The organism is Pauljensenia sp. 20925_1_25 (assembly GCF_041433955.1).
Taxonomy (GTDB): Bacteria; Actinomycetota; Actinomycetes; order Actinomycetales; family Actinomycetaceae; genus Pauljensenia.
In genome coordinates this window covers 1-57,671 of record NZ_JAPWCL010000005.1, presented here as the reverse complement: position 1 = coordinate 57,671, position 57,671 = coordinate 1, and the positions used below count along the sequence as shown (strand labels likewise).

Sequence of the window (57,671 nt, the reverse complement as noted above, 5' to 3'; positions counted from 1 at the left end):
AAGGGCGTTGAGTTCATCGCGGTCAATACTGACGCGCAGGCTCTGCTCATGTCCGATGCCGAAACGAAGCTTGACATCGGCCGCGAACTGACGCACGGCCTGGGTGCCGGCGCGGATCCTGCCGTCGGTCGCAAGGCCGCCGAGGATCACATTGACGAGATTGCCGCCGCGCTTGAAGGCGCGGACATGGTCTTCGTGACCGCTGGCGAAGGCGGCGGCACCGGGACGGGTGCTGCTCCCGTGGTCGCCCGCGTGGCTCGCGAGGCCGGCGCGCTGACCGTGGGAGTTGTGACTCGTCCCTTCTCCTTCGAGGGTAACCGCCGCGCGGCGCAGGCCGAAGGCGGTGTGACCACGCTGCGCGAAGAGGTTGACACCCTGATCGTCATTCCGAACGACCGTCTCCTGGAGATCTCGGACGTCTCCATCTCCGTGCTCGATGCATTCCGCGCTGCCGACCAGGTCCTGCTCTCGGGCGTCCAGGGCATCACCGAGCTGATCACCACCCCGGGCCTCATCAACGTCGACTTCAACGACGTCAAGTCTGTCATGAAGGACGCCGGTTCGGCGCTCATGGGTATCGGCGCGGCTACGGGCGAGGATCGTGCGCTGCGCGCTGTTGAGAGCGCCATCTCCTCCCCGCTGCTTGAGGCATCGATTGACGGCGCCCACGGCGTGCTCATGTTCTTCCAGGGTGGTTCTGACGTTAGCCTGCAGGAGGTCTTCGCGTCCTCGCAGCTGGTGCGCGAAGCCGTTCACCCGGAGGCGAACATCATCTTCGGCGTGGTCGTCGACGATACCCTCGGCGACGAGATTCGTGTCACGGTCATTGCGGCTGGCTTCGACGATGTCGCGGAGGTTCCCCCGGCGCTTCCTGCTGTTTCTCGGGTGTCTGCCTCCGTCGCTCAGAAGCGTTCTGCCGCCCCCGGGGCGAAGGCTCCGGCTCCCGAGACCTCTCGCATCACGCAGCTGTCGACTCGTCGCCCGCAGCATCGCCTGGATGTGGCTGCGCCCGTGCGCGAGTCCGCTTCGGCTGTGGTTGAGCCTCTGGCCGCCGTCGAGTACGAGGAGAACGAGTCTGATCGTTCCTTCGAGGTGCCTCGCGTCTACCCCGAGGCGCCGGAGAAGGAAGAGCTGGATATTCCTCCCTTCCTGCGCTGATGGCGATGCAGTTTCTTGCCGGTGCTCGGGTCCACCTCACCGAGGTGGACCCGAGCACCGGCGCACTTGCAGGCAATGTGGGCCTGCACGTGGGCGACGATCCGGCGCTGGTCCGGGCGCGCCGGGAAGCTATGGCGCGCCGATTGGGACGGGACATTGTCTGGATGAATCAGACGCATTCGACCCGGGTCGAGACCATCGTGCATGCAGACAGAGTACCGATGTTGGCCAGTGCTGGAACGGCTCTTGCTCGTCCCGCGCCGGGAGAATGGGGTCCCGTCGAGGCTGACGGTGTCGTGATCGATGCTCGTGGCTGGCGAAGTGCACCCGCTCTTGCCGTCCAGACAGCTGATTGTCTGCCCGTTGTCCTCTCCGCAGCACGCGGTGAAGTCGTCGCGGCTGTTCACGCGGGCAGGCGCGGCCTGCTCGGGGGGATCCTGACCGCTGCTGTCGAGCAGATTCGTTCACTGACGGATGAGGCAATCCTCGCTCTCATCGGTCCGGCTATCTGCGGACGCTGCTACGAGGTGCCGGAACACATGGCGAGCGAGAGCGAGGCCGACATGCCGGGGATCAGGGCGCACACCTCGTGGGGAACTCCCTCCCTTGACCTCCCGGCGGCAGCTAGCACCCAGCTGAGGGAGCTGGGGGTGCGTGTCCTGACGGACCCCCGCTGCACGCTCGAAGACTCCGATCTTTTCTCGTACCGAGCCGATTCTGGGTGTGGTCGTCAAGCGCTGATCATCATTCCCGTCTAACTGATGCGGTACGCGCATCGAGGGTGCGTGATCCGCACAGACTCCACTGCCTCGCCTCGTCAGCGGGTGTGACCGGGTTCTGTGTGTGTCACTCCTCGCGACGCGCCGGGTGCCCTGCGCGACGTAACCGTCAAGCGCCTGTAGCTTGTGGCTATGCATCGGCAGAAGGAGGAATGATGAGTAATTCGTTCGGTGCACGAGCACGCAAGTTCATGGGCTGGTACTCGGTCAATGAACCCATCGACCAGTTTGACCAGTTCGAGGACTTCGACGAGGTCGACGAAGTGGAAGAGGTAGCCCCCGTGGCCGATATCACCCCCGTCTCCCGCCCGACGCTGACTGCCATCCGACGCGAGGAGCCCGCCGAGGATCTCACACGTATCGTGACGATCCACCCCACCGCTTACTCTGACGCCGTCACCATCGGCGAGGCTTTCCGAGATGGCACGCCGGTCATCATCAACCTCACCGACATGGGCGAGGAGGAAGCTCGTCGCCTCGTGGACTTCGCCGCCGGCCTGACCTTCGGTCTGCACGGTGTCATCGAGCGCGTGACGGCTCGTGTATTCCTGCTGTCCCCGGCCTCGGTCGAGGTGGCCGGTGACAGCTCGTCCTCGGCTCGCCGCGGGTCCCTCTACAACCAGGGCTGAGTTCGCCGGTGATCGTTCTATCCTGGGTTGGGTGGGGCCTCAGTGTCCTTATCAACCTCTACATGATGGTGCTGTTCGCGCGCGTGATTCTGGACTTGGTCCCGTTTTGTGCGCGCGGATGGCGTCCCCGCGGAATCGTTCTGGTCGTGGCGAACCTTCTGTATGCGCTCACCGACCCGCCGATCCGCTGGTTCGATCGCTTCATTCCGCCTCTGCGACTCGGTGGAGGAATGGCAATCGATGTCGGTTTTATGGTGTTGTTCCTCATCCTATATGTTGCACAACGGTTTGCGAACACTCTCTACTTCATTAGCCAATAGGTATTAAATTCGGGCATGAGAGGTCGCACATATGCGACACTCGGGCCGTGATGAATGTTGTTCGTGTGACCATATCAGTTATTATTTTTGTGACGTGATAGCGGGCGGCCTTCCCGGTCGTCCAGGCATGCGGTTTTCCGCTTGTCAATCGAAACGACCGAGAGGCGAAGCAATGGCCCTGCTCACTACTGAGGATGTCCTCAACAAGAAGTTCCAGTACGTCAAGTTCCGCGAGGGATACGACCAGGACGAGGTCGATGAGTTCCTTGACGAGGTAGTCTCCACCATCTACTCCCTGCAGATGGAAAACCAGGAACTCAAGGAAAAGCTGGAGGCCGCTGAGCGCCGCGTCGCTGAGCTCTCCAACGGCGATTTCACCCCTGTCGAGACCCCAGCTCCCGCGGTTGTCGAGACGCCCGCCCCCGTGATGCCGACCTTCACCGGGCCGCAGGATCCCGAGTCCGCCACTTCCATGCTGGCCCTCGCCCAGCGCGTCCACGACGAGTACGTGCGCGATGGCGAGGAGCAGAGCGCGAAGATCATCGCCGAGGCCAAGGCCGAGCGCGAGTCGATCATCGCCGATGCTCAGAAGCAGAAGGACAACGTCCTCAAGCAGCTCGAGCAGGAGCGTGAGCTGCTCGAGAACAAGATCAACGGCCTGCGTACTTTCGAGTCCGAGTACCGCTCGAACCTGCGCAACCACCTCGAGTCCCTCCTCAACGAGGTCGGCAACAACGAGAACTGATCGCATACCTCTTTCCTGGCGGCGGTGCACCCTACGGTGTGCCGCCGCCGGTCCTTTAAGATAGGGAACCATGGCTGACTCAACTCGTTCGTTTATCTCACGCACGACGTGGATCTGGGCGTTAGTTCTCCTGGCCGTCGCGATTGTCTCCGACCAGGCATCGAAGGCATGGGCGCGCGTCGCCCTCGGGGATGGCAGTGACCGGCCGATCCTGGGTGAGTTGCTCTCGCTGAGGCTCGTGCACAATTCAGGTGCCGCTTTTTCCTTAGGCGCCAACAGCACGTGGCTGTTGACCGTCTTTACGCTCCTCATCATGGGCTTCCTCGGTGCGTTGGCAATCCGCGTGCGTAGGTCGTCAACGCTGCTGGCCATTGGCTTGCTCATGGGCGGCGCGGTCGGCAACCTGATTGATCGGCTGACCGGTGAGCCTGGGTTTGGCGTCGGGCACGTCACCGACTTCATCGCCTACGGCACCTGGTTCGTTGGAAATGTTGCGGATATCTGGATTGTGCTCGGTGCAGCGTGGCTGGCGCTGGCTCTGTCGCGTGAACCCCGAGAGGAAGGGAGCAAGTGAGTTCTCGGATGCTTCCCGTGCCCGATGCCCTGGTGGGCGAGCGTGTGGATGCCGCCCTGGCCCGCATGCTCGGCCTGTCACGCTCGCGCTGTGCGGAGCTGGCGGGGGATGGATATGTCCTGATTAATGGCGTGACTGCCGGGAAATCGGATCGACTGGGCGCTTTCGACATTATCGAGGTGACGATCCCCGAGCCTGAGAGTAAGCCGACGCCCGTGACTGACATGGGAATCCTGTACGACGATGAGGACATTGTCGTCGTCGACAAGCCCGTGGGCGTCGCCGCACACACCGGTCCCGGATGGGAGGGGCCCACGGTCCTGGGGAATTTGGAGGCAGCGGGTTACCGCATCACCAGCTATGGCCCGCCTGAGCGACAGGGTATCGTCCACCGCCTCGACGTGGGGACCTCGGGGGCGATGATGGTTGCCAAGTCAGAGCTGGCCTACACGGTCATGAAGCGGGCCTTCAAGGAGCGCACCATCGAGAAGGTGTACCACGCCGTCGTCGCCGGTCACCTCGACCCGGCCTCGGGCACGATCGACGCTCCGATCGGTCGCCACCCTTCCCGTGAATGGCGTATGGCCGTCATTGACGGCGGCAAGCGAGCCGTCACCCACTACGACACCCTGGAACTCATGGCGGGGGCACAACTCACGGAGGTACACCTGGAGACGGGACGTACCCACCAGATCCGCGTGCATATGGCCGCCGTCGGTCACCCCTGCGTGGGCGATACGTTCTATGGCGCAGACCCCACTCAGGCGGAGCGCCTGGGACTCACCCGACAGTGGCTGCACGCCGTTCGTCTCGGCTTCGCTCACCCGCGAACGGGCATGCCGATGAGTGTGTCCAGCCCCTATCCGGCCGACCTGGAGGTGGCCCTCGACAGGCTGCGTCACCCTGGCGCCTAAGACGGAGGTGACAGTACATCCCAGCCACGGCCTCGTCGATGAGTGGGCCGTGAGATGAACGACCGCGTGCACTCGTGCGTTGCACGGCCCCGCGCGCGCCACGGCCAGTAGAATCGACGCATGGCTGATTCCTTCGTGCACCTTCACAACCACTCCGAGTATTCGATGCTGGATGGAGCGGCGAAGACGAAAGCAATGGCGGAGGAAGCGGCACGCCTCGGGCAACCCGCGATTGGCCTGACCGATCACGGATACCTGTTCGGTGCCTACGACTTCTACACGAACTGCAAGAACGCCGGTGTCAAGCCGATCATCGGGCTTGAGGCGTACGTGACCCCTGGCACGTCGCGCTTTGATCGTCAGAAGGTCCTGTGGGGTGAGCCGTGGCAGCGCGCCGACGACGTGAGCGCCGGCGGTTCCTACAACCACCTGACTCTCATCGCCTACAACACGACGGGCATGCATAATCTCTTCCGCCTGGGGTCCTACGCCTCGACGGACGGCCAGTTCGGCAAGTGGCCGCGCGCCGACAAGGAACTGCTCGCCCAGTTCCACGAGGGCCTCATCGTGTTCACGGGCTGCCCGTCGGGTGCCGTGCAGACGCGCCTGCGCCTGGGGCAGTGGGACGAGGCCGTGGCTGAGGCCGCGGAGCTGCGCGACATTTTCGGGGCGGAAAACTTCTACGTCGAGGTCATGGACCACGGCATCGATATCGAGCGACGCACCCACCAGCAGGTCCTCGAGATCGCCAAGCTTATGAATGCGCCCCTCGTGGCCACCAACGACGCGCACTACGTCAAGCGCGACGACCGCAAGATCCAGGATGCGCTCCTGTGCATCAACTCCGGTTCGCGCATTAACGACCCAGACCGATTCAAGTTCGACGGTGATGGCTACTACATCCGTTCCTCGGATGAGATGCGTTCGCTGTGGAGTGAGCTGCCCAGCGCCTGCGACTCGACCCTCGAGATCGCCGAGCGCTGCGACGTGCACTTTACGACCACGAAGGAGGGCGCGAACTACATGCCCGACTTCCCGGTGCCCGAGGGCGAAGACAAGACCTCGTGGTTCATCAAGGAGGTCGAACGAGGCCTGCGTGATCGCTTCCCGAACGGCATCCCTGACGCCGTGCGCAAGCAGGCCCAGTACGAGGAAGACGTCATCATTTCGATGGGTTTCCCCGGCTACTTCCTGACCGTCGCCGACTACATCAACTGGGCGAAGTCGCAGGGCATCCGCGTGGGGCCCGGTCGTGGTTCGGGTGCCGGATCGATGGTCGCCTACGCCATGAAGATCACCGAGTTGAACCCCCTCGATCACGGTCTGATCTTCGAACGATTCCTCAACCCCGAGCGAATCTCCATGCCTGACTTTGACGTCGACTTCGACGAACGTAGGCGCGACGAGGTCATCGCCTACGTGAAGCGCAAGTACGGTGAGGACCGCATCAGCCAGGTTGTCACCTACGGCACGATTAAAACCAAGCAGGCCCTGAAGGACTCTGCGCGCATTCTCGGCAAGGACTTCAAGGTCGGCGAGCAGCTCACCAAAGCCCTGCCCCCGGCCATTATGGGCAAAGACATCACGGTCCACGGCATCTTCGATGAGAAGGACAAGCGCTACGCCGAGGCCTCGGAGTTCCGTAAGTTCTACGAGGAGAACCCCGACACGCACGAGGTCGTCCAGTACGCGCTCGGCCTGGAGGGGCTGACGCGTCAGTGGGGCGTGCACGCGTGCGCGGTCATCATGAGCTCCCACACGCTCACGGACATCATCCCGATCATGAAGCGCCCGCAGGACGGCGCGATCATCACTCAGTTTGACTACCCGACGTGCGAGACGCTCGGCCTGCTGAAGATGGACTTCTTGGGTCTGCGTAACCTCACGGTCGTGTCCGACGCCCTTGAGAACATCGCGCTCAACGGCAAGCCAGACCCGGACCTCGATCACCTGGCCTTCGACGATAAGAAGACGTATGAGCTACTGGGACGAGGCGAGACCCTCGGCGTGTTCCAGCTGGATGGTGGCGGCATGCGCGACCTCCTCAAGCTCATGAAGCCCGACAACTTCGAAGATATCTCGGCCGTCGGTGCCTTGTATCGTCCGGGTCCGATGGGCGCGAACTCGCACACGAACTACGCGCTGCGTAAGAACGGGCGTCAGGAGATTACTCCCATCCACCCGGAGCTGGAAGAACCGCTTAAGGACATCCTGGGTACGACCTTCGGTCTGATCGTGTATCAGGAGCAGGTCATGCAGATCGCCCAGAAGCTGGCTGGCTACTCGCTGGGTCAGGCAGACATTCTGCGTAAGGCGATGGGTAAGAAGAAGAAGGAGGTCCTGGACCAGCAGTTCAAGGGCTTCCGCCAGGGCATGGTGGACAACGGCTATTCCGAGGAGTCGATCAAGGCCCTGTGGGACGTCGTTGTCCCCTTCTCCGCGTACGCCTTCAACAAGGCCCACTCGGCGGCCTACGGCCTCGTCTCCTACTGGACGGCCTTCCTCAAGGCGAACTACCCGACCGAGTACATGGCCGCCCTGCTGACCTCGACGAAGGACAACAAGGACCGCCGTGCGCTCTATCTGGCCGAGTGCCGCCACATGGACATCACGGTCCTGCCCCCGGACGTGAACGCGTCGATGGGTAACTTCGCGCCTGACGGTGAGGCGATCCGCTTCGGCTTGAACGCCATCCAGAACGTTGGTGGGCCGGTCGTTGACGCAATCGTGGAGACTCGCGCGCAGAAGGGGCGTTTCTCCTCGTTCCAGGATTTCCTGGACAAGGTCCCGCAGGTGGTGTGCAACAAGCGCACGATCCAGTCCCTGATCCGCGCCGGTGCCTTCGACTCGATGGGGCACACGCGCCGCGCTCTCCTTGCGCGCTGCGACGAGGCAGTGGACGCGATCATCGACGTCAAGCGCAACGAGGCCATCGGGCAGTTCGATCTGTTCGGCGCGCTGGGTGAGGACGATGACTCGGGTTCCGGCTTGACGATTGACATCCCGGACCTGCCTGAGTTTGATCGCAAGACGAAGCTGGCCGCCGAGCGCGAGATGCTGGGCCTGTACGTCTCCGACCACCCGCTGCGCGGCGTCGAGGCGGCGTTGGCTCGCCACCAGGACTATGAGATCGCGCAGGTTGTGGGCTCGGAGGGTGCGATGGCGGACCGTATCGTCAAGATCGCGGGCCTGGTCTCCGGCGTGACGACGAAGGTGACGAAGCAGGGAAATGCGTGGGCGATTGCAACCATCGAGGATCTGTCGGGCTCGGTGGACGTTCTCTTCTTCCCGCGCTCGTACGAGTCGATTCAGACCTACCTCGCTCAGGACATCATCGTCCAGATTGAAGGAAAGGTGAACGTCCGCGAGGAGGGTATGACGATCTACGGTCAGTCGATGACTCTCCTGGATCTGTCGGGCGGGGCGGACCTGCCGCTCGACCTGCGCCTGCCGGCTGCCCGGTGCACGCCCGAGCTTCTCACCGATCTGCGAGGCGTCCTCGAGTCCTATCCGGGTGGCTCCCCGGTGCGCCTGCACCTGACGGAGCCGGGGCGCACGACGGTTGTCGAGCTGGATCCGAAGCTGCGCGTGGAGCAGACCAGCGCCTTCTTCAGCCATATCAAGGCCGTGGTCGGCGCGGGCGGCGTCGTGACCTCGTCCTAAGATGACGCGACGCGGGCCGGTGGACCCGGCTCGCGTCGTTGACGGGGATGCTTAGGAGGCGGTCCCGACGATTGCGGCGGCCCGTCCCCAGGGGGCGTCGACCTCGACGAGATCGCCCGCGCTCAGGTGGTGGCCCCGGCGTGTCTCTACCTCGCCGTTGACGGTCACGTCGCCGCCCTGGATGAGTTCGCGGGCCTGCGCACCGTCTTCCGCGAGGGAGGCGAGCTTGACGAATTGGCCGAGTTTAATCTCTCCGCGTACAGGGATCGTGGGGATGGTCATGGCGGGGTCCTTTCGCTGGTGGAGAGCGCATGACGCGCGAGGGCGTGTATGAACAGTATCCTTGGTGGCAAAGACACACAATAAGGAGGAGCGGTGAGCGCTCACAACGACGATATCGATGCGGAGTTCCAGTCGCTGGTCGCATCGCTGGGGGAGACAGGGACAGAGGCGTCGTCTCAGCCGACGCGTGACCCGGACGATACTCCCGTCGACGAGTCGCTGCACTTGGAGGGTGGCCGTCTGTCGGTCGCGCTGGTGCTGGCACCGATCGCGTACCCGGAGGCCCTGCATTCGCTGCTGGCGCTGTCGGGCGTCCGAGAGTCCATTGTGCGTCTCAAGCCGTGGACTGCCGTGTGGTTACGTGTTGAGACGACGCCGACGGACGAGGAGGAGCTGGATGCTCTGCTCACCGGCCAGCGCCCGATGCCGGATGTGGTAGACCGTGTGGCGCGCGCCGTGTCGAATCTGTCGAAGTATGGGGCGGTTGCTCTCATGAGCTGGCTCGTCGAGGGCGATGGCGTGGAGCCGGGCGTCTCGGGTCGTATTTCCGCCCAGCGTTACGTGGGTGGTGAGCCGGAGGAGGCGATCCCCGCTGGCCTCCTGTTGGGTGCGATGCCCCCGGCCACGGAGGATCTGCTGCTGGGGCGCACGACGCCCAGTGACTATTCGGATTCAGTGGGCGCCGACGGTTCTCGCAAGGGCGGCGGCCCGCTCGGCTGGTTCCGCCGCAAGCAGTCATGAGCGTCCTCGAACTGCTGCCCGCAATCGACGTAACGGGAGGGCAGGCGGTGCGTCTGTCCTCCGGGTCGGTCGATGCCGGGAGCTGGGGTAGTCCGATTGATGTCGCTCGTTCCTTCGACGAGGCTGGGGCGCGCTGGGTGCACCTCGTGGACCTGGATCTGGCGTTTGGTCGCGGCGAGAACTCTGAGTTGCTGGCCCGAGTTATTCGAGAGACGCCCGTGCACGTCGAGCTGTCGGGTGGCATCACGAGCCGCGCGGCCATTGAGGCCGGATTGGCGATGGGACCTGAGCGCGTCAACGTGGCCACGCAGGCGCTTGCGCGCATCGATGACGTCTGTGAGGCCGTCGATTCCTTCGGTGAGCGCGTCGCTGTGTGCTTGGACGTGCGCGGGGATCGCTTGGCCGCGCGCGGCGGATGCGGCGAGGGGGGTGACGTCTGGGAGGTACTGCGCGTTTTGAACGAGGCCGGGGTAGCCCGCGTGGTCGTCACCGACGTGACGCGGGACGGGCAGATGACCGGCTCGAACCGCGAGCTGCTGGAGCGCGTCGCAGACTCGACTGACGCGCGCATCATCGCGTCGGGCGGCGTCAACTCGCTGGCCGATATCGAGGCACTGCGCTCCCTCGGTATCGAGGGAGCCATCGTCGGAAAAGCACTCTATCAGGGGGCATTCACCCTGGCGGACGCGCTGGCCGTTGCCGGATGCGAGGAGGATTGATGGCCGCTGGAATGCCCAATCTCTCCGAGGAGCAGAAGAATCGGCTGGCTCAGCGCCTGTCGATGATGAGCCACGACCGCGGCGATGTTGGCCAGGGCCTGCCGCGCACGATGCGCGCGCTGGCGCTGGGGGAGGGGAGTGACGCGGGTGCCGCCCGCCTCGAAGCCCTCGTCGATGCTCTCGTGTTCGAACGGGTTATCGTGCCCATCGACGTCGAACCCGACCCGCGCGTGACGGGCGTTCATGCCGGCGAAAACGGGCATAACCCGATTGACTTTGTGCGGGCCCAGACCCCGGCCGGGGACGCACTCGCCATCTACTCGTCGGCCGAGGCCCTGTCTGCTCACCGCCCCGGTGATCGACCGATGGCCCTGGACTTCCGCACGATTGGACTCACCGCCCTGATTGAGACGGGCGGGCGCGTCGTCGTCAACCCGGGCACCGACGCGGTGCTGCTGCCGCGCCCCGCCGTCGCCGCCCTCGCCCAGGGCGATCAGTGGTTGCCTGCTTGGCGCGATGTGGCCTTGCGCGAGCTGCTGCTCGCCGAAGTAAGCGCCGCCTGCTCCGCCATCACCGACCTGTCCATCACCTACGCGGGCGATGGTCTGACGCGCGTCATCGTGTCCGTGGAACGATCCTGTTTCAAGGGGGCGGCCAATGCCTCGGCAATGAAGCAGAGCCTGACTCAGGCGTTGTCGCACGTCGGGGCAAACCGCCGCCTCATCGCCTCGGCTGATCGCGTCGAGATCGCGCCCATCCTCGCCTGAGGCCATGGTGATTGCCGACGCGCCACGGCCTCGTCCGTGAGCGTGAGGCATGCAATGGCCCCTGACCTGGCGCGGGGGTATCCTCTCTGGTATCGTTAGCATGACCGTCTGGGCATACGCCCGGAACGCAAGCGGAGAAATCCCACCTGGATACCCGCCTCTCGACAGGGAGGATGCCGCCCACAGGGGCGAAGCGCAGGGGATCGGGTTCGGCGGTCGGCACCCGTGCGTGTTGACCCTATGGAAGCCTCCGTGCGCGTCGCGTAACGGAGGCTTTTCGTTTCGCGCATAAGGATTCTGTGGAAGGAGCCGCTCATCAGCGAGACTCGCATCAATGAGCGTATTCGAGTCCCCGAGGTTCGCCTCGTGGGACCCGGAGGTGAACAGGTCGGCGTCGTCCGCGTTGAGGACGCGCTGCGTCTGGCCGAAGAGGCCGGGCTTGACCTGGTTGAGGTTGCGCCGAACGCTAAGCCGCCCGTCGCAAAGCTCATGGATTACGGCAAGTACAAGTACGAAGCCGCCCAGAAGGCCCGCGATGCTCGCCGCAACCAGGCGAACACGCAGCTGAAGGAAATCCGCTTCCGACTCAAGATCGACGATCATGACTTCGGCGTCAAGAAGGGCCACGTGGAGCGCTTCCTGTCCGCCGGCGATAAGGTCAAGGTCATGATCATGTTCCGCGGTCGAGAGCAGTCTCGCCCCGAGGCTGGCGTTCGCCTCCTGCAGCGCCTCGCCGAGGAGATCGGTGATCTCGCCACCGTCGAGTCGATGCCCCGTCAGGACGGGCGCAACATGACGATGGTGCTGGCCCCCACCAAGCGCAAGGCCGACGCCCTGACCGAGCAGCGCAAGCGCCGCGAGGCCGAGCGCGCCGAACGCCGGGGCAAGCGCGCCGAACGCGCCAGCAAGGACCAGGCCCGCGTGGCAGCCGACAAGGCTGACGAACAGGACTGACGGCGATAGTAATCGCCTCACAACGAAGGAATAGAAATGCCGAAGAACAAGACTCATTCCGGTGCTAAGAAGCGCTTCCGCACGACTGGCTCGGGCAAGATCATGCGCGAGCAGGCCGGAGCCCGCCACCTGCTGGAGCACAAGTCCAGCCGCAAGACCCGCCGCCTGGCCACCGACCAGGTCCTGGAGACCGCCGACGTCAAGCGCGTCAAGCGTCTGCTGGGCAAGTGAGCTCGAGTTAGAGGAGAACAGTAGAAAATGGCACGTGTTAAGCGTTCTGTCAACGCCAAGAAGAAGCGTCGTACCGTACTCGAGCAGGCCTCCGGCTACCGTGGCCAGCGCTCGCGCATGTACCGTAAGGCCAAGGAGCAGGTCACTCACTCCTTCGTCTACTCCTACCGCGACCGCAAGGCCAAGAAGGGCGACTTCCGTCGTCTGTGGATCCAGCGCATCAACGCTGCGTCCCGCGCCCAGGGCCTGACCTACAACCGCCTCATCCAGGGTCTGAACCTGGCCGGCGTTGAGGTCGACCGTCGCATGCTGGCCGAGCTGGCCGTGAACGACATCAACGCGTTCAACGCCCTGGTGAAGGTTGCCAAGGACGCGCTGCCCGCCGACATCAACGCCCCCAAGGCCTGATTGGTGAACTCTCATCCCGAGCGCCTGACCGTTCTCGACAATCCCCGCGCTGATCGCGTGCGCAGGGTGTCGGGTCTGGTTGGGCGCTCGGCGCGTTCGCGCTCGGGCCTGATGCTCGTAGAGGGGCCTCAAGCCGTGCGCGAGCTCGTGCGCTTTCGTCCCGGCGCTGTTCGGGACGTGTATGTGCGCGAGGATGCGTGGGGCACTCACGCAGACGTCGTCGATGCTGCGCGGCGCGCGACCCGCTGGGTGCATCCCGTGACTGCCGAGGTTTCGGCTGCGCTCTCGCGGGATTCGCAGGGAGTGTGCGCTGTGGCCTCCGCAGACGCTGTGTCGCGCGAGCTACCTGAGCCGAGCGTGGGCGAGACCCTTGTGGTCCTTGCTCAGGGGCGCGACCCCGGCAACGTGGGTACGATTATCCGCACGGCCGACGCGTTTGGTGCGGTCGGTGTTATCACGGTTTCGGGCACGGTGGAAGCCACCAGCCCGAAGGTTGTGCGTGCCAGCGCGGGTTCGGTGTTCCATATTCCCGTGTGCGTCGTTTCTTCATTCGAGGAAGCTCACGCCCTCATCCACCGCCGCAGCGCCGCACTGCTGGGGACCAGTGGCGGGGCCGGCTCCCTTGACCTTTCTCAGATGCTCGTTCAGGGCGTTTCCGGCCGTTCGCGCTTGTCGCAGTCCCATGCGTGGGTCTTCGGTAACGAGGCAAAGGGCCTGTCGGGGGCAGAGATGCGGCTGTGTGACGCGCTCGTGTCGATCCCGATGACGGGGGACGCCGAGTCCCTTAACGTTGCCAGCGCGGCGACAGCCTGCCTGTTCGCCTCCCAGACTGTGCGAGGCATGACGCTCTGACGTTTCCTGATCGCGGTGCATTGTGGCGCTCGCGACTACCCTGGGTGTCATGAAGTTAGGTGACCTGTCCGAGGCCCAGTTGGTCTCTCATTTCCGCGCATCGTTCCCCGCAGGCGAGCGCACCCTCATCGGCATTGGCGATGACTGCGCGCAGATCGCGGCACCCGAAGGATCCTTCATCGTGACGACGGATGTCATGGTGGAAGACCAGCACTTTCACCTGTCCTGGTCCACCGGCTACGAGGTCGGTGCCCGCGTGGCGGCGCAGAACCTCGCGGATATCGACGCGATGGGAGGGCGTCCCTCAGGTCTCGTCGCCTCGGTCGTCGCGCCGCGAGACATGGATGCGGATATTTTTCTCGATGTTGTCCGAGGCCTGGGGGAACGGGCGCGCGAGGTCGGTGCGGGCGTCGTTGGCGGTGACTTGAGCGCGGGAAACAAGCTCGTCCTCTCGGTGACTGCCTTCGGCTATTGCCCGGGGCCAGTGGTGCGTCGCGACGGGGCACGCCCCGGCGACGTCATCGCGGTGAGCGGTACGTTGGGCTTTTCCTACGCTGGCCTCGACCTGCTCTCGGGCGGGTATGTCGACCCTGCCGCGCGTGGTAGCGACCAGCTGGGGAAACTCGCTCCCTTCATCGAGACCTATCGCGCGCCGCACCCGCCGCTGGGGTCAGGGGTTGCCGCCGCGGCAGCGGGTGCTCGGGCGATGATGGACCTGTCCGACGGACCCGCCGCCGATGCCGCCCGCATGGCCACGGCCTCGAACGTCGTCATCGAATTCGACCGGCACGCCATCGAGGAGGAGGCATGGAAGCTCCAAGCGCCGGCTCTGATCTGCCGAACGGACCCCGTGTGGTGGGTGCTCCAGGGGGGTGAGGAACATGGAATGCTCGCTGCGTTCCCGCCCGACGCGCCACTGCCCGACGGATTCCGTGTCATTGGTTGCGTGCGGGCGCGCGAAGAGGGGGAGAAGGCCTGTGCGATGTTCGATGGGGAGATCCTGCGCGGGGCATGGGACCATTTCGATTCTGATTCCGTACACTAGCGTGATGTAGACCGCTGGTTTCCCCGTCGATGGGACGGTGTACACCGAGCGGTGTAGCTGCAAGGAATGGAGAACGTTAGCATGGCTGCTTCGACCGAGGGAACCCAGGCCTCGTCCCGTCCCATGTCGCGCGTGGCGCGCAAACTCGCCGAATCCTCCGAGGAGATCCCAGCAACCGCTGGGCTGTCACTCCCGGCGTTGCGCGGCGACGCGGTGGTGCCGCCAACGAAGGCCCTGCCCGTCGTCACCCGGGACGAGGACAACGCCAACTAACGCGGCGCACCAAGAAGGGGAAGAAACGTCGATGAGGACGACGAGGGACACACGTACGCGGAGTTGGTTCAGCGCGCCCCTCGTCATTGAATCCATCGATGACCCGCCGTAGAACGCTCGCTTGTCGTCGCGTGCATTCGTGAACGCGACGCTGAGATCAAACGCGAACGCGTCGTGTCCAGCTGCGCTGCGCTCCCCGAACGTGACTGCTCTGGAAGTGTCCGTGATGCCGTCCATGCTTGCCACCGACACGGATTGTGGGAGTTTCACCGGCTACGACGCGCTCGTGACAATCCGCGAATCGAGCGGCACGTCCGGGTCCAGCGAACGCACCGTGACGGTCACTCTCTACGCGCAGGTCCCCCTGGCCGAGACGGGGATCCCCCAGCTGAACGAGGACGGAATTCCGAGGGTTCTCATCACGCTCGCCAGTCGCTGAGGCGCGTTGGAAAGAGAACATGGAATCGCGATATGCGTGGTGCCGTTCGCCTGCGGTCTGGGGGTGTCGTAGGCTACCATCGCCTTATAGTTGCCAAGCATTTAAAGGTGTTGGTGGGGATGCAAATGTCTGGCCCGCAGTATGGGGTACCGATGGCTCAATCCAAGCTGGGGTGGTGGCTCGTTTCCTTCATGCGAATGGACCCGAAACGGAGAAAGAAACTCATCGCCCTATTGTTCTTGCCCTCCCTGATATTTTTCAGCATCTTGATGACCCCAGTCGTGTGGGTTGTTGAGATGATCCAGGGGACACCCGACGGAGAGGTGCGTCAATACCTGACCTATCTTGCCGAGGGTGACGCGGCGAGTGCCTTGGCAATGGTTGACCCGGGAATTCCCAATGATCAACGCCAGTTTTTGACCAATGAGGTACTATCTTCAGCATCCGCTCGGCTCGAGATCGAATCGGTGGGTGAACCCGAGTACAGCACTTCTGATATCCATAGCAAGACAGTGACGGCAGTCCTCCGGATGAACGGGCATCGTTTTACGCACATCTTTACGGTTGACCGACGGGAGAAACGTGAGGGCGATTCATCCGTGTGGAAGATTCGCGATGGGCTCTTCGTCACGATTCCGGTTTCGGGTACGCGCGTCAACGAATTTAGCGTTGGCGGTGTCGTTGCCCCCGTGGGGGCTGACCAGACCACACCCACAGAGTATGTACTATTTCCGGGCGTTTATTCCTTTAAGCCCGAAGGGCTGGGAGCCTATGTCGATGCACCTTCGGCCACCGTCGTGATCGAAGACGGGGTGCGCTCGTCGTCCTATGAAACCGCGTCGGTACATTTCGATGGGACACTCAATGCAGAGCTGAGAGGTGAGGCGCTTCGTGCCATGCGTGGAGCCGTCCAGGAATGTGCAACGCTCGGTACAAACATGAAAGCGGGATGCCCCTCTGAGGTACGCTCGGCAAACATCAGCGAATTGATTGCGTCCACCCTCCCCGCAACGGTGGAGAATGGCAGCAAAGAAGGAAGCTACGTAGGATCCGACGCTGTGATTTCCGTGCGGGATACGTCAGGCACTGCGTTGGGTGCACAGCCCCGTGATCTCATCATTAAAACTACAGCCATCGTTGCGCTCTCAGACGCAGGAGTTCCGGTTACCGATATCGATGGAAAACCCGTCATCTCCGTCACGCTCAGCATCCCCTCGTCGTCAGGGGATTCGCCTTCTTCGTGAATATAACAAGTAATAGTTGCTACTGAAGGTTGTTGGCGGAGGTTGAGAGCGGTGCTCATTCTTACCCTGTCACGGTAACCGTTTGCCGAGGAAGTGCCTGGCGGCTTTCCCGTGACGTGACGCCCGGGACGTCGTAAGGAGCACGCAATGGATACTCGACACAATAACCTGACGGGGGCCTCGATACCACCGTTCGCAGGTGGCATGGACGATGAGCCCGTCCCCGACCCGCCGACGCTCTCAGCTGTGCCGTCCCCTCCGCGGCGGACAGCTGTGCCGGTGCCTGGATACGGGCAGGATCAGGTGGCTGCCCCGGTATCGATGTCGGCCCCCGCCGGCGCGGCAGCGTTCGGTGGTGCGGCTTCGCTCCCGCAGACCCCGCGCAAGCGCGTCAGTCCACTCGTACTGGCGGTCGTCATTGCGGTGGTCGTCGTCGGTGTAGCCCTCGGTAGCTTCGTGCTCGCACATTCGATACGCACGCCCGAGGCGGAGGTGCAACGGTACCTGGACTATGGTGACCGGGGAGCATGGTTGTATCCCCACTGTGATCGGTGTTGACTGACCACAAGCCAGATATGATACTGGGCACGCCTGCGTGGTCGGAGGGAAGGGAGCGCAGAGCACTGCCTTCTGACTGCTGTTTATCAAATAGTGTGAGGAGTGCACGATGGGCACCGAGAAGAACGACGCGAGCGTGGCTCCGATACCGGCGCCGCCTGTGACCCCTGCGGTTCCGGGTCCGCCGATGCCTGCTGGTGCGGGTGTGGCTTTTACGCCGGTGTCCGCTCAGGGGAAGAAGCGCATGAAGCTGATCGGGATCGTGGTCGGCGTCCTCGTAGTGCTGGTGATTGCTGGCGTGGTGGCGATCAAGGTCGTCAATAGTTCTCGTACGCCCGAGGCCGAGGTGCGTAAATACCTGGATCTGCTGGCTGCCGGTAAGGCGAGCGCGGCGACGGCGATGGTCGATCCTGGCGTGCCGAACAATCAGCGCACGTTCTTGACAGACGACGCCATGGCCTCGGCGACCTCGCTGCTGGTCGTCGAGGACGTCGTTGCGGATAAGAACGACGATTCCGACATGCGCACGGTGACCGCCACCCTATCTGTTGATGGGCAGCATTTCACTCGTACTTTCACCGTCGTAGCAGACGACCCGGCGATGGGGGTTTTCAACACCTGGACGATCAAGGAATCCTTGGCGACGGCAGTTAGCGTGTCTGGGGTGAAAATCGATCAATTCTCTGTCGGCGGCGTCAGCACATCGATTGAGAGCTCGAGCGCCACCTTGGATAAAGATACCTATGTCTTCTACCCGGGGATCTACACCCTCACCCCCATCGCGCCCAACGAGTACGTCGATGCGTATCCCGTCACCATTTACGTCCGAGACAATGTTCGCACGACGTCAGTCAACGAGGGGGTTACTTTTCTTGGCCTCTACACCGACAAGCTAACGGATGAGGTGCACACGGCGATTCGCGAGCGCGTCGGCTCGTGCGTGTCTGCATCCTCTTATGCGTCCAGCCAATGCCCCAGCGCATTGAATAATGCGACGACTTCATCAGTTGACATCAAGGAGCTGCCTGCTGAACTAACGCAGAGTAGAGGTGCGTCCACAACGCTCGAAGGTGATGTGGTCCTTGAATACGACTCCGTGAAGGGCCGAAAAGAAGTGAGAACGACGGCAGTCGTGACAATGCGGACGGACGAGCGCAGGATGCTGGCGCTTACCCCTGATGGCAAGCCGGACTTCACGCTGACTTTCCGCTATTAGGTGCCCGCACAGATGCTTGGCACCTGAGTAACTCTCCGCGCCGCACCGACGGGCACTACTTATCCGTCCTGTGATCGTTCTTTGACTCAGCGCTTGTGAGGTGTGATACTTGGCACGCTCAAGTGGTTGGACGGTGGGGCGTGTAGAGCGCGTCGCTTTCCAGGCTGTGGTTTGTCAAATAGTGTGAGGAGCAATTAATGGGCACCGAGAAGAATCAAGCGAATGCGGCTCCGATACCGGCGCCGCCTGTGACCCCTGCGGTTCCGGGTCCGCCGGCGCCTGCTGGTGCGGGTGTGGCTTTTACGCCGGTGTCCGCTCAGGGGAAGAAGCGCATGAAGCTGATCGGGATCCTGGTCGGCGTTCTCGTGGTGCTGGTGATTGCTGGCGTGGTGGCGATCAAGGTCGTCAATAGTTCGCGTACGCCCGAGGCCGAGGTACGCAAGTACCTGGATCTGCTGGCTGCCGGTAAGGCGAGCGCGGCGACGGCGATGGTCGATCCCGGCGTGAATAATGATCAGCGTACCTTCTTGACAGACGACGCCATGGCCTCGGCAACTTCGCTGCTGGTCGTCGAAGACGTGGGTACTGACAAGAAGGATTCCTCTGACACGCGCTCGGTGACCGCGACCATGCAGGTCAACGGCGAGCGCTTCGTCCACGTTTTCACCGTGACCAAGGCAGAGCCGACAATGGGTGTTCTTGACAACTGGAAGGTGAAGGACTCCCTGGCCGTGGAGCTGAACGTCGACGCCGAGGGATACACCCAGTTCACAATCGGTGGCGTCACCGCGGATATCCCCAGTAAGAGCTTCAGCGGTAGGGAGGGGTCCTATGTCGTCTACCCCGGTGTCTACACGGTCACGCCGGTCGCCCCGAGCGAATACGCGGATTCCAATCCTGAGACAGTCGCCGTTCTCGATGACGGGTTTGGCGGGAACGGTAGCACTGTCTCTCTGAAGGCCACCTACAACACCAAGCTGATTGCAGCAGCGCAAGCGGCAGGACAACAGGCTGTTGATTCCTGCACGTCCATTCCGGGCAACCAGAGTTCTTCGTGCCCATTTGCGATCCAGAGTGATGCGGTTACCGAGGTCTCGGGGGCGATGCCCAAGGCCTTGGGGGCGGAATCCGCAGAACAACCGACAGTATTTCGGGCAACTGTTATTTTCACGGCGACGTACTCCAATAAGTATTACATGGCGGGCACGCGCGACGTCGAGGCTAAGGTGGAGATCCGCGCGCAGCTCGACGACGACAAGGTGCTCAAGCTGGACAAGGATGGCAAGCCTGAGTTCACGGTCGACTTCCTTCGCTGAGGTGTTGTCTAGGCGTTGCCAACCCGTGATGGTGCCCGTCCGCGTGAAGCGGACGGGCACCACTCATCCATCCTGTGATCGTTCTTTGACTCAGCGCTTGTGAGGTGTGATACTTGGCACGCTCAAGTGGTTGGACGGTGGGGCGTGCAGAGCGCGTCGCTTTCCAGGCTGCGGTTTGTCAAATAGTGTGAGGAGCAATTGATGGGCACTGAGAAGAATCAAGCGAATGCGGCTCCGATACCGGCACCGCCTGTGACCCCTGCGGTTCCGATACCGGCGCCGCCTGTGACCCCTGCGGTTCCGGGTCCGCCGGCGCCTGCCGGTGCGGGTGTGGCTTTTACGCCGGTGTCCGCTCAGGGGAAGAAGCGCATGAAGCTGATCGGGATTCTGGTCGGCGTTCTCGTGGTGCTGGTGATTGCTGGCGTGGTGGCGATCAAGGTCGTCAATAGTTCGCGTACGCCTGAGGCCGAGGTGCGTAAGTACCTGGATCTGCTGGCTGCCGGTAAGGCGAGCGCGGCGACGGCGATGGTCGATCCCGGCGTGAATAATGATCAGCGCACCTTCCTGACCGACGACGTGATGGCCTCGGCAACTTCGCTGCTGGTCGTGGAAGACGTCGTTGCGGATAAGAACGACGATTCCGACACTCGCACGGTGACCGCGACCATGCAGGTCAACGGCGAGCGCTTCACCCATGCCTTCCGTGTCACTGCGGACGATGCGACGATGGGCGTTCTGGACAACTGGAAGATTCGGGACTCGCTGGCAGTGCCTGTGACCGTGGACGGTGATGGAATCGGTCAGTTCTCCGTCGGTGAGACGAAGGCCTCCATTGACAAAGCCAGTTTCTACGTGGAAGGGCGTTCCTTCCTCTTCTACCCGGGCGCATACAATTTCACGCCTGTCGCACCGAACGAGTATGTTGACACGACTCCTGTCTCCGTCTCCGTGCTCGATGACGTGCGCACTCGAAATAACGATGGCAAGAGCGACGTCACCTTCAAGGCGACCTATAACGACAAGCTGGAAGCCGCTGCTCTCGAAGCAGCTCAGACGCTCGTTGAATCGTGCGGGACCTACCCCGGCAATCAGGGGGATGACTGCTCGTCCCTGATTCGGGGAGATAGTGTCACCGCTATTTCCATCAAAGAAAAGCCGACATCTCTCGATTCGTACAGCTTTGATCCAACGTCATTTTCCGGGAGCGTGACATACACGGTCACGACAGGGGAGGGGGCGCTGTTCCCAGGAACGAGGGACGTCGGCCTGACGGTGAAAGTTGACGCGCGTTTCGACGATGACGGAGTGCTGAAAGTGACCGCCGATGGCAAGCCGGACTTTAGGGTGTCCTTCGCCTTCTAACGTCCGCCACTGTCGCCCATACACCCGGTGCCCGTCCGCGTGAAGCGGACGGGCACCGTCTATCCGCACTGTGATCCTTCTTTGACTCGTCGCATGCGTGGCGTGATACTGGGCACGTCTGAGCGACCGGATTGCGGGGTGCGCAGTGCACGCCGCATTCCTGGCTGTGGTTTGTCAAACGTTGTGAGGAGTGCATGATGAGCACCGAGAAGAACAATGCAAGTGCGGCCCCGATACCGGCGCCGCCTGTGACCCCTGCGGTTCCGGGTCCGCCGACGCTCGCCGGTGCAGGCGTGGCGTCGTCCCCCTCTTCTGGTCGGGGCAAGAAGAAGATGACGCTGATTGGGATCCTGGTCGGTGTCCTCGTCGTGTTGGTGATTGCTGGCGTGGTGGCGATCAAGGTTGCGAATAGTTCTCGTACGCCTGAGGCCGAGGTGCGTAAGTACCTGGATCTGCTGGCTGCCGGTAAGGCGAGCGCGGCGACGGCGATGGTTGATCCTGGCGTGAATAATGATCAGCGCACCTTCCTGACCGACGACGTGATGGCCTCGGCGACCTCGCTGCTGGTCGTCGAAGAAGTAGCCGCCGACAAGAATGAGGACGCTGAGACCCGTCAGGTGTCGGCCACCCTGCAGGTCAACGGGGAGCGCTTTACCCACGCCTTCACCGTGACCAAGGAAAAGCCGACGATGGGTGTCCTGAATAACTGGACAGTGAAGGGGTCGCTCGCCGCGCCGGTGAGCGTCGACGCCAGCGGGTACACCCAGTTCACGGTCGGCGGCGTGAGCGCCGATGCACCGCACAAGCTTGTCTCTGGCAAGCCGGCCACCTACCTCTTCTACCCGGGCGTGTACACGTTCACGCCCGTCGCCCCGAGCGAATACGTGGATGTTAACCCTAAGACAGTTGCCGTCCTCGATGGCGTCCACGGTGGGACCACCTCCTATGCTGATGACGCCGACGTCTCCCTGATTGCGACCTACAGTGACGAGCTGAAGGAGGCGGCGCTCGAGTCCGCGAAGGAATTCCTGAACTCCTGCGCCTCCATCCCGGGGAACCAGAATTCTGACTGTCCGTTCGCCCTCCAAAGCGACGCGGTGACCGCGATCTCCGTCAAGACGATGCCCACATCGCTGGAGCCGCTGGAGATTGATCCGGGGGTCTTCCAAGGGCCAGTCACTTTCGCAGTGACGTACTCCGACAAGTACTACATGCCGGGAACGCGCGACGTTGATGCGAAGGTAGTGGTCAACGTCCAATTCAGCAACGACGGGCTGCTCAAGCTCACGTCGGACGGCAAGCCTGATTTCTTCGTTGGGGCATCCCTTTAAGGTCATTGCCTCCCTCCGACCCGTGATGTCGCCCGTCCGCGTAGCGGACGGGCGACATGCGTGTGTGCGCCGGAACCCGACCCCGGCCTCGTTCCAGGAATGTGAGCCGCGTGTAGCCTTGAGGTCCCACAATGCTTATGTGACAATTGTCAGGTTGTGTCCGTCGAACCCTGCACCACATCCCAGGCGCGGGACCGGGGCAGAGCGTCGCACAGTGAGGAGAAACAGTGGAACCGAACGCGCAGAACACGACCCAAGGGACGAGCGAGCCGCCTCCCATCCCCGAACAGACTGTCCCCGTGCCTCCCGTGCCCGCTGCGCCTCCCGTGCCCGCTGCGCCGCAGACGTACGTGACGCAGCAGGTTCCCGTCATGGCTCCGGTGCCTGGCGAGGTGCCGCCTGCCGCGCCGACGAGTGGGACCATCGCCTTCACTCCCATGTCCACGAAGAGCCGCCGCCGCGTCAAGCGGAGCGTAATCGCCGTCGTCGTCCTCGCAGTTGTCGCGGGAGTGGGCGCGCTCGCCGTCATGTTCGCGAACTGGACGCGCACACCGGAGGCAACAGTGCGACAGTACCTGGATTACTTGGCCGCCGGCAAGGCCAGCGCGGCGACAGCAATGGCAGACCCCGGCCTGGCTAACGACAAGCGCGCATTCCTCGCGGACGATGTCATGGCCTCGGCCGACGCGCGCATCGTCATCGAGGACATCGTCGCCGACACGAACGAAGACGCAAAGACGCGCACGGTCACCGCCACCATGCAGCTCGACGGGGAGCGTTTCACATACAACTTCACCGTCTCCTCCGCAAAGCCGACGTTCGGTGTGCTGAAAAACTGGAAGCTCGAAAACTCGATGGTCATGCCCGTACGCATTATGGGAGACAAAGTCTCGAAGTTTTCCATCGGCGAGGTAACGACGTCGGTGAACGCTGGCGAAATGAGCACCGGCACGGAGTTTGTGTTCTACCCGGGCATCTACACACTCACTCCCGTCGACGTGGGTGAGTATATCGACGCCGATCCGGTGACCGTGCGGGTTAAGCCGGAGACCGGCTCCGGTCGATCGGGGGATGCCGCCCAGCGCGTCCAGCTCAAGGGAGCCTACAACTCCAAGCTGTCGGACGCGGCCCTGAGCGCGGCCGTCGCCCTGACGAACTCGTGCGCCACCGTCCCCGGAAACATTGACCAGGCCTGCCCGAATGCTGTTCGCGCCACAAACCTGGCAGTCCTGCAAGTCAAGAAGACGCCTACCACCATGACGAAGTCGGGTGAGAAGGGCAGCTACACCGGGGAAGCAGTGTTCTCGATCCAGAGCACGAGCAGCTGGGACAAAGAACCTCATGACGTGAACTCGACAGTCACTGCAACCGTGACGCTCGACGAGAACGGGTTGATCAAACTCGACTCGTCGGGCCAGCCGGTGTTCAAGGTGACCTTCGGTTACTGATTGGAAAGCGGCGTGGGGCGCAAGCCTCGCGCCGCCCCGTCTCTTCATGGTTGTTCTCCAATGTGGTGGCAAGCCGCTGGAGGCACGCTATGATGGGTTGTTGGTAACTCTGTCACAGTGAGAGTGGAGCAGTCCCATGAGCAATGACGCGCAGGCAACGAGTACACGGCGGCCCGGTCGGCCTAAGGCTGGCAGTGAGGACAAGAAGGCGCGCATCCTTGCCGAGGCGTTGACGTTGTTCTCGACCCGCGGGTATGTGGGAACCTCCCTGGCGGACATCGCGCGGGCCTCGGATATTTCGAAGGCGGGGCTGCTGCACCACTATTCGTCGAAGGATCAGCTGCTGGCCGCCGTCCTGGATGAGCGTGATCGCCGCACGATGAGTCGGCTGCCCGGCGGCGACGCGGGGGCGGAAGTCGCGCTCGACGCGTGGGTGGAGATGGTTGCCCACAATCAGCGTCATCCTGACGGGGTGGCCCTGTATACGGCGATGTCGGCGGCGGTCATCGATGCTGATCATCAGGCTCATCCGTGGTTCCGTCAGCACCTGATGAGTGCGATCGCCTACCTGGTCGATGCCCTCGAGCGCGGAAAGGCGACAGGCGAGGTGCGTGCGGACGCGCCGAGTGAGCAGATCGCCCGTAAGCTGGTTGCCCTTTCTGATGGTCTTCAGGTTCAGTGGCTGTGTGCGCGTGTGGATGGGGGAGGAGACGTCGACATGCGCGGGGTGACGGCTGGCGTGGTTGCCGACGTGAAGGATCGCTGGCTTGTTCGGTCATGAACGAGACCGGGGTTGCCCTCCTGTGAAAAAGACACTCGTCTAGTGAAATGCGTCACGGGTGATGAGCCTCATTGACCATTTTGCAAGGATTGGGGCTTAGGTCCCTTGAGCGTGGTGGCTTGTAGTCATCATCTGGCGGTACGGGCGTGCCTCATGCGCGTTAGGATAGACAAACCAGCATGCTTTACAATGTCGGGAGTTTTGCCGAGCGTGCCTAGCGGTGACGCTGTACGCGACGCGGAGTATCCGACGCATTCTCACGCCTGGAGGTCTACGCATGACGAACACCGCTGTTCCCACCCCGCCCCGCCCTGATTCCACCGCTCGACGGTGCCCCGATGATCTGTGGATCCTGGGGGAGCGCGCAGTGACCCGAGCCCGCCGGTGGGCTGATGAGTCTGCTCACGAGCCCACGCCACGGTCGGCCAAGCTCCTGTCCCGCATTCTCGCGGATCCGGATGGTCTGACGTTCACGACCCGATTCGTCGACGACGTCGTGCGCCCCACGGACCTGGACGTGGCCAGCGCGGCCATGAAGCGTCTGTCGGCTGGCCGCAAGAACTTCCTGCCTCCGGCGCTGGCGGCGGCAATGGGGCTGGGATCAACGGCGTCGCGCCTGGCGCCGCGCACCGTGACGGCCACGGCGCGTCGAGTGTTCCGTGAGATCGTCGGTGACCTCGTCGTCGATGCAACGGACAAGGGACTCGGCCCGGCGCTCGCTCGCCTGCGTAAGGGTGGGAACCGCCTGAACGTCAACCTCCTTGGCGAAGCGGTTCTCGGTGAGAAGGAGGCATCCCACCGTCTGGCCGAGGTTTCGCGCCTCGTGACGCGCGAGGACGTCGACTACGTCTCCATCAAGGTCTCTGCAGTGACTGGCCCGCACAATCCTTGGGGCTTCCAGGAGGTCGTTGACCATGGCGTGAGTGCACTCCTGCCTCTGTACCGCCTGGCCCGCGATCACGGGACCTTCCTGAACCTCGACATGGAAGACTACAAGGACCTCGACCCGACGATTGCGGTGTTCACCGCCATCCTCGACCAGCCGGACATGCGCGGCTACGAGGCCGGCATCGTTCTTCAGGCCTACCTGCCCGACTCCCTCGGTGCCCTTCAGCGCCTCCAGAAGTGGGCGCGCACGCGCGTGGACGCTGGCGGTTCGCGCATCAAGGTCCGCATCGTCAAGGGCGCGAACCTGTCCATGGAGCGGGTGGATGCCGAAATCCACGGGTGGGAGCTCACCACGTGGCCTTCCAAGCAGGCTACCGACACCAACTACAAGCGCATGCTGAACTGGGCCATGACGCCCGAGCGTACCCGAGCGATCCGGCTGGGCGTGGCCGGTCAGAACATCTTCGACATCGCTTTCGCTTACGAGCTGCGCGCAGCACGCGGCGTCGAGGACAGCGTCGAGTTCGAGATGCTCTCCGGCATGGCGACGGGCATCCAGGAAGTCGTGCGTCGCGATGTTGGTTCGCTGCTCCTGTACGTCCCGGTCGTCAACCCCCGCGAGTTCGACGTCGCCATCTCCTACCTGGTGCGTCGCCTCGAAGAGAATGCTGCACCCGAGAACTTCATGTCCGGTGTCTTCGATATCGCCACAAACGAGGACGTGTTCGCCCGTGAGCGTGACCGTTTCCTCGCCGCCCTGTCCGACGTCGATCCCGACGCTGCGGTGCCCGTACCCAACCGCGGTCAGGACCGCCTGGCTGAGCGTGCGGCCGGGGTGCCCGCCGAGCAGGGGAGCGTCGCTGAGCGCGCGCGTCGTCCCTTCGCCTCCGAGGCCGACTCCGACCCTGCGCTGGCAGCCAACCGCCAGTGGGCCCGTGAAATCGCTGCGGCTATCCCGGCGTCGACGCGCGGCGTCGAGGCGGTTCGTGCCGGTGCGCAGGCCCTGGCTACGAACGAGGCAGTGGATGCGCTGATCGAGGCGAGTGCCAAGGCAGCCCACGCCTGGCAGGCTCTTGCCCCCGAGGAGCGTGCAGCTGTGCTGCACCGCGTGGGTGATGTCCTGGCTGCGCGGCGTGGCGAGCTGATCGAGGTCGCTGGATCCGAGGCCGGTAAGACCATCGATCAGGCTGATCCTGAGGTCAGCGAGGCCATCGACTTCTGCCACCATTACGCTGCAGCCTCCCTGGAGCTGGCCGACGAGGCACACATGGCGGGCGCGCGATTCGTCCCCGTGGATGTCACCGTCGTCGCCTCCCCGTGGAACTTCCCCGTCGCCATCCCGGTCGGTGGCGTCGCCGCAGCCCTTGCGGCGGGTAGCGCGGTCATCCTTAAGCCTGCCCCGCCTGCCAAGCGCTGCGCGGCCGAGCTGGTCGCCGCCTTCCATGAGGCCGGGGTACCCAAGGATCTGGTGGCGCTGGCCCCACTCGAGGACGGGGATGTCTCCCGGTACCTCGTGACCCATGAGGGCGTCGGTCGCGTTGTGCTGACGGGTTCCTACGACACGGCTCGCCTGTTCCGCTCGTGGAAGCCCGACATGCACCTGCTGGGCGAGACGAGCGGTAAGAATGCCATCATCGTCACGCCCTCGGCCGATCCGGATCTGGCCGTGCGCGACATCGTCCACTCGGCGTTCGCGCACGCTGGACAGAAGTGCTCGGCATCCTCCCTGGTGATCCTCGTCGGCTCGGCCGGTAAGTCCGCGCGCATTGCGCGCCAGCTGGTGGACGCAACCGCGTCGCTGCGCGTGGGGCTGCCGGCATCGCTGGATTCCCAGGTCGGTCCCGTCGTGGTTCCCGACGATGAGAAGGCTGTGCGCGGCCTGACGACACTGGGCGAGGGGGAGCACTGGGTGCTTAAGCCCCGTTACCTGGGCGATGGGCTGTGGACTCCGGGTATTCGCGCGGGCGTCGTGCCCGGTAGTGAATTCCACCTGACCGAGTACTTCGCGCCCGTCCTTGGCGTTATGCGCGTCGATACGCTCGAGGAGGCCATCGAGGCGGTTAACGACGTCGACTACGGTCTGACGTCGGGCCTGCACACCCTCGATACCGAGGAACTCGCGACGTGGTTGGAGGGCATTGAGGCCGGCAATCTCTACGTCAACCGTGGCATCACGGGTGCCATTGTGCGTCGTCAGCCCTTCGGTGGGTGGAAGCGCTCGGCTATCGGCTCGACCACGAAGGCCGGTGGCCCCTCCTACCTGCTGGGGCTGGGAGAGGTCGAACCCGTGCGTGACACCAGCGCGTCGGGCCGTGCCGTGTCTGCGGTGCCGGTTGACCCGCGTGTCCTCGCGCTGTGCAACGCGGCTGCTCCTCACATGGACGGTGCCGACGCGGCCGAGCTAAATCGCGCGGTCGCCGCCGACGCCGCTGCCTGGGCCAGCGACTACGGTGCCAACCGGGACGTTACCGGCATGGCGTGCGAGCGCAATATCCTGCGCTACCGCCCCACGCCGGTCCTTGTACGCGCCGGGAGCGGAACCGCCCTGGCGGATACCGTTCGCGTCCTCGCAGCGGGCATCCTTGCGGGCGGTCCCATCGGCCTGTCCGTCGCCGACCAGCTGCCGGGCGCGGTGCTGGAACTGGCGGAGGCTGCGGGTATCGAGGTGACGATTGAGGATGCGCGCTCGTGGGATGCTCGCCTGGCGATGGTTGCGACTTCGGGTGGTCTGGGGATGCGTGTGCGCGTCCTCGGACCGCGTGAAGAGTCCTCGGCGCAGCGGTGGGCTCACGCGACCCGCGCGAGCTGGGGCAGCCCCGACGTTGCCCTGTACACGGGTGCTGTCACGGCATGGCCGCACTCGGAGCTGCTGCCCTTCCTGCGTGAGCAGGCAGTCTCGATCACGAACCACCGCTTCGGAACGCCGCTCGACCTGGCTGCGAACCTCCTCTGATCGGTGCGTGCCCCGCGGCATTGACCCATCCGATGGGTCGATACCGCGGGGCACTGCTATCCTTCGGCCGATGCTAGGGGCGCTGGCAACGCGTGGGGGAGCGGTGCCCAAGAAATAGGTAGGCAACAAAGAACGCCCGCGACTCATCGTCGCGGGCGTTTGTCCATGCCCACGTGGGGCAGGTAGAATCCGTCAGATTGCGCGAGCAACCTTGTCGGACTTCAGGCACTTGGTGCACACGTTCAGGCGCTTGGGCGTCCCGTTGACCAGGGCGCGAACGCGCTGGATATTCGGATTCCACCGGCGGTTGGTGCGAACGTGCGAGTGCGACACGCTCTTGCCGAAGCCGGGTCCCTTACCGCACACGTCACAAACGGCAGCCACGATGTTCTCCTCGGTATGTCTTCCAGTTCAGTCTTTGGCTCCCCGCGGTCGCGGGGAAACGCATCCTTCGGTGCTTGAACCGAAGGCAACCATGACAGAATAGCGGATGATGTGCGCTGTCAACAACTCGCACGAGCTTTTGGTCGTGTCAGGTCGCACACAGCGTGCGCGGTGGGGACAATTGAGAGTCGTGAAAGGGGAGCCATGGAACTGAATGCATCGGTGATCATTGCGGCATGTCGGGCGGGGGCCGAGGAAGCTGCCAGGCTCGCGCCCTTCCTTGACGACCTGGACGGGTGGGATGGCGCGGACTGCGACACCGGCACAAATGCGGCGGCGACGATGGCTGCGCTGGCGGCGGCCATGGACTCCCTGGAGCCGCGCGCACACCCGCGCGTCGCGCTTGAGGTGGGTGTCGAGACTCTGATCCGTCGAGGCGTCGGGCACAGCAGCGTCGCGCTCGCAGCCCTGTTCGAGGCCTGGGTCGGCGCTCTGGGTGATGATCGGGAGGTGACGCCCGTCGCGATGCGTCGCATGCTGGCCTCCTCGCTGGTTCCCTCCTCCTCCTTTATTCAGTGGTCCGATGCCCTGGTGGAGATGCTGGGTGGCGCGGTACGGGAACTCGCGGAGCTGGGGCCGACGCTCCCCGACGTGGAAGACGTCTTTTCCCGTTTCTCCACCCAAGCCCAGATCGGCCTGGTCGATGCCACGAATGAGCTGACGGGACGCATTGACCCGGGCGGCGCGTTTATCGCCCTGGTCTTGGCCTGCATTGATGCATCCATGAGGGATGATGCGGGCATTCTGCAGTCTTTTACGGCGATGCTCGCCGACCTGGCGCGTCGCCATTCGCGTGCGCCTGAACCCGCCTCCCCGCCGCCGGGGCGCGATTTCACGGTGGATATCATCCTGGAGGGCACGCAGGAGGACCTGCGCTGCCTCCTTGGACGCCTGGCTGGCCTGGGTGCACGCCTGTCCTACGTGGGGCGCGTCGACCTGTTCGGCATGGGGGAGTGGCGCCTGCACGTGGATACCTCCGCGCCGCTGGCGGCGCACCCAACGTCGGGGCAGGTTGTGCGCTTCCAAGTCAGCGACGCGCGGCCCGACGATCAGATCGGCATCGACGAACTGGCGGACGAAGGCCTGACGCACCGTGGGGTGCGTCTGCTCCAGCGTCGTCCGATGCGTCGGGTCGAGCGTGCCCGCGTCATCGCCTGCACGCGCGCTCCCGGCCTCGTCGAAGACCTGGCGCGCGCTGGCGCGGTCGTCTTCCTGGAACCGAGTGCGGTTGATGCGGCGGGGATCGTGTCGGCCGCGGTCTCACGCACGGGCGTGACACTCGTGGCCCCCTGCGATGATGCCAGCGCCGCCCTGGTAGGTACTGTGGCCTCGCTCTTGCCCTCAGTGGTACCGGGTGTGCCTGCGATCCTGCGGGCGGATAGCCGCGACGACCTGGGAGTGCTGGCCGTGGCTCGCGCCTGTGCACCGTTGTTCGTGCCCCAGCCGGGTGGGGTGGAGTCAGCACCGACCCTCGCCCGGATCCTGCGCGACAGTGCGCATGAAGCACTGATGACGAGCGCTAGCGCGCCCCTGCCTCGTGACGGGGATCCCGCTGGCATCGCCGAGGCCTTGGCGGAGGTCACGCAAGAGCGACCGTGCGTGTGGCGCCTCTTGATTTCGCGGGAGGACGACGGTCCCTACACGTTGGCGACCGTGCGTCAGCTGCTTGCGACGCGTGTCCCCGGTATCTTGATCGACCTGGAGACATGGGATGGTGGGCAGGCGGGGCCGAGCCTGGTGGGGTGCACCCTGTGAGTGCACTGGATGTCCCGCTGTCGCTACGACTGCCCAAGAAAATCGCAAAGGCCCTTCACAACGCTGACATCGTCACGGTCGGCGACCTGCTCATGGTCGCGCCGCGTCGCTACTACCACTGGGGTAGGCTCACCCCCCTGTCCTCCCTGCGTGAGGGCGAGGATGTGACGATCCTCGCTGAAGTCGCCGGAGCGCACCTGGTCGCCAACAGAAGCGGCTCAGGAGTACGCCTGGAGGTGAGCCTCACCGACGGCGTCCAGTATCTGTCGGCGACGTTTTTCGCGAAGAGTCAATTCAAGCTAGCCCCCATCGAGCGCCTCCTTGTACCGGGCCAGTCTTTCCTCTTCGCGGGCAAGGTCGGTGCCTACCGCGGCAAGCTCCAGCTCACACACCCGTCTTTTGAGGGCGTTGACGGGGAAGACATCGAGCGCATCGCATCCCGTCCCATCCCGATCTATCCCGTGACCGGCACACTGACCTCATGGGCGATTGCTCGTGCTGTCGGCATGGTGCTCGACCACCTCGACGATTCCGACGTGTCCGACACGGTGCCCGCCGCGATCCGCGAGCGCCAGCGCATCGGCACCTACGCTCAGTGCCTGCGCCGGCTGCATCAACCGGAGTCGGACGAGGACTACCAGCAGGCACGCCGAGCGCTGGCGTTTACAGAGGCCTTTGTTCTTCAGGTGGGACTGGCCGCCCAGCGTCGGGGTGCGCGCTCGATCCCGGCCCTGGCCTCGCCCGCTGACGTGCCGCTTGTTGACCGTTTTATCCAAGGCCTGCCCTTCACGCTGACGGATGCTCAGCGGGGTGCGGTCGACCAGATCGGGGCGGACCTGGCGGACGAGGTCCCGATGCAACGTCTCTTGCAAGGAGACGTGGGTTCCGGCAAGACGGTGGTCGCACTCATCGCCTTCTTGCAGGTCGTCGCCGCAGGCCACCAGGGGGCCTTCGTCGCACCCACCGAGGTGCTCGCCGAGCAGCACACCGCATCCCTGCGGGCTTTGCTCGCGCCCCTCGGCGACGACGCGCCCGACGTGCGCCTGCTCACCGGGTCGACAACCCCCGCCGCGCGCCGAGAAATCGCCCAGGCCATGGCCTCGTCTGCGCCCCTCATTGTCGTGGGCACGCACGCGCTCTTCCAGGAATCCGTGCGCTTTGCTGACCTTGCCCTAGTTGTCGTTGACGAGCAGCACCGTTTCGGTGTCGAGCAGCGCGCCGTCCTGCGAGGAGCACGCGAGGACGGACGCGGCGTCCACGAGCTGGTCATGACGGCCACGCCCATCCCGCGCACGATCGCGATGACCGTTTTCGGGGACCTCGACGAGACCCGCATGGGGGGCATGCCTGCTGGGCGCGCCCCCGTGGCCACCTATCTCGCGGATGCGGCCAACGCCGCCTGGGTGGAGCGCACCTGGGCGCGCGCTGCCGAAGAAATCGCCCAGGGGCGGCGCGTCTACGTCGTATGCCCGCGCATCGACGCCTCCGATGAGGTCGCCGATGCCGAGGAGGAAGGAACGCGGCCGCTAGCATCGGTTGAGCAGGTCGCCGCCTACCTGCGTTCCCACCCCGCGCTTGCGGGCGTTGCCATTCATGAGCTGACGGGGCGCACCCCTTCCGCGCTCAAGGCGCAGATCATGGAGGACTTTTCCGCCGGTCGTGCCCCGCTCCTGGTGGCCACGACCGTCATCGAGGTCGGGGTGGATGTGTCCGAGGCGACCCTCATGGTGATCCTCGATGCCCAGCAATTTGGCTTGGCTCAGCTGCATCAGCTGCGCGGGCGCGTCGGGCGTTCCTCCCTGCCCTCCCTGTGCATTGCGATGCACCGTCACGAGCTGACGGATGCGGGCAGGGCGCGCCTTCAGGCGTTCGCAGGCACGACTGACGGCTTTGAGCTGGCCGAGGCCGACCTGCGCCTGCGCAAGGAAGGCGATGTACTCGGGGCCGGGCAGTCGGGGACTGCGACACACCTTCGATTCTTGTCGGTGCGCCGCGACGAGGCCCTCATCCGAGCCGCGAAGGACGAGGCCGAGGCTCTGCTGGCCGAGGATCCGACGCTGCGCTCTCACCCCAACCTGGCGCGCGCCCTGCGTCAGGCGTCCGATGGTCAGCTCGAATGGATGCAACGCTCCTAGGTACAGGCCGGTAGGGTAGAGGCATGACCAGAATCGTCGCAGGTAGCGCCAAAGGCAGGACCCTCGCCGTACCCAAGTCGGGCACGCGCCCCACGTCCGAACGAGTGCGCGAGGCTCTCTTTTCGCGCCTGGATCACATGAACGTCCTGGAAGGGGCGGTCGTGCTCGACCTCTACGCCGGCACCGGGGCCCTCGGCCTTGAAGCGCTCTCCCGTGGTGCCGCGACCGCGACGCTCGTTGAGAAAGCATCCGGAGCCGCCCGCGTCGCCACGTCCAACGTGCGTTCGACCGGTCTGAATGCCCGCGTCGTGACCGCTGACGCTCGCGCCTACCTGGCCGCGCGCAGCGGCCAGGTCCTGAGTGGCGAGGTCGACCTGGTGTTCATCGATCCGCCCTACGATATCGCCGAGGTCGACATGACCGCCGTCCTGGAGGGCCTCGCCCCGTGGATTGGACCCGACGCTCTCGTCGTCGTCGAACGCTCCACGCGCGCGCCCGCCCCCACCTGGCCGACATTCCTGATCCTCGAAGACGCGCGCGCCTGGGGAGAGACGGTCGCCTACTTCGCGGGTCCGCCCCTACCCGAGGCGAAACTCGAGGATACTGACGAATCCGACGGCACCCCGGCCTCGTCGATGAACGACGGGAACGCCCAGTGATCGCTCTTTTCCCCGGCTCCTTCGACCCCTTCACCCTCGGTCACCTCGACGTGGCCGAGCGCGCCGCCGCTGTCGCTGATCGCCTCATTATTGGAGTGGGAATCAACCCCGCCAAACGTGGACTCATCGCGCCCGAGGACCGCGTCGACCTAGTCCGGGAGGCGACCGCGTACCTGCCGGGCGTGGAGGTCACCCTTCTCGCAGGTGCCACCATGGACGAAGCCTCCCGCCTGGGTGCAACCCTCATCGTCAAGGGCGTTCGCGGCTCGCAGGACGCGGATTTTGAAGCGCCGCAGGCCGCCCTCAACCTTGAAGTCGGAGGCATTGACACGTGGTGGATTCCCACGCGGCCCGGGCTCGGGCATGTGTCGTCGAGCGCCGTGCGCGAACTTCTCAGCCTCGAAAAAGATGTGTCACGGTATGTCCCACCAGCGATTGTGCGCTATTTGACGGACAATAGACAGTGAAGTATGCCCGGTGGAACGCAGGAGGGATTCATGGCTGACGTACACGCAGACAAGAACCAGGACGAGTGGAACGAGGAGACCGTCTACGGCCCCTCCACCGTGATCGCTGCCCTCGACCAGATCGAAGACCTCGTCGAGTCCTCCCGCTCAGTTCCCCTGTCCGCTTCCATCATGATCAACAAGGCCGAAATCCTCGACCTGCTGGATCAGGCGCGCGAAGCCCTGCCCGAGGACCTCGTCGCCGCTGACGCCGTCGTCGCCGACGCGGACGCCGTCCTGGGACGTGCCGATTCCGCCGCTGAGACGCGCATCGCCGAGGCCAACTCGCGTGCCTCCTCCACCCTCGACCAGGCCAACGAGCGTGCCGCCCAGATCCGCTCTGACGCCGAAGAAGAGGCTGAGCGCACGCGCGCACGTGCCGACGCCGAGGCTACCGCCCTGATCTCCCAGGCGCGCGCTGACGCCGAAGCCACCATTGCCGACGCGAACGCGCAGGCCGATCGCATCGTCTCCACCGAGAACATCGTGCGCATGGCCGAAGACCGCGCCCGCGAAATCGTCTCCGAAGCCAAGCGTTCGGCGACCCAGCTGCGCGAGGGTGCCGACGACTACGTCGCCACCTCCCTTGACGAACTCGCGCGCCTTATTTCCGACGTGTCACGCCGCACTGAGGCCGGTCGCCGAGCGATCGCTGAACGCCGCGGCGTCGACGTCACCGATGTGGACCTGAGTGATGAATGACAAGACCTTGACCCTCTCCCTGGCGCGCCTACCGCGCGCGCTGGGATCCGCGCTCCACGAAGACATCGTGTGGAGCGCCCCAGACGACCTGGGCACCCCCTCCATGGCGGTTGCCCCAGGCACGCCCCTGGACGTGTCCGTTGACCTGACCAGCGTCGAGGACGGCGTCCTTGTTCAGATCGCGACGTCCGTGGACCTGGTGGGGGAGTGCGTGCGCTGCCTCGACGAGGTGCGCGACCACCACGACGTGTCCAGTGCGGAGGTCTACTTCGAACCCGGTGCTCCCGCCTTGACGTCCTCCGACGAGGAGGACGAGGAAGCCGACGATCTTTTTGTGATCGGTGAACGCGACACGATCAACATCGACACGCAGCTGCGCGATGCCATCATTACCCTCGTCGACCCGCTTCCCCTGTGCAGCCCCGACTGCGCGGGCCTATGCGACGTGTGCGGAGACAAGTGGGCTGACCTGCCCGCCGATCACGAACACTTTGTCGTCGATCCGCGTCTGGCCTCCCTGGCGTCCCTGCTGGACGAGCACACCGAGCCGGGGCGATCCTGATGGCCCGCTCAAAGCACCTTCCCGTCCCGCCGCGCACCGACACCGACGCGCTCGTGGAGGCGTGGGGCACGCGCATCGATGCTCCCTTGTTGCAGCTCGCGCTCGTGCACCGCTCCTACGCGAACGAGGCCGGAGGAATCGCGAACAATGAACGCCTGGAATTCCTGGGTGACTCGGTGCTCTCGATCATCATTGCGCAGAAGCTCTACGAGCAGTATCCGGACGTGGCCGAGTCGGACCTGTCGCGCATGCGTGCGGCTACCGTCTCCCAGCAGCCCCTCGCGGCGGCCGCCCGCCGCATCGGCTTGGGCGACTTCGTGTTCCTGGGCAAGGGCGAATCCATGCATGGGGGACGCGAGAAGGACTCGATCCTGTCTGACACCTTCGAGGCGCTCATCGGCGCGACCTACCTGACCAGCGGATTGGAGGAGGCGCGTCGAGTCGTCCTCGAGCGCCTGCGTTTCCTACTGGTGGACGCTCCCTCGCGCGGTCATCACCAGGACTGGAAGACCCTTCTCGTGGAGTACTCACAGTCTGAGGGTCTGGGCGAAGTCACTTATGCGGTGGAGGGCGAGGGGCCCGATCATCAGCGTGTGTTTACCGCCCATGCCTTTGTCGCCGAGCGCTCCGACGCGGTGGGATCGGGGCAGGCCTCGTCGAAGAAGCACGCGGAGAATGCGGCCGCGCAGGACGCGATGAATCGGCTGTCCCCGGAAGAAGAATAGGTACCCGAGGGCACCCGCCCTCCTAACAGTTAGTATGAACTCGTGAGTGAAAATACTTCCGCGCGCACGCGCGTTATGATCGTCGACGATCATGAGATCGTCCGGCGCGGTATTGCCGAAATCGTCGACCGCGACGAGTCTTTGGAGGTCGTCGCTGAGGCCGGTTCGGTCGCAGACGCGGTGCGTCGCGCCGACCTCGTGCGCCCCGACGTCATCCTCGTCGACCTGCAGTTGCCCGACGGCACCGGCATCGACATTATGAACAGTCTGCGCGCCTCCCACCCGCAGATCCTCCCCGTCGTCCTGACTTCCTTTGACGACGACGAGGCCTTGGCTGAGTCCCTGGAGGCGGGAGCACGCGCGTACATCCTCAAGACCGTGCGCGGCGCTGAGATCACCGACGTCATCAAGGCGGTCGCGGACGGCCGCGTCCTGCTCGACGAGCGCACACTGACACGCCGCCGCGTCGATCACGAGGACCCGACCGCCGACCTGACGCCGTCAGAACGCAAGGTTCTGGACCTTATCGGCGATGGCCTGTCCAACCGCGAGATCGGAGAGAAGCTCGGCGTCGCGGAAAAGACCGTGAAGAATCACATCACCTCTCTTCTGTCGAAGATGGGTTTGCAGCGACGCACGCAGGTGGCTGCGTGGGTGGCTGGGCAGAGGGCAGCCGCGTGGCGTAACTGAACCCAGGCCCCGCCTCGATATCTACGACCGAGGGAGAGGTCGCCGCCTTCATGGTCGTCGCCTCCGGTCGCACGCTCGCCACCATCCAGTGGTACCGCATGCCTAAGGACGGGACGGAGGCCACGATGATCGAGGGACCCCGATGCCTCGTACTCGCTGGAAACGACGCTGGCCGCTGACGGTACCCAGTTCTACGCGGCGGCGACGAACGCTCTACTCCAAGGGCGCGATCCAACGTAGCACCGTGCCAACCCCGCCCTCGCCGGGTCCCGCGTCGAAGCTACCTCGGTGGCGACGGGCACGCTCGGTCATGTTCGCTATGCCTGAGTTGCGCGTGCGATTCGGATCGATGCCCCGGCCGTCGTCGGTGATGAGGATGCGCACGCGGCCGCACTTGCCCTGCCCGGATACATCGACGTTGACGGTCGCTGCCGTCGCGTGGGCATGGCGGGCAATGTTGGACAGGCCCTCGCGCACGATGGCGACGACGTCGTCGGATAGATCGGGGTCGACGCGGCCATCGAACTCGTCGATGACGACCAGTTCATTGTCCAGGTCAGAGTTGATCGCCTCGCCGTCGAGCGTAATGAGCAACGAGGGCGCAAACCCCAGCGCTGAACGCGTCAGGGAGGACTCGCGGCGGATGCGCTCGACCAGGCCGACGGCCTTATCCCGCTCGCGCAGGTTGTGCACGATCGTGCGGATCTGGCGCACGGCCTCGTCGATGGACGCCAGCGAGTCGTCGATGAGGGACTCGATGGCCACGGGATCAGCCTGTCCCTGAGCGACCTTCTGCTTGGCGGCGTCCAGGGCCATACCGGTCGCGAAGAGCTGCTGGATCGCGAAATCGTGCAGATCGCGCCCGATGCGATCACGCTCGTCGAGCAGGGCAGCCACGTCCTGGGCGTGGCGCGCGGAGGCCAGCTCGAGGGCCAGCGTCGCCTGGGAGGCCAGCGATTCGGCGAGGGAGAGCTCGGAGGCATCGAACTCGGGAGCCCCGATCTGTCGCAGGAGGATGAGCACGCCGGAGGAGACGCCGCGCGAGCGCAGGGGAGCGTAGAGCGCGGAGCCAAAGGCTGCCAGCTGGGGGACTCGCAGGGTCTGGGCGCGCGACATTGAGTCCACGATCATGCCCGTTCCCTCGTGCAGGACGCTCATCGCGCGGCCCTCGGGTGGGAAGGTCAGGCCCAGCAGTGCGGAGGCGTTCTTGCCGTCGGTGATCTCGGCGGCCCATGTGTCGCCCACGGACTGTAGAACGATGATCGCCGTGTCGGCGTGCGAGACCTCGCGCACGGTCTTGGCGATGAGCTCGAGGGCTTCCTCCTCGTCGGCCCCCTCGAGCATCGTTGTCGTGAGGGACTGCGAGGCACTGATCCATCGGGCGGTGCGCTTCGAATCCGCGTATAGGTGCGCGTTTTCGACCGCGATGCCGGCGGCGGGTGCCAAAGCTTCGACGACGGCTGCGTCCTCGTGCGTATAGCCGCCGGGCTTACCCGTGAGGTAGAGGCGCCCATAGACCTGTTCGTGCACCAGGACCGACACGCCCAGGAACGGCGGAGCATCCGCGGGCAGGTTTAGATCGGGCGCGTCCGCAGGGGAGTTGACGAGGAGTGGGCTAGCCACGGGGATAGCCGTCGTCAGTGCGTCGGGAACCGCGGGAACCGGGCGGGAATCGTGGTGCTCGAGCTGCATGGTTGTTGCACCCCAGGTGTCGAGCACGGCGAGCGTCGCGTGCGGCGAGGACGTCAGTGCGCAGGCCTGGTTCACGAAGTTCTGCAAGCCTGCCTTGAGGTCCAGCGAGCTGGTCAGGTCCAGCGCGGCCTTGAGCAGGGTGAAATCGGTGTGATCGGGACTCATTGTTCCTCCTGATCGAGGGCCCATCGGTAAGTGGGGAGGGCACGAAGGACATCACTGTGGGTCCCCTGGGCGGCGACGTGTGCGCACGCTCCGGGCTGCGTCGCCGCGAGCACGAGGACGTGGTCGGCTTGATCGAGAGCGCTGAGCCGGTGCGTGACGACCAGCGTCGCGCGTGTCGGCGAGGGGGCCAGGAGCGTATCCATGAGTGTGTCGGCGGTGGCCGCGTCGAGATGTTCCGAAGCCTCGTCGATCGCCATAATGGGGGCGGGGGCGGCCAGTGCCCGGGCCATGAGAAGGCGGCGTCGCTCGCCGCCGGAAACAGTGGTGCCACCTGAGCCGACGAGGGTGTCGATCCCCTCGGGCAGGGAAGCAATCCATTCTTTCAGGCCGGCGCGAGCGAGGAGGTCGGTGGCCTCGTCGCGGGTCAGGGAAGCGCGCGCGACGCGCAGGTTCTCAAAGATGGTCGTGGCGAAGACGTGGGCGTCTTCGGCTGTCATCGTGATGTGGGCGGCAACCTGGTGGCGCTCCGCTCCCCAGGCGGGAACGCCGTTAATGAGTGCCTGGCCCGACTTGGGAGGGATGACGCCGGTGAGGGTTGCCAGCAGCGTGGTCTTGCCGATGCCGGACGCTCCGACGATGGCCAGGGAGGATCCGGGGCGCAGTGTGAACGAGATTCCGGTGGCCAGGGTGGGGCCGCCCGGCCAGCCAATCGCCAGGTCGCGCGCTTCGATGACGGACTCACCCTGTGGAATCTCGTGGGTCGGGGTGGGTTCCTCCTCGCTCAAGAGCGCGCAGATTCGTTCGGCTGCCTGCGCACTGCGAACCAGTTGCGCGGCGGCGGGGGCCAGCTCGGCGGTGCCCTCGAAGGAAGACAGGGGAACGAGGACGATGACGGCCAGGAACACCTGGGCCAGGACGCCCGACGTGGTCTGTGGGATGCCAATGAGGAGTGCGCCGATGACGGCTGCACCCATCGCGCACACGTCGAGGGCACGTGCCAGGGCTGACAGCTTCGCCGAGCGGGTGATCGCATTCGCCAAGATGGCCTCGGCCTCGTCAAGGGAAGCACGCGCGTGGGGGAGTGTGCCTGCGAGGGAAAGCTCGGTGGCTCCCTCGAGCATAGCGAGGGTCGTAGCTGCGATGTCGGCGCGTGCGTCCGCCCCCTGAGTTTCCGCCAGACGCACTGAGCGCGCGATGAGTGCGGGCGCAATGATGCCGGAGACGATGAGGGTGATCGCGAGGACCAGCCCGGCTGCCGACGAAATGAGGGAGATGACACCAACCGTTCCCACGCCAACGACGAGGGCGACGAGGGAGGGCAGCAGTGTCTTGACCACGACGTTGCCGACCTCGTCGACGTCAGAGCCAGCTCGGGTCATGAGATCGCCGCGGCGCAGGCTCGTCAGGGATGCGGCGGGTTCCTCGCACAGACGGTCGTAGAGGTTGCCGCGCAGCGCATCCATGCCCGCCAACGCGACCTTGTGTGAGGCCAGGCGCGACAGGTAGCGTGCGAGTGCGCGCGAGACACCGAAGAGACGCACGGATGTGGCCGCGACCGTCAAGTAGAGGACGGGCGGCTGCTGGGAGGCGCGCGCGATGAGCCACGCGGCTGTGCCGCCCAGGGCGATGGCCGAGCCGAGAGCGGTGATACCCAGCAGAAGGGCCAATGCGAAGCCCGAGCGCGACACGTTTAGCATGGAGATGCACCGGCGCAGCGCGGCGGATTCGGAGCGGGTCAGAAAGAGCCTCATACCAGTGCCTCCTCGTCGGCGGACACGACGTCGATGATTGCGTCGGCGACCTCGATGATGGCATTGCGGTGGGCGATGACGATGACCGTGCGACCTTCGTCGCGCATGGTGGTGATGGCGCGCACGACGGTCTTTTCACTGACGGCGTCCAGGTGGGCGGTCGGCTCGTCCAGGATGACGATCTGTGAGTGGGCGGCGAGGGCGCGGGTGAGCGCCAGGCGCTGGCGCTGACCGACGGACAGGCCGACGCCGCCGACGCCAATCACGCTGTTCCAGCCGTCGGGGGTGGTGTCCAGGACCGCATCAAAGCCGGTCGCCTGGGCTGCCTGCTCTAGGTCAGCCAGAGGCAGGCCACCCATGTTGTCCAGAATCGATCCCGGAACCAGCGTGGGAGACTGGGGGACCCACGAGAGCGTGGAGCGCCAGGAATCGGGATCCACGTCAGCCAGAGGGAGACCTTCCTCGGACGAGGTCTGGGCGCGCAGGCGGATCTGGCCGACGTCGGGCGTGATGTCGGCCAGGAGGCAGGCGACGAGCGTCGACTTGCCGGCACCCGAGGGACCCGCGAAGGCCGTGACCGTGCCGGGGCGAATGACCCCGTCGGTGGGAGCAGGACCCCAGGCTCCCCGTGCACGCACGCCGACACCGTCGATGACGATGTCAGTGCTGTTCATATCCGGACAGAGCATGGAGCCGGGGTGCGCCACATCGTCGGCCGCCTCGATGATGTCGAAGGCCGCTCGCGAGGCAGTCACGCCGTTGGCCGACGCGTGGAACTGAGCGCCGACCTGACGCAGGGGTTCGAAGACTTCGGGGGCCAGCATGATGACGGCTAAGCCATGGAAGAGAGAAATATTGCCAAACACGAGGCGCATGCCAACTTCGACAGCCACGAGGGCCACCGACAAGGTCGTCAGGAACTCCAGGACACCACCGGAAAGGAAAGCGACGCGCAGGGTCGACATGGTTGCTTGTGTGTTCGCATCGCCGAGTGTGCGCAGGTGGGCGCGCGGACCCTTCTCACGACCGAGGGCTCGCAGCGTTGGCAGGCCCGACATGAGGTCCAGGAGCTGGGCGGTCAGGCGCTTCATGGAATCCAGTTTGTCTTGGGAGGCGGCCTGCGTGAATCGACCGATGAGGATCATGAAGATCGGGATGAGGGGGACGACCAGGAGAGCGATGAGAGCCGACCAGAAGTCGAGGAGAAGGATCACGCCCAGAGCGGCGGGTGTCACCGTCGAGACGAGGACCAGCTGGGGCAGGAAGGAAACGAAGTAGGGGCGCAGATCCTCCAGGCCGGTCGACAGCAGCGTCGCGGTCTCGGCTCCGTTCATGGCTCGCCAGCGCGGACCCAGCGCGATGGCGGCATCGATGACGCGCCCGCGCAGCTCGGTCACGGCCTCGGTGGCGGCTCGCGCAGCGATGGCTTCGCGCGCCGCCACGATCACGGCGCGGCAGGCGAAGACAGCAGCGATGCCCACGATGAAAGGAATAACGTCTCCCAGCGTCGCCGTTCCCGAGACGATGGGAGACAAAGCCGCGGAAATGAGCAACGCCTGGGCCAACACCAACAGCGCCGTGATGGTGCCCAGCAAGGCGGTCAGGGCGATGGGAACGCGGGCCGAACGGGCGTAACGCAACAAGCGGGGATCAAAGGGACGCACGGGTACTATTGTGCCCCAAAAGGCCACGTCATGGGTCGAAAGTCCCCGGCCTCGTCTGTGTTGCGCATACGACTGCGCCCGGCCCCTCATCGAAGGACCGGGCGCAGTGAGCCGGATGAATCAGCCGGCGAGGAAGTTCTCGCCCAGGCGGATCTTCTTCATGAGGAGACCCGTCTTGGTGGTGACGTCCTCCGTGCCCACGCGGGAACGGAAGGTCCAGTAGGACCAGATGACGTACGCCAGGACGATGGGGAGCAGGCAGACGGTCACGATCGTCATGACGGTGAGCGTCGCGGTCGTCGACGAAGCCTGATCGATCGTCAGCGAGTACGCCGGGTTGATCGAGGACTTCTGGACGGCGGGAGCCATCGAAGCGAAGACCCACGCCACCGTGCCGGCAATCGCCACGGAGGAGGCCACGAAGGACAGGCCCTCACGGCGCAGCGTCGCCTGCGACAGGACGGTCGAGGCGATGATCGCCAGGGCGGCCACCACGAGCGGGATCCACGCCAGGACATTCGTCGTGTAGGAGAACTGGCCCCACATCAGCCAAGCGGCGGCGAGCACGGTCGCGGCGATAGAAGCCGGAGCGGCAATCGCGTTGGCGCGGTCGCGCACGTCACCCGTGGTCTTCAGCGCCAGGAACTGGGCACCGTGAGCCAGGCAGACGGCCAGGACGGCCAGGCCGCCCAGGATCGTGAACGGGGTCAGCAGCGAGAAGAAGCCGCCGGTGAGCTGGTGGGTGGCGCTGGACAGCGACTGGTCAACCAGCGTCGGGTCAACGACGGTGCCGGTAGCGACGTCGATGACCTCAATCTTCATGCCCTGCACGAAGTTCGCGAAGGCCACACCCAACAGCAGCGGGACGAGCCACGCGGAGATCGTGTGCGCCCAGTCCCAGGTGAAGCGCCACTTCTCGGTGGCGACCTTCGAGCGCCACTCGAGTGCCATGACGCGCACAATCAGGGCCGTCAGGACGAGGAAGAGGGCCAGGTACATGCCCGAGAACATGGTCGCGTACCACTCGGGGAACGCGGCGAAGGTTGCGCCGCCCGCAGTGAGCAGCCAGACCTCGTTACCGTCCCAGTGGGGGCCGATGGTGCGCACTGCCTGAGTGCGCTCACGGTCACCCTTGGCAACGAAGGGGAGGAGCATACCGACGCCGAAGTCGAAGCCCTCGAGGATCAGGTAGACCGTCCACAGAACGGCGACGAGAATGAACCACAGGATTGACAGAGTCATGATCGTTGTTCCTTTCTCAGTATCCGAAGGACAGGTCGGTCGGAGCCTCATCCGCGGCCTTGTCGGCCTTGGAGGAGTGGATGCCCTCGAGCGCGTAGCGCTTCATGAGGACGAACCACATGACGCCCAGCACGCCGTACAGGAGGGTGAAGAGGATCAGCGTCACCAGCACCTGTCCTGCGGGGACGTTAGGGGAGACGCCGATTTCCGTCAGCATGTTGACCGATCCGAGGTCGGAACCCATGGACAGGGCATCCAGGTTCGGAACGACAACCCACGGCTGACGACCCATCTCTGTGAAGATCCAGCCGAAGGAAGCTGCCAGGAAGGGCAGGGGGAGGTTGACGAGGGCGAGGAGGCTCAGCAACTTGTTGGAGGAGGCCTTGCCGCCGCGGGTGGCCCACAGGCCCCAGGCAGCCAGCAGGAAGGCCACCATGCCCAGGCCGATCATGAATCGGAAGGACCAGAAGGCCACCATCTGCGGGGGACGGAAGTCGAACTGTGAGGCATCACCGTACTTGGCGGTGAAATTCGGATCCGAGTTGAGCAGCGTCACCATGCGCTCCTGGACGTCCGCGACACCCTCGGAGGTGGCGGTGAAGGAGTTATGTGACATGAAGGAGGCGACGCCGGGAACCTTGATGAACTGGGTCGGCTGAGTGCCGTCGGTACCCAGCGGGCAGGAGCCGAACTGCGCGACCGTGAAGGCGGCGCCGTCGGTGTCCACGCAGATGCCTTCGGCGGCAGCCATCTTCATGGGTTGCACTTTAACCATCTCCTGGCCCTGGACGTGGCCGCTCAGGGCGGTGCCGAGGCCGCCGATGAGGACGACGATCAAGCCGAAGCGGGCGATGGGACGCCACACGTCGCGTGCCTGAGCCACGGCCTCGTCACTGCCCTCGCGGGACGCGCGGACCATCCACCAGATAGCGATGCCAGCCACGAAGGAGCCGGCGACCAGCCACGCGGAGGTGATGACGTGGGAGTACTCGGACAGGTAGACGCCGGAAGTGATGAGCTTCAGGAAGCCGCCGACACCATCGAGCTCGGCGCGGCCCGTCTCGGGGTTGAAGCGGGCGCCCACGGGGTGCTGCATCCATGCGTTGGCTGCGAGGATCCAGGCGGCGGAGAGCATCGTGCCGATAGCGACGCACCAAATGGTCGCCAGGTGGATGCCCTTGGACAGGCGGCCCCAGCCGAAGATCCACAAGCCCAGGAAGGTGGACTCGAGGAAGAAGGCCAGGAGGGCCTCGACGGCCAGGGGAGCGCCGAAAATGTCACCGACGAAGCGGGAGTACTCGGACCAGTTCATGCCGAACTGGAACTCCTGGACAATGCCAGTGGCGACGCCGAGAGCGAAGTTAATAAGAAGGAGCTTGCCGAAGAAGCGGGTAGCTTGCAGCCAGTACTCCTTGCCGGTGCGGTGCCATGCGGTCTGCATGATCGCGACCAGCAGGGACAGGCCGATCGTCAGCGGTACGAGGACGAAGTGGTAGACGGTCGTGATACCGAACTGCCACCGTCCGACCGTGACCGCGTCGAGCGCTGTTTGCGCGAGGGTCATGATGGGACCTTCCCGTGTAGGGATCGGGGATCGAGTATGCCCCGCAGCGAAGGTCGTAGGACCTACGTCACGGGCTGGTTTTAATGTAGCTCAAAAGACAGAGGTGGAACGCCTGAAATGCCGGTTATGTGACGGTTTTGTGACATATGTGTCCGATTGTTTTGGAGGGATTGTTCCCTGCGGTTGTTGGTGTGTGAGGTTGAACGTGTCTCCCATCAGTTGATGGAGGTCCGTGTTGTGCGACAATTGAGGCGAATGGATGTCGCGGGCATGCCCCCGCGACGAGAGCCGAGCGATGACCCTATCGACGAGCCGCCGGCACCTGCGCACCAGCGCTCCACTAAGTTTCCGCCCCCTCGCGGGCGATACAACGGGCGCGTCTCGGCATGGGGCGCGCGCCCCACCATTGGAGAATCGTGACAACCGAATCAAACGCGCCCGTGGCTCCCGCCGCGTCGCTACTCTTCCAAGCACCCGTCTTCCAGGCCGCGCCCGAGGTGGCCTCGCCTGCCGCCTTTGAGGAACCTGAGACGAAGCCGAAGCGTCGCCGCGCTTCCTCCGACGACGAGGCCGGTGCCTCGCAGGAGGAGACGGCACGCAAGCGTCGCCGTCGTTCCAAGAAGTCCGTCGACGAGGCCTCGGCCCCCGACGAGGACAGCACGCCGAGCACGGATACCGAGGAGACTCCCTCGGAACCCAAGGCCCGCCGTCGCCGCCGCTCCAAGAAGGCGGACGAGGCCTCGGCTGCGACCGAGGACAGCGCTGAGCAGACCGATGCGCCCTCCGGCGAACCCGAGGGCGGCGACGAGGAAGAGTCCTCGAGCCGTCGTCGCCGTCGTCGTCGCGCGCGCAGCACCGCCTCCTCCGACGAGGGCGGCGATCCCGCGGACCAGGTGCAGGCCCTCAAGGGGTCCACGCGCCTGGAGGCCAAGAAGATGCGCCGCCGCGAAGGACGTCGAGAGGGGCGCCGCCGCCACTCGATCTCTGAGTCTGAGTTCCTGGCGCGCCGCGAGTCCGTCGAGCGCACGATGGTCATCCGAGACCAGGATGGCCTCGATCAGATTGCGATCCTCGAAGACGGTCTGCTCGTCGAGCATTACGTCGCCCGCCGCACGCAGTCCTCGATGGTCGGCAATATCTACCTGGGTCGCGTCCAGAACGTGCTGCCCTCGATGGAGGCCGCGTTCGTCGACGTGGGCCGCGGACGTAACGCCGTCTTGTACGCCGGCGAGGTGAACTGGGACGCCGTCGGCTTGGAGGGTAAGCCCCGCCGCATCGAGTCCGCGCTCAAGTCTGGTGACCCCGTCCTTGTCCAGGTGACGAAGGATCCGATCGGACACAAGGGTGCGCGCCTGACTTCGCAGATTACGTTGGCTGGCCGCTACCTGGTCCTGATTCCTGGCGGCTCCATGATGGGTATTTCCCGCAAGCTCCCGGATAAGGAGCGTGCTCGCCTGAAGAAGATCCTCAAGGCCGTCGTGCCCTCGGGTTCGGGTGTCATCGTGCGCACCGCCGCCGAAGGCGCGACGGAGGAACAGATCCGCGACGACGTCGCTCGCCTGACCCGTCAGTGGGAGGACATCGAGAAGAAGCGCACCAACACGAAGAGCGCCCCGACGCTGCTGCGCGGCGAACCCGAGCTGGCCGTGCGCGTCGTGCGCGACATCTTCAATGAGGACTTCTCGAAGCTCATCATTGAGGGCCGCGACACCTACGCGACCGTCAAGGAGTACGTGGACGAGCTCAGCCCCGAGCTGTCCGACCGCGTCGAGCAGTGGGTGGGCACGGAGGATGTCTTCCACGCGCACCGCATTGACGAGCAGCTGGCGAAGGGTATGGATCGGAAGGTCTGGCTGCCCTCGGGAGGCACCCTCATCATTGACCGCACCGAGGCGATGACCGTCATCGATGTCAACACCGGTAAGTTCATCGGTGCCGGCGGCACGCTGGAGGAGACGGTTACTCGCAATAATCTCGAGGCGGCCGAAGAGATCGTCCGCCAGCTGCGCCTGCGCGACATCGGCGGCATCGTCATCATCGACTTCGTTGACATGGTGCTGGAATCCAACCGGGACCTCGTGCTGCGTCGCTTGGTCGAGTGCCTGGGACGCGACCGTACGCGCCACCAGGTCACGGAGATCACATCGCTGGGCCTGGTGCAGATGACCCGCAAGCGCGTGGGCGAGGGCCTCGTTGAGGCGTTCTCCTCCTCGTGTGAGGCCTGCGAGGGCCGCGGCTTCATCGTTCACCACCACCCGGTGGAGACCTCCGGGGCCGACAACTCCGCGAAGTCCTCCAAGGCGTCGAAAAAGCAGCAGAAGAAGGCCGAGGCGCGCCGCATCGAGGATAACGCCGAGCATGAGCGCGCCAAGGAAGCGCTGAGCGCGATCGCTGCCGCGTCGACGCGCAAGGATGACGAGGCATCGGTGCACAAGGGTGACGAGGCATCGGCTGAGCACGAGAAGACGCCCGCCAAGAAGCACCGCCCGCGCGGCGCGAGCGCCGAGTCTGCTGTGCCTGCTCAGGACAGTGGTGCCGTGTCCGAGTCTGCGGACGAGGAGTCTGCGGCCGACGCGCCGACGGTTGAGGTTCCCGCAGCCTCCGTCACGGCGGCCGCCGAGGACGGTGGGACCAAGCGTCCCCGCCGCCGTCGCCGCGTCGCGGAAACCACGCCCGTGCCCGAGCTGCCGATCTACATCGACCTGCCCGACCCCGTTGAGGCCTTCGATAAGCCCGCGGTGCCCCTCAAGGATGCCTCCGATATCCAGCTGCCCGAGCAGCATGAGAAAGCACCGACCACCCGCCGTCGCGCCTCCCGCAAGGTGGCCACGGCCTCGTCCGCTGAGCCTGCCGCGGCCCCTGCTCCCGAGGTGTCACCCACGCTGCCTGCCGAGGCACGTACCCCCGAGGCTTCGGCATCTCACGCGCTCGTCGAGGCAGCCGCTGAGCAGGACGCCCAGGCGCCCGCGCCGCGTAAAACCCGCAAGCGCCGCGCCGTCGCGTCCTCGGGGGTCATTGAACCCGACGCTGCACCAGCCCCCCTCGTCATTGAGCTGCCTGCCCGTGCCGAGGCCGCCGCGCCCGCCGCGCCGACGCGCTCGACCGACGACATCCTGCTCCCCGAGGCGTCTGAGCAGCCGCGCGCCAAGCGTCGCCGCCGCGTCGTGTCCACGGGAATCGTGGATGCGGGCTAATCGATGAGCGTCGACGGGAGGGCCCTGTGGGTTCTCCCGTCGCCTCGAGGTGTGGAATCGCACAGCTATTCCACCTGGCCGGTGGCCATGCCGGGTTGCACTCGGGCGTGTCAATCGGCTAAATTTGATCGTCGGCGCAACAAGCGCCAACGGAATCGTGAAAACAGACAAGCCCTCGGCAGTTTCGAGGCGAGATTCCGGTTAGGAATACGAGAAGAGATGAGCTCCAACGTGGTCTACGCGATCGTCAAGGCTGGCGGCCGGCAGGAAAAGGTGTCCGTCGGTGACGTCGTCGTCGTCGACAAGCTGGCAGAAGAAATCGGTTCGAGCATCGAGCTCCAGCCGCTGATGCTGGTGGATGGCGACGCCATCACTGTTGACGCAGCCAAGCTGGACAAGGTTTCCGTCAAGGCTGAGGTTGTCGACTCGGCCAAGGGCCCCAAGATTTCCATCATTAAGTACAAGAACAAGTCGGGCTACCGCAAGCGCCAGGGACACCGTCAGAAGATGTCGGTCGTCAAGATCACCGAGATCGCCTGAATCCGACGGACCCACGAGCAGAAAGTAGCAACTGATGGCACATAAGAAGGGCCTTGGTTCCTCCCGTAACGGCCGCGACTCCAACGCGCAGCGCCTCGGCGTGAAGCGCTACGGCGGCCAGCTGGTCAACGCTGGTGAGATCCTCGTTCGTCAGCGCGGCACCCACTTCCACCCTGGCGACGGCGTTGGCCGTGGCAAGGACGACACCCTGTTCGCCCTGCGTGCGGGTGCGGTCGAGTTCGGTCGCAAGCGTGATCGCAAGGTTGTCAGCGTTTCGCCGGTCTCTGCCTGAGACCGCGCGCATGAAGGGCGTCCGGCGTTGCCGGGCGCCCTTTTCAACATTCAATTTCAGTCATCAGGAGCACCAGTGGCAGACTTCGTGGATCGCGTGACGCTGCACGCGGCAGGCGGTAACGGCGGTAATGGCGTTGCCTCGATTAAGCGTGAAAAGTTCAAGCCGCTGGCTGGCCCCGACGGCGGCGACGGCGGCAACGGCGGCTCGGTCATCCTGGAGGTGAGTGAGCAGGAGACCACGCTGCTGAACTACCACCGCAGCCCGCACCGCCGCGCAGACAACGGAACGCCGGGCATGGGTGACTTCCGCCAGGGGAAGACCGGTGCGGATATCATCCTGCCGGTCCCCGAGGGCACGGTCGTGAAGTCGATGTCGGGCGAGCTGCTGGCCGACCTGACGGGCGCTGGTGCGCGTTTCGTGGTCGCTGAGGGTGGTCGCGGCGGTCTGGGCAACGCGGCGTTGGCCTCGAAGGCTCGCAAGGCCCCCGGATTCGCGCTCCTGGGTGAGCCGGGCGAGGAACGCGACGTCATCCTGGAGCTGAAGTCCGTGGCGGATGTGGCTCTCGTCGGTTTCCCGTCGGCGGGTAAGTCCTCGTTGATCGCGGCGATGAGTTCGGCTCGTCCGAAGATTGCCGACTATCCGTTTACGACGCTGGTTCCGAACCTCGGCGTTGTCTCCGCTGGCGACACGCGTTACACGGTCGCTGATGTTCCCGGCCTTATTCCTGGTGCCTCCCAGGGCCGAGGCCTTGGCCTGGATTTCCTGCGTCACATTGAGCGCTGCGCGGTTATCGTGCACGTGCTGGACACGGCCGCTTTCGAGACTGATCGCGAACCCGTGGAGGATCTGCGCATCATCGAGGCCGAACTGCAGGCGTACCAGGGTGACCTCACCCAGGTCGAGGGCTACGTGCCGATCATGGAGCGCCCCCGCGTCATCGTTCTGAATAAGATCGACATCCCAGATGGCCGTGACCTGGCCGAGATCACGCGCCCGGACCTCGAGTCTTTCGGGTGGCCTGTCCTTGAGGTTTCCGCCGTGTCCCACGAGGGCCTCAAGGAGCTGTCTTTTGTTCTGGCCGGCATCGTCGAGGAGGAGCGCGCGAAGCGTCCCGCCCTCGAGGTCGCCCGTCCCGTCATTCGCCCGAAGGCCGTGGGCCGCAGCGTGGAGATCACGGTGCGCAAGACCCGCAAGGACGGCGAGGACGTCTTCCAGGTGCGCGGCGACAAGCCGGAACGTTGGGTGCGTCAGACGGACTTCGCCAACGACGAGGCCGTGGGGTATCTTGCGGATCGCCTGAACGCCGCTGGCGTCGAGGACGAGCTGATGAAGGCTGGCGCGGTCGCTGGCGACACCGTCGTGATCGGCGACCTGGATGGAGGTGTCGTCTTTGACTGGGAGCCGACCCTGACGACCGGTCCCGAGCTGCTGGGTTCTCGCGGCACCGACCTGCGCCTAGACCAGAACACCCGCCCGAGCCGTAAGGAGCGCCGCGAGGTGTACCACCAGGTCATGGATGCCAAGAGCGCGGCCCGTGAGCAGCTGTGGACTGAGCGTGAGGCCGGTCATTGGACGGATGCATCGGATCAGTCATGAGCGGAATGACTGCGGCTTCTCGCATTGTCGTCAAGATCGGATCCTCCTCGCTCACGCGCGAGGACGGCGGTCTGGACCTGAACCGTATTGACGCCGTCGCTCGCCTCGTGTCCCGCTGGCGCGGGCGCGACCGCGAGGTCGTGATTGTCTCCTCGGGCGCTGTCGCCGCGGGGCTGGATCCGCTCGGTTTTTCAGCCAAGCCGAAGGACCTGCCGAGCGTGCAGGCCGCCGCCGCGATGGGCCAGGGACTCCTGATGGCGAGGTGGACCGCCGCCTTCCAGGCGCATCACCTCGACGCCGCCCAGGTGCTGCTGACCACGGACGACGTGATGCGCCGCGACCACTACACGAACGTGCGCGCGGCCCTCTCGCGGCTCCTCGGCCTCGGCGTCGTGCCAATCCTCAACGAGAACGACGCGGTGACCACCCGCGAGCTGCGTTTCGGCGACAATGATCGACTTGCTGCGCTCATCGCCCAGATGATCAAGGCCGACGCGCTCGTGCTGCTGACGGACGTTGACGGCCTGTATACGGCTCCTCCGGATCATCCGGGTTCGGAGCTGATCGAACGCGTCGCCAGCGCGGACGACCTCATGAGTGTGCTCGTGACCGGCGCGGGTTCTCGCGTTGGCACGGGCGGCATGGCGACGAAGGTGCAGGCCGCGATGCTGGCGACGGCCAGCGGCATCGGCGTGCAGCTGGCCAGCGCAAACGACCTGGGGCTCGTCCTGGAAGGCCGCCGCGTCGGCACCTGGTTCGAACCGTCGGCCCAGCGTCCGGCCTCTCGTCGCCTGTGGATCGCACACGTGGCACCCTCTCGCGGCGAGATCATTGTCGACGAGGGAGCTGCGAAGGCGATCACGGTCGGCAAGAAGTCTCTGTTGGTCGCTGGCGTGCACTCGGTGCTCGGTCATTTCGAGGCCGGGGACGTTGTGGACGTTGCCAGCCCGACCGGACTCATCGCGCGCGGCGTGTCCGGCTACGACTCGGACACACTGGGCCAGATCGCCGGCGCAGGTATGGAGCAGCTGGTGGCGGCGGGATACGAGCATCCCAGGCCAGCAATTCACCGCGACGACCTGGCGGTGTTAGGTGACGCATTTTCTGCGCTGAGCGCTGACTGACAGGGACCGCCCCGCACTCGTGTGACATGATGTGCGAGTGGATACTGCTGCTGATATTTCCCAGGTGACCGACGCTGCCCGCGACGCGGCGCGCGTGCTCGCAAACGCGACGACCCAGGTGAAGAACCGCGGGCTTGAAGCGATCGCGGCGGCGCTCATCGAGCGCTCCGACCAGATCCTGACCGCCAACGCCGAGGACGTGGCGCGCGGCCGCGCGGAGCAGATGAGCGAGGGCCTCCTCGACCGCCTTGCCCTGACAAAGGACCGCATCCGATCCATCGCTGACGCCGTTCACGAGATCGTTGCCCTGCCCGACCCGGTCGGCCAGGTCGTGCGAGGAACCCGCACTGACATCGGCCTGCGCGTCACTCAGGAGCGCGTGCCCCTCGGCGTCGTCGGCATCATCTACGAGGCCCGCCCGAACGTCACCATCGACGCCGCGACCCTGGCGATCAAGGCTGGTAACGCGGTCATCTTGCGTGGCGGGAGTGCAGCCCAGGCCTCGAACCGGGTTCTCATCGAGGTGTGCTGCGACGCACTGACCTCCGTCGGCCTGCCCGCTGACGCGATCCAGACTGTCGACCAGTGGGGTCGCGCGGGTGCACGCGCCATGATGCGTGCGCGCGGTGCGATTGACGCACTCATCCCGCGTGGGGGAGCGGGCCTCATCAACGCCGTCGTCGAGGAGTCACGCGTACCCGTTATCGAGACGGGCACCGGCAACTGCCACCTGTACGTCGACGCCTCCGCCGACCTTGAGGCAGCGGAAGCCATCATCATGAACGCCAAGACGCAGCGCGTGGGCGTGTGCAACGCGGCAGAGACCCTTCTGGTTCACGCCGACGTCGCCGCCCGCTTCCTGGTCGCCGCCATCACTCGCCTGACGACCGCGGGCGTGACCATCCACGCTGACGGTGCCACTCGCGCCATCGTGGACGACCAGCCCTCCATCGACGCCGACATGATCGTGGATGCCACCGAGGCCGATTGGTCGACCGAGTACTTGTCGATGGACCTCGCGGTGCGTGTCGTCGGCAGCGTGGAGGAAGCGACCGAGCACATCCGCCGCTACTCGACCGGCCACACCGAGGGCATTGTCGCATCCGATGTCGCCGCTATTCGCGCTTTCCGCGCCGGGGTGGACGCCGCCGCGATCGCGATCAACGCCTCGACGCGTTTCACCGACGGCGGCCAGCTGGGGCTGGGAGCCGAGGTCGGCATCTCCACTCAGAAGCTCCACGCGCGCGGCCCCATGGGGCTGACGGAGCTGACGACGACCACCTGGATCTACGAGGGAGAAGGAACCATCCGCCCGTGAGCACGCAGGACAAGGAAGCAGGCCCGGCCTCGGACGGGGAGGCGATCGAAAAGACCACGGAGGCCACCGCGGGCGTGACAGCCGCCCCCGCGCTGCCCCAGCATCCTCCGCGCGCCCTGCGCAGGAGGCGGGCAATCGGCATCATGGGCGGCACCTTCGATCCGATCCACCACGGACACCTCGTCGCCGCCTCCGAGGTCATGGACGTATTCGGACTCGACCAGGTTGTGTTCGTACCCGCCGCTATGCAGCCCTTCAAAGCGGGGCGGCGTGTCACCTCAGCCGAGCACCGCTACCTCATGACGGTCATCGCGACCGCCTCGAACCCACGTTTCGCAGTCTCGCGCGTCGATATCGACCGCGGGGGCACGACGTACACGATCGACACGCTGGCGGACCTGTCGCGCGAGTACCCGGATTCGGATTTCTACTTCATTACGGGTGCCGACGCGCTGGCGCAGATCGCGCAGTGGAAGGATGCCGACAAGCTCTTTGAGCAGGCACACTTCATCGGCGTGACGCGTCCCGGGCATAACCTGTCGGACCCCGGCCTGCCGCACGAGTCCGTGTCGCTGCTGGAGGTGCCCGCCATGGCGATCTCGTCGACGGACTGCCGCACGCGCGTCGAAGAGGGCAAACCGGTCTGGTACCTGGTGCCCGACGGCGTCGTCCAATACATCAACAAATACGGCCTGTACCGGTTCTAACTCAAGGAGAAACGTGAGCCTTCCCGACGCTACCGCAGAACTGGCGAGCCTGGTTGCTCGCGCCGCACACGACCGCGGCGGCATCAACCCGGTGCTCGTTGACGTGACCAGCAAACTCGCCCTGGCGGATGCCTTCGTGGTTGTCTCGGCCCCGACGGACCGCCAGGTGCGCGCCATCGCCGAGGACATCATGGACCGCATCTGGGCCGAGCAGCATCGCCGTCCCGCCCACATCGAGGGGCGCGCGGAGGGCACCTGGGTGCTCCTCGACTACTCGGATATGCTCGTGCACGTTCTCTCCGAGGAGGAGCGCGAGTACTACGCGCTCGAGCGCCTGTGGGGTGACTGCCCGGCCGTGCCCATCGACGTGGATACGGAGGAGGCCCGCGCAGCCGCAGCTGAGCGTGCCGCGACCCATGGCGCGGAGTCCGCGCAGTGAGCGCGTCGCGTATCGTCCTGCTGCGCCACGGCCAGACGGACTTCAACCTGGCGCGCCGCTTTCAGGGGCGTATCGACGAACCCCTGAATGACTCGGGACGCTCCCAGGCAGCCGGTGCCGCAGGTGTGCTCGTGTCGCGCCTGTGCGAACCGAGCGCCGAGGTCGGTATGGTCGCCGCCGAGACCTCGCGCAGCTATGACGACGGGGGAGTACGCATCGTGTGCTCTCCGCTGGTGCGTGCGCTCGACACGGCCCGTATCCTCGCGCGCGTGTTCGACATCGCCGGCTATCCCTGTGAGGGTCCGGTCAGCGATGAGAGGCTCACGGAGCGCTTCTACGGTACCTTCGAGGGGAAGACCTACGAGGAGATCGCCCGCGAGCAACCCGAGGCCTACTCCGAGTATCGAGACACCGGTGAATGTGGGTGTGCCGAGGTTGAGCGCTCCGAGATCGTGGGGGAGCGATTCCGCGACGCCGTCCTCGAGGCCGCGGCCGCGTGCCGGTCGGATCAGTCTCTCATCATCGTCTCGCACGGCTCCGCTATCGCGCGGGGCATCGTCTCCCTGCTGGGGCTCGATCCCGCGGACTTCAACGGCCTGCGCGGCGTCGATAACTGCCACTGGTCGGAACTGGTGCCCGTTGGTGTCTCAACCGCGAAGAGCGCAGCGCGCACCGGATGGCGCCTGGCATCGCACAACATCGGGGCTCGCGAGGATATCCTGGGGGCGTAACACGCCTCCGGGGGCCTCGTTTGCCTAGCATTTCAACAATTTCATGATGGTGTGATTAGCGACACTTGGTTTCGATTTGCGCGCCTCTCGAAAAGAGGGCTATTATTTATCAGGTCGCCGGGGGTGACGAACTAAATAAAGGGGCTATGGCGCAGTTGGTAGCGCGCTTCCATGGCATGGAAGAGGTCGGGGGTTCGAATCCCCCTAGCTCCACCGAAATAACCGACACTCAGCTTGTGAGTGTCGGTTTTTTATTGCTCCGAGAGCCTTGTGGTCGTTTTCTTTTCTCTGGCTTGCTCGCCGCTGCGCTTCTGAATTTCTTCGGGGTCTGTGGGGTGTTGGTCGATGTTGACCTGCCTCTCGCCGTTGTTGTGTGTGCTGCTGCCAGTGTGTCTTGACGTTGCGGGGTGCATCGTGTGAGTGTGGGGGTGAGGGGCTGTGGTGGATTCGAAGCGGTGAGTGCTCCTATTGGTGCTGCTCATGACCCATCTGTGCTCAGCTCATGGACAGTGTTATCCAGCTTTCGCTAGGTGGGCCTACGTGCGCGCTGATGGCTTCGAGTGTCATTGAGCAAGGTGAGCAGGGGAGTGTCGTCTGCCTCGTTGCAGCAAAGATGTTGTTACGTATAAATCGTACAGAAGGTCAGTATCTAACTTGCTAAGCGGTAAGTCACTAGGCGGTTAATATAACTTTTTGGTATCGACATGTGGGATATTCAAAATCTGTGAAACCGAGAAAACGTTGCAATTTCAGAGAATTGCATGTAATCAATTACTCGAAAAAGTTTGAAATCTCGTAAACCGCATGGAAAGATTTACCTGTCTCTGTTCCATAGTGTTAGGCCGATAGTTAATGTCGTTCCAACTCACCCGCACTCACACCACGGTGGTGCTCACCGCCACCACGATCGCGGCATCCCTCGTTGTGATCCCCTCGCTGGCCGAGGGAAACCATGCCACCGAGGATCCCTTCTGCGCGTCCCTCACTGGCGCGGACGCTCGCATCACTGCTGAGTACAACCCGCTGCTCGCCCAGTACGCCGACGCGGCTGCGGGCAACTCGGCCGGTAACAAGGCCGACCCTGAGCGTGAGGCTCAGCTTCGTAAGGACCTCGCCGACGCTCAGGCTGCCCTGGAGGCCGCCAAGCAGGATGCCGAGAAGCCCAACCCCTCTGTCGGCGATGCTCCCTCCGCCGGCGATGCCCCCGCTGCGGATTCCAACGTTGACCGCGGTCTTGACTGGGTTGATTGGTCCAAGGTCGATTACGAGACCCAGGCCAAGATCATCGAGGCCCTCATCGTTCAGAAGATGAATGCCTACCGCGCCAACGCTGGTCTGCCCGAGTTGGTCGTGTCGGACACTGTGACCACGGAAGCTCGTGCGTGGAGCAAGAACATGTCCGATACCAATTCCTTCGAGCATGATCCGGCTGCAAGTCAGCCGCGTTATGGCGATATCGATGGTGCCAGCGTGGGTGGCGGCGGCGAGAATATCGCTTACAACTTCCTCAATGATTTCAAGACTGGTGGGATGAAGACCCCCCTTCAGGCTGCGGACGATCTCTTCGACATGTGGAAGAACTCCCAGGGGCATGACCGCAACATGCTCGGTGCGAGCAACGCCGTTGGCGTCGGTGTGTACATTGCCAAGGGCAGTGAGGGTACGCGCGTCTACGGCACGCAGAAGTTCTACACGCTGACGGGTGGCTCTCCCAACGCGTCGCGTTTCCATACGACCGGTGACACGGCCTCGGCCTACGGTTTCGACGGCAAGGCCTTCAATGCGAACAACACGAACTACGTGTCCGGCCTTGCGGGATCCGGCGATGAACAGCGCGCGAACGCCTGGGAGAAGAGGATTGGTGCCCTCCCGGGTTCTGCCCTCCCTGTGGACGCCTCGACCCTGCCCGCCAAGAATGGTGCCGCGGCTCCGACGACCCCTGCGCCCGCTCCGACGACCCCGGCCCCCGCTCCGACGACCCCGGCCCCCGTTGGCGACAAGCCCTCGGATGATTCCGATAAGGCCGTCGCTGACGCTCAGGCCGCCGTCGATGCTGCTCAGAAGGCCCTGGATGACTACCTGGCCTCGGTCTCTGAGGATAAGCCTGCTGTGAACCTCGAGGAACTCGATGCTCAGCTCGATAAGGTTGCTGACTCGATCGCTGCTGACACCTCCGTGCGTCCTGAGAAGGATGGCGGCGTGACCGTCCTTGAGGGTGACAACAAGGCTGAGCGTTACCTGACAGCCGAGGAGTACCGCGCCGCGCTGACGAACTGTACGGCCGCGGAGATCCCGAACCCGTCGATCGGTGAGCCGTCCGCTCCGGCACCGGGTCCCGAGACCCCGACCTCGCCTGAGCCTTCCGCTCCCGCGCCTGGCCCGTCGACCCCGACCTCGCCTGAGCCTTCCGCTCCCGCGCCTGGCCCGTCGACCCCGACCTCGCCTGAGCCTTCCGCTCCGGCCCCCGGCCCGTCGATCCCCACCACCACGGCTCCGGTCGTTTCGGCACCTGCCCCGTCGCAGCCTTCGACCCCGTCGAAGACCCGTCCGCAGACCATCGCCTCCACGGGCACCACGGCCATGTGGGTTGCGGTTGGCGCTGTCGCGGTCCTGGTCGCTGGCATTGGTGCGCTCATCGCATCGCGTCGCGCCAAGAACTGAAGAGATGTGCAGTAAGAAAGGCCCGTCTTCGTAATGAACGAAGACGGGCCTTTCTTTGTGTGTGATTCGGTGATCGCTGAGATATACAGCTATCCACCGATGAGCGATCAGATCAGCGAACCGTCGCTAGCAAACTGGTACCAGGTGCCGTTGATGTAGGCGGGACCCGTCACCATCTTGCCGGAAGACTGCAGGTAGAACCAAGTAGAGCCGAGCTGAA

52 protein-coding genes, 1 tRNA gene and 1 pseudogene (1 of these 54 running past the window's edge) are annotated in these 57,671 nt (G+C 64.7%); 46 read left to right on the top strand and 8 right to left on the bottom strand.

The window, feature by feature from the left end:
* The 8 genes from ftsZ to dnaE form a co-directional block, all read left to right on the top strand.
* On the top strand, positions 1-1,158 hold the 3' portion of the coding sequence (ftsZ, locus tag O3932_RS03665) for a cell division protein FtsZ (protein ID WP_009648701.1). It extends 96 nt beyond the left edge of the window; 1,158 of the gene's 1,254 nt are visible here — the last part of the coding sequence; the start codon falls outside the window, past its left edge; its stop codon occupies positions 1,156-1,158.
* Positions 1,158-1,916 (top strand): polyphenol oxidase family protein, encoded by a 759-nt coding sequence (locus O3932_RS03660; protein ID WP_296504010.1) that lies wholly within the window; start codon positions 1,158-1,160, stop codon positions 1,914-1,916. Before ftsZ ends, O3932_RS03660 begins: the two co-directional genes overlap by 1 nt.
* 176 nt (positions 1,917-2,092) lie before the next feature.
* Positions 2,093-2,566, top strand: coding sequence for a cell division protein SepF (locus O3932_RS03655; RefSeq protein WP_296505440.1), 474 nt, complete (start codon positions 2,093-2,095; stop codon positions 2,564-2,566).
* An 8-nt stretch (positions 2,567-2,574) separates the two neighbouring features.
* Positions 2,575-2,886 carry a YggT family protein gene (locus O3932_RS03650; RefSeq protein WP_296504012.1) on the top strand — a complete coding sequence of 104 codons (312 nt, stop codon included), beginning with the start codon at positions 2,575-2,577 and terminating at the stop codon, positions 2,884-2,886.
* A gap of 172 nt (positions 2,887-3,058) precedes the next feature.
* The gene (locus O3932_RS03645; RefSeq protein WP_009647307.1) at positions 3,059-3,631 is read left to right on the top strand and encodes a DivIVA domain-containing protein; all 573 of its coding nucleotides are present in this window, start codon (positions 3,059-3,061) and stop codon (positions 3,629-3,631) included.
* Positions 3,632-3,701: 70 nt separating this feature from the next.
* Positions 3,702-4,205 carry a signal peptidase II gene (lspA, locus tag O3932_RS03640; protein ID WP_296504016.1) on the top strand — a complete coding sequence of 168 codons (504 nt, stop codon included), beginning with the start codon at positions 3,702-3,704 and terminating at the stop codon, positions 4,203-4,205.
* Positions 4,206-4,213: 8 nt separating this feature from the next.
* Positions 4,214-5,119, top strand: coding sequence for an RluA family pseudouridine synthase (locus O3932_RS03635; protein WP_296505442.1), 906 nt, complete (start codon positions 4,214-4,216; stop codon positions 5,117-5,119).
* Positions 5,120-5,239: 120 nt separating this feature from the next.
* A complete protein-coding gene (gene dnaE, locus O3932_RS03630; protein ID WP_009647308.1) occupies positions 5,240-8,782 on the top strand; it encodes a DNA polymerase III subunit alpha in 3,543 nt (1,180 codons plus the stop codon).
* Positions 8,783-8,833: 51 nt separating this feature from the next.
* On the opposite strand, the gene O3932_RS03625 is transcribed toward dnaE, so the two are convergent.
* Complete coding sequence (locus O3932_RS03625) at positions 8,834-9,064, bottom strand: RNA-binding S4 domain-containing protein (RefSeq protein WP_291449975.1); 231 nt, start codon at positions 9,062-9,064, stop codon at positions 8,834-8,836.
* A gap of 93 nt (positions 9,065-9,157) precedes the next feature.
* Between O3932_RS03625 and O3932_RS03620 the strand changes: the two genes are divergently transcribed.
* The 18 genes from O3932_RS03620 (at position 9,158) to O3932_RS03535 (ending at position 28,590) form a co-directional block, all read left to right on the top strand.
* A complete protein-coding gene (locus tag O3932_RS03620) occupies positions 9,158-9,805 on the top strand; it encodes a hypothetical protein (RefSeq protein ID WP_296504023.1) in 648 nt (215 codons plus the stop codon).
* Complete coding sequence (locus tag O3932_RS03615; RefSeq protein WP_371536308.1) at positions 9,802-10,524, top strand: HisA/HisF-related TIM barrel protein; 723 nt, start codon at positions 9,802-9,804, stop codon at positions 10,522-10,524. The genes O3932_RS03620 and O3932_RS03615 overlap by 4 nt, the downstream gene beginning before the upstream one ends.
* A complete protein-coding gene (locus tag O3932_RS03610; protein ID WP_314736263.1) occupies positions 10,524-11,291 on the top strand; it encodes an SseB family protein in 768 nt (255 codons plus the stop codon). Before O3932_RS03615 ends, O3932_RS03610 begins: the two co-directional genes overlap by 1 nt.
* A 288-nt stretch (positions 11,292-11,579) precedes the next feature.
* A complete protein-coding gene (gene infC, locus O3932_RS03605; protein ID WP_081445781.1) occupies positions 11,580-12,245 on the top strand; it encodes a translation initiation factor IF-3 in 666 nt (221 codons plus the stop codon).
* A 36-nt stretch (positions 12,246-12,281) separates the two neighbouring features.
* On the top strand, positions 12,282-12,476 hold the full coding sequence (rpmI, locus tag O3932_RS03600; RefSeq protein WP_005871559.1) for a 50S ribosomal protein L35: 195 nt from the start codon (positions 12,282-12,284) through the stop codon (positions 12,474-12,476).
* A gap of 27 nt (positions 12,477-12,503) precedes the next feature.
* On the top strand, positions 12,504-12,884 hold the full coding sequence (gene rplT, locus O3932_RS03595) for a 50S ribosomal protein L20 (RefSeq protein WP_007587751.1): 381 nt from the start codon (positions 12,504-12,506) through the stop codon (positions 12,882-12,884).
* Positions 12,885-12,887: 3 nt separating this feature from the next.
* Positions 12,888-13,736 carry a TrmH family RNA methyltransferase gene (locus O3932_RS03590; RefSeq protein ID WP_371536304.1) on the top strand — a complete coding sequence of 283 codons (849 nt, stop codon included), beginning with the start codon at positions 12,888-12,890 and terminating at the stop codon, positions 13,734-13,736.
* 49 nt (positions 13,737-13,785) lie between these two features.
* Positions 13,786-14,781 (top strand): thiamine-phosphate kinase, encoded by a 996-nt coding sequence (thiL, locus tag O3932_RS03585; RefSeq protein ID WP_371536302.1) that lies wholly within the window; start codon positions 13,786-13,788, stop codon positions 14,779-14,781.
* A gap of 81 nt (positions 14,782-14,862) precedes the next feature.
* Positions 14,863-15,054: a hypothetical protein gene (locus O3932_RS03580; protein WP_296504034.1), complete on the top strand. Its 192-nt coding sequence runs from the start codon at positions 14,863-14,865 to the stop codon at positions 15,052-15,054.
* Between the two features lie 202 nt (positions 15,055-15,256).
* Positions 15,257-15,493: a hypothetical protein gene (locus O3932_RS03575; protein ID WP_371536298.1), complete on the top strand. Its 237-nt coding sequence runs from the start codon at positions 15,257-15,259 to the stop codon at positions 15,491-15,493.
* Between the two features lie 152 nt (positions 15,494-15,645).
* Positions 15,646-16,737, top strand: a complete 1,092-nt coding sequence (locus O3932_RS03570) for a hypothetical protein (RefSeq protein WP_299239496.1) — start codon at positions 15,646-15,648, stop codon at positions 16,735-16,737.
* A gap of 667 nt (positions 16,738-17,404) precedes the next feature.
* Positions 17,405-18,511, top strand: a complete 1,107-nt coding sequence (locus O3932_RS03565; RefSeq protein WP_371536295.1) for a hypothetical protein — start codon at positions 17,405-17,407, stop codon at positions 18,509-18,511.
* A 197-nt stretch (positions 18,512-18,708) separates the two neighbouring features.
* The gene (locus tag O3932_RS03560) at positions 18,709-19,827 is read left to right on the top strand and encodes a hypothetical protein (RefSeq protein WP_371536292.1); all 1,119 of its coding nucleotides are present in this window, start codon (positions 18,709-18,711) and stop codon (positions 19,825-19,827) included.
* 330 nt (positions 19,828-20,157) lie between these two features.
* Complete coding sequence (locus tag O3932_RS03555; protein WP_315294557.1) at positions 20,158-21,189, top strand: hypothetical protein; 1,032 nt, start codon at positions 20,158-20,160, stop codon at positions 21,187-21,189.
* A 197-nt stretch (positions 21,190-21,386) separates the two neighbouring features.
* Positions 21,387-22,520 carry a hypothetical protein gene (locus O3932_RS03550; RefSeq protein ID WP_371536289.1) on the top strand — a complete coding sequence of 378 codons (1,134 nt, stop codon included), beginning with the start codon at positions 21,387-21,389 and terminating at the stop codon, positions 22,518-22,520.
* 227 nt (positions 22,521-22,747) lie between these two features.
* Positions 22,748-23,968 carry a hypothetical protein gene (locus tag O3932_RS03545; RefSeq protein WP_371536286.1) on the top strand — a complete coding sequence of 407 codons (1,221 nt, stop codon included), beginning with the start codon at positions 22,748-22,750 and terminating at the stop codon, positions 23,966-23,968.
* Positions 23,969-24,104: 136 nt separating this feature from the next.
* Positions 24,105-24,749: a TetR/AcrR family transcriptional regulator gene (locus O3932_RS03540; RefSeq protein WP_371536284.1), complete on the top strand. Its 645-nt coding sequence runs from the start codon at positions 24,105-24,107 to the stop codon at positions 24,747-24,749.
* A gap of 277 nt (positions 24,750-25,026) precedes the next feature.
* Positions 25,027-28,590, top strand: coding sequence for a proline dehydrogenase family protein (locus tag O3932_RS03535; RefSeq protein ID WP_371536281.1), 3,564 nt, complete (start codon positions 25,027-25,029; stop codon positions 28,588-28,590).
* Between the two features lie 192 nt (positions 28,591-28,782).
* Here the strand turns inward: O3932_RS03535 and rpmB are convergent, their stop codons facing one another.
* Complete coding sequence (gene rpmB, locus O3932_RS03530; RefSeq protein ID WP_003792657.1) at positions 28,783-28,974, bottom strand: 50S ribosomal protein L28; 192 nt, start codon at positions 28,972-28,974, stop codon at positions 28,783-28,785.
* Between the two features lie 204 nt (positions 28,975-29,178).
* Between rpmB and O3932_RS03525 the strand changes: the two genes are divergently transcribed.
* From O3932_RS03525 to O3932_RS03485, 9 genes are all read left to right on the top strand, one after another.
* Positions 29,179-30,789: a hypothetical protein gene (locus O3932_RS03525; protein ID WP_371536278.1), complete on the top strand. Its 1,611-nt coding sequence runs from the start codon at positions 29,179-29,181 to the stop codon at positions 30,787-30,789.
* Positions 30,777-32,924, top strand: a complete 2,148-nt coding sequence (locus tag O3932_RS03520) for an ATP-dependent DNA helicase RecG (protein ID WP_371536276.1) — start codon at positions 30,777-30,779, stop codon at positions 32,922-32,924. The genes O3932_RS03525 and O3932_RS03520 overlap by 13 nt, the downstream gene beginning before the upstream one ends.
* A gap of 23 nt (positions 32,925-32,947) precedes the next feature.
* Complete coding sequence (gene rsmD / locus O3932_RS03515) at positions 32,948-33,583, top strand: 16S rRNA (guanine(966)-N(2))-methyltransferase RsmD (RefSeq protein ID WP_371536273.1); 636 nt, start codon at positions 32,948-32,950, stop codon at positions 33,581-33,583.
* A complete protein-coding gene (gene coaD / locus O3932_RS03510) occupies positions 33,580-34,050 on the top strand; it encodes a pantetheine-phosphate adenylyltransferase (RefSeq protein WP_009647751.1) in 471 nt (156 codons plus the stop codon). The genes rsmD and coaD overlap by 4 nt, the downstream gene beginning before the upstream one ends.
* 30 nt (positions 34,051-34,080) lie before the next feature.
* A complete protein-coding gene (locus tag O3932_RS03505; protein WP_314736611.1) occupies positions 34,081-34,791 on the top strand; it encodes a hypothetical protein in 711 nt (236 codons plus the stop codon).
* Positions 34,784-35,353: a DUF177 domain-containing protein gene (locus O3932_RS03500; RefSeq protein WP_009647745.1), complete on the top strand. Its 570-nt coding sequence runs from the start codon at positions 34,784-34,786 to the stop codon at positions 35,351-35,353. Before O3932_RS03505 ends, O3932_RS03500 begins: the two co-directional genes overlap by 8 nt.
* Positions 35,353-36,078, top strand: a complete 726-nt coding sequence (rnc, locus tag O3932_RS03495; RefSeq protein WP_291449955.1) for a ribonuclease III — start codon at positions 35,353-35,355, stop codon at positions 36,076-36,078. The genes O3932_RS03500 and rnc overlap by 1 nt, the downstream gene beginning before the upstream one ends.
* Positions 36,079-36,153: 75 nt before the next feature.
* Positions 36,154-36,768, top strand: coding sequence for a response regulator transcription factor (locus O3932_RS03490; protein WP_034505741.1), 615 nt, complete (start codon positions 36,154-36,156; stop codon positions 36,766-36,768).
* Positions 36,769-36,818: 50 nt separating this feature from the next.
* Positions 36,819-36,947, top strand: coding sequence for a hypothetical protein (locus O3932_RS03485; RefSeq protein WP_296504054.1), 129 nt, complete (start codon positions 36,819-36,821; stop codon positions 36,945-36,947).
* A 34-nt stretch (positions 36,948-36,981) separates the two neighbouring features.
* On the opposite strand, the gene O3932_RS03480 is transcribed toward O3932_RS03485, so the two are convergent.
* From O3932_RS03480 to O3932_RS03460, 5 genes are all read right to left on the bottom strand, one after another.
* Positions 36,982-38,625, bottom strand: coding sequence for a GAF domain-containing sensor histidine kinase (locus O3932_RS03480; protein ID WP_296504056.1), 1,644 nt, complete (start codon positions 38,623-38,625; stop codon positions 36,982-36,984).
* Complete coding sequence (gene cydC / locus O3932_RS03475) at positions 38,622-40,376, bottom strand: thiol reductant ABC exporter subunit CydC (protein WP_371536268.1); 1,755 nt, start codon at positions 40,374-40,376, stop codon at positions 38,622-38,624. The genes O3932_RS03480 and cydC overlap by 4 nt, the downstream gene beginning before the upstream one ends.
* On the bottom strand, positions 40,373-42,040 hold the full coding sequence (gene cydD / locus O3932_RS03470; RefSeq protein WP_314566956.1) for a thiol reductant ABC exporter subunit CydD: 1,668 nt from the start codon (positions 42,038-42,040) through the stop codon (positions 40,373-40,375). Before cydD ends, cydC begins: the two co-directional genes overlap by 4 nt.
* A gap of 120 nt (positions 42,041-42,160) precedes the next feature.
* Complete coding sequence (gene cydB, locus O3932_RS03465; protein WP_296504060.1) at positions 42,161-43,282, bottom strand: cytochrome d ubiquinol oxidase subunit II; 1,122 nt, start codon at positions 43,280-43,282, stop codon at positions 42,161-42,163.
* Positions 43,283-43,298: 16 nt separating this feature from the next.
* Positions 43,299-44,846 carry a cytochrome ubiquinol oxidase subunit I gene (locus tag O3932_RS03460; protein ID WP_371536266.1) on the bottom strand — a complete coding sequence of 516 codons (1,548 nt, stop codon included), beginning with the start codon at positions 44,844-44,846 and terminating at the stop codon, positions 43,299-43,301.
* Positions 44,847-45,262: 416 nt separating this feature from the next.
* Between O3932_RS03460 and O3932_RS03455 the strand changes: the two genes are divergently transcribed.
* The 11 genes from O3932_RS03455 to O3932_RS03405 all read left to right on the top strand — a co-directional run bounded on the left by O3932_RS03455 (position 45,263) and on the right by O3932_RS03405 (position 57,451).
* A complete protein-coding gene (locus O3932_RS03455; protein ID WP_371536264.1) occupies positions 45,263-48,040 on the top strand; it encodes an Rne/Rng family ribonuclease in 2,778 nt (925 codons plus the stop codon).
* A gap of 219 nt (positions 48,041-48,259) precedes the next feature.
* Positions 48,260-48,580 carry a 50S ribosomal protein L21 gene (gene rplU / locus O3932_RS03450; RefSeq protein ID WP_021610652.1) on the top strand — a complete coding sequence of 107 codons (321 nt, stop codon included), beginning with the start codon at positions 48,260-48,262 and terminating at the stop codon, positions 48,578-48,580.
* A 34-nt stretch (positions 48,581-48,614) separates the two neighbouring features.
* The gene (gene rpmA, locus O3932_RS03445; RefSeq protein WP_003792637.1) at positions 48,615-48,872 is read left to right on the top strand and encodes a 50S ribosomal protein L27; all 258 of its coding nucleotides are present in this window, start codon (positions 48,615-48,617) and stop codon (positions 48,870-48,872) included.
* 75 nt (positions 48,873-48,947) lie between these two features.
* Positions 48,948-50,471 (top strand): GTPase ObgE, encoded by a 1,524-nt coding sequence (gene obgE / locus O3932_RS03440; RefSeq protein WP_009649160.1) that lies wholly within the window; start codon positions 48,948-48,950, stop codon positions 50,469-50,471.
* A complete protein-coding gene (proB, locus tag O3932_RS03435; RefSeq protein ID WP_371536262.1) occupies positions 50,468-51,595 on the top strand; it encodes a glutamate 5-kinase in 1,128 nt (375 codons plus the stop codon). The genes obgE and proB overlap by 4 nt, the downstream gene beginning before the upstream one ends.
* Before the next feature lie 37 nt (positions 51,596-51,632).
* Positions 51,633-52,913, top strand: a complete 1,281-nt coding sequence (locus O3932_RS03430) for a glutamate-5-semialdehyde dehydrogenase (RefSeq protein WP_296504066.1) — start codon at positions 51,633-51,635, stop codon at positions 52,911-52,913.
* Positions 52,910-53,620, top strand: a complete 711-nt coding sequence (gene nadD / locus O3932_RS03425) for a nicotinate-nucleotide adenylyltransferase (protein ID WP_009649148.1) — start codon at positions 52,910-52,912, stop codon at positions 53,618-53,620. The genes O3932_RS03430 and nadD overlap by 4 nt, the downstream gene beginning before the upstream one ends.
* Before the next feature lie 13 nt (positions 53,621-53,633).
* Positions 53,634-54,059, top strand: a complete 426-nt coding sequence (rsfS, locus tag O3932_RS03420; RefSeq protein WP_009649150.1) for a ribosome silencing factor — start codon at positions 53,634-53,636, stop codon at positions 54,057-54,059.
* Positions 54,056-54,790 carry a histidine phosphatase family protein gene (locus tag O3932_RS03415; RefSeq protein ID WP_009649158.1) on the top strand — a complete coding sequence of 245 codons (735 nt, stop codon included), beginning with the start codon at positions 54,056-54,058 and terminating at the stop codon, positions 54,788-54,790. The genes rsfS and O3932_RS03415 overlap by 4 nt, the downstream gene beginning before the upstream one ends.
* Before the next feature lie 140 nt (positions 54,791-54,930).
* Positions 54,931-55,003: transfer RNA gene (locus O3932_RS03410), tRNA-Ala, on the top strand.
* 639 nt (positions 55,004-55,642) lie between these two features.
* On the top strand, positions 55,643-57,451 hold the full coding sequence (locus O3932_RS03405) for a CAP domain-containing protein (protein ID WP_371536259.1): 1,809 nt from the start codon (positions 55,643-55,645) through the stop codon (positions 57,449-57,451).
* Positions 57,452-57,558: 107 nt separating this feature from the next.
* Here O3932_RS03405 and O3932_RS03400 read toward each other — a convergent pair.
* Positions 57,559-57,671: pseudogene (locus O3932_RS03400) on the bottom strand (hypothetical protein); the annotation flags it as partial.

Coding starts and splice junctions, on each gene's coding strand:
- O3932_RS03660 (WP_296504010.1), top strand. CDS start 1,158: ATGGCGATGCAGTTTCTTGCCGGTGCTCGGGTCCACCTCACCGAGGTG.
- O3932_RS03655 (WP_296505440.1), top strand. CDS start 2,093: ATGAGTAATTCGTTCGGTGCACGAGCACGCAAGTTCATGGGCTGGTAC.
- O3932_RS03645 (WP_009647307.1), top strand. CDS start 3,059: ATGGCCCTGCTCACTACTGAGGATGTCCTCAACAAGAAGTTCCAGTAC.
- lspA (WP_296504016.1), top strand. CDS start 3,702: ATGGCTGACTCAACTCGTTCGTTTATCTCACGCACGACGTGGATCTGG.
- O3932_RS03635 (WP_296505442.1), top strand. CDS start 4,214: ATGCTTCCCGTGCCCGATGCCCTGGTGGGCGAGCGTGTGGATGCCGCC.
- dnaE (WP_009647308.1), top strand. CDS start 5,240: ATGGCTGATTCCTTCGTGCACCTTCACAACCACTCCGAGTATTCGATG.
- O3932_RS03625 (WP_291449975.1), bottom strand. CDS start 9,064: ATGACCATCCCCACGATCCCTGTACGCGGAGAGATTAAACTCGGCCAA.
- O3932_RS03615 (WP_371536308.1), top strand. CDS start 9,802: ATGAGCGTCCTCGAACTGCTGCCCGCAATCGACGTAACGGGAGGGCAG.
- O3932_RS03610 (WP_314736263.1), top strand. CDS start 10,524: ATGGCCGCTGGAATGCCCAATCTCTCCGAGGAGCAGAAGAATCGGCTG.
- rpmI (WP_005871559.1), top strand. CDS start 12,282: ATGCCGAAGAACAAGACTCATTCCGGTGCTAAGAAGCGCTTCCGCACG.
- rplT (WP_007587751.1), top strand. CDS start 12,504: ATGGCACGTGTTAAGCGTTCTGTCAACGCCAAGAAGAAGCGTCGTACC.
- thiL (WP_371536302.1), top strand. CDS start 13,786: ATGAAGTTAGGTGACCTGTCCGAGGCCCAGTTGGTCTCTCATTTCCGC.
- O3932_RS03580 (WP_296504034.1), top strand. CDS start 14,863: ATGGCTGCTTCGACCGAGGGAACCCAGGCCTCGTCCCGTCCCATGTCG.
- O3932_RS03570 (WP_299239496.1), top strand. CDS start 15,646: ATGGCTCAATCCAAGCTGGGGTGGTGGCTCGTTTCCTTCATGCGAATG.
- O3932_RS03565 (WP_371536295.1), top strand. CDS start 17,405: ATGGGCACCGAGAAGAACGACGCGAGCGTGGCTCCGATACCGGCGCCG.
- O3932_RS03560 (WP_371536292.1), top strand. CDS start 18,709: ATGGGCACCGAGAAGAATCAAGCGAATGCGGCTCCGATACCGGCGCCG.
- O3932_RS03550 (WP_371536289.1), top strand. CDS start 21,387: ATGAGCACCGAGAAGAACAATGCAAGTGCGGCCCCGATACCGGCGCCG.
- O3932_RS03540 (WP_371536284.1), top strand. CDS start 24,105: ATGAGCAATGACGCGCAGGCAACGAGTACACGGCGGCCCGGTCGGCCT.
- O3932_RS03535 (WP_371536281.1), top strand. CDS start 25,027: ATGACGAACACCGCTGTTCCCACCCCGCCCCGCCCTGATTCCACCGCT.
- O3932_RS03525 (WP_371536278.1), top strand. CDS start 29,179: ATGGAACTGAATGCATCGGTGATCATTGCGGCATGTCGGGCGGGGGCC.
- rsmD (WP_371536273.1), top strand. CDS start 32,948: ATGACCAGAATCGTCGCAGGTAGCGCCAAAGGCAGGACCCTCGCCGTA.
- O3932_RS03505 (WP_314736611.1), top strand. CDS start 34,081: ATGGCTGACGTACACGCAGACAAGAACCAGGACGAGTGGAACGAGGAG.
- O3932_RS03500 (WP_009647745.1), top strand. CDS start 34,784: ATGAATGACAAGACCTTGACCCTCTCCCTGGCGCGCCTACCGCGCGCG.
- rnc (WP_291449955.1), top strand. CDS start 35,353: ATGGCCCGCTCAAAGCACCTTCCCGTCCCGCCGCGCACCGACACCGAC.
- O3932_RS03490 (WP_034505741.1), top strand. CDS start 36,154: ATGATCGTCGACGATCATGAGATCGTCCGGCGCGGTATTGCCGAAATC.
- O3932_RS03485 (WP_296504054.1), top strand. CDS start 36,819: ATGGTCGTCGCCTCCGGTCGCACGCTCGCCACCATCCAGTGGTACCGC.
- O3932_RS03480 (WP_296504056.1), bottom strand. CDS start 38,625: ATGAGTCCCGATCACACCGATTTCACCCTGCTCAAGGCCGCGCTGGAC.
- cydC (WP_371536268.1), bottom strand. CDS start 40,376: ATGAGGCTCTTTCTGACCCGCTCCGAATCCGCCGCGCTGCGCCGGTGC.
- cydB (WP_296504060.1), bottom strand. CDS start 43,282: ATGACTCTGTCAATCCTGTGGTTCATTCTCGTCGCCGTTCTGTGGACG.
- O3932_RS03460 (WP_371536266.1), bottom strand. CDS start 44,846: ATGACCCTCGCGCAAACAGCGCTCGACGCGGTCACGGTCGGACGGTGG.
- rplU (WP_021610652.1), top strand. CDS start 48,260: ATGAGCTCCAACGTGGTCTACGCGATCGTCAAGGCTGGCGGCCGGCAG.
- rpmA (WP_003792637.1), top strand. CDS start 48,615: ATGGCACATAAGAAGGGCCTTGGTTCCTCCCGTAACGGCCGCGACTCC.
- proB (WP_371536262.1), top strand. CDS start 50,468: ATGAGCGGAATGACTGCGGCTTCTCGCATTGTCGTCAAGATCGGATCC.
- O3932_RS03405 (WP_371536259.1), top strand. CDS start 55,643: ATGTCGTTCCAACTCACCCGCACTCACACCACGGTGGTGCTCACCGCC.